At 62.9% G+C, this 55,382-nt stretch carries 61 protein-coding genes, 1 tRNA gene and 1 pseudogene (1 of these 63 running past the window's edge); 12 read left to right on the plus strand and 51 right to left on the minus strand.

All coding sequences use genetic code 11. The annotated features are described in order from the left end of the window. Positions 1–187: 187 nt before the first annotated feature. The 5 genes from AB2N08_RS16840 to AB2N08_RS16860 form a co-directional block, all read right to left on the minus strand. On the minus strand, positions 188–1,111 hold the full coding sequence (locus tag AB2N08_RS16840) for a hypothetical protein (RefSeq protein WP_367612007.1): 924 nt from the start codon (positions 1,109–1,111) through the stop codon (positions 188–190). 141 nt (positions 1,112–1,252) lie between these two features. Further along, positions 1,253–4,360, minus strand: coding sequence for an efflux RND transporter permease subunit (locus tag AB2N08_RS16845; RefSeq protein WP_367612009.1), 3,108 nt, complete (start codon positions 4,358–4,360; stop codon positions 1,253–1,255). Then, a complete protein-coding gene (locus AB2N08_RS16850) occupies positions 4,357–5,538 on the minus strand; it encodes an efflux RND transporter periplasmic adaptor subunit (RefSeq protein ID WP_367612011.1) in 1,182 nt (393 codons plus the stop codon). The genes AB2N08_RS16845 and AB2N08_RS16850 overlap by 4 nt, the downstream gene beginning before the upstream one ends. A 122-nt stretch (positions 5,539–5,660) precedes the next feature. After that, a complete protein-coding gene (locus tag AB2N08_RS16855; RefSeq protein WP_367612013.1) occupies positions 5,661–7,019 on the minus strand; it encodes an ATP-binding protein in 1,359 nt (452 codons plus the stop codon). Beyond that, positions 7,016–7,744, minus strand: coding sequence for a response regulator (locus AB2N08_RS16860; protein WP_367612014.1), 729 nt, complete (start codon positions 7,742–7,744; stop codon positions 7,016–7,018). The genes AB2N08_RS16855 and AB2N08_RS16860 overlap by 4 nt, the downstream gene beginning before the upstream one ends. Before the next feature lie 211 nt (positions 7,745–7,955). Here AB2N08_RS16860 and AB2N08_RS16865 point away from each other — a divergent pair, with 211 nt between their 5' ends. After that, a complete protein-coding gene (locus tag AB2N08_RS16865) occupies positions 7,956–8,486 on the plus strand; it encodes a Spy/CpxP family protein refolding chaperone (protein ID WP_367612017.1) in 531 nt (176 codons plus the stop codon). Between the two features lie 36 nt (positions 8,487–8,522). Here the strand turns inward: AB2N08_RS16865 and dsbD are convergent, their stop codons facing one another. From dsbD to AB2N08_RS17015, 30 genes and pseudogenes are all read right to left on the minus strand, one after another. Beyond that, on the minus strand, positions 8,523–10,406 hold the full coding sequence (gene dsbD / locus AB2N08_RS16870; protein WP_367612019.1) for a protein-disulfide reductase DsbD: 1,884 nt from the start codon (positions 10,404–10,406) through the stop codon (positions 8,523–8,525). Positions 10,407–10,532: 126 nt separating this feature from the next. After that, positions 10,533–10,928, minus strand: a complete 396-nt coding sequence (gene rplQ, locus AB2N08_RS16875; protein ID WP_183554222.1) for a 50S ribosomal protein L17 — start codon at positions 10,926–10,928, stop codon at positions 10,533–10,535. Between the two features lie 186 nt (positions 10,929–11,114). After that, the gene (locus AB2N08_RS16880; protein WP_159627930.1) at positions 11,115–12,092 is read right to left on the minus strand and encodes a DNA-directed RNA polymerase subunit alpha; all 978 of its coding nucleotides are present in this window, start codon (positions 12,090–12,092) and stop codon (positions 11,115–11,117) included. 316 nt (positions 12,093–12,408) lie between these two features. Then, positions 12,409–13,032 carry a 30S ribosomal protein S4 gene (rpsD, locus tag AB2N08_RS16885; protein WP_183554224.1) on the minus strand — a complete coding sequence of 208 codons (624 nt, stop codon included), beginning with the start codon at positions 13,030–13,032 and terminating at the stop codon, positions 12,409–12,411. 249 nt (positions 13,033–13,281) lie between these two features. Next, positions 13,282–13,686, minus strand: a complete 405-nt coding sequence (gene rpsK / locus AB2N08_RS16890) for a 30S ribosomal protein S11 (protein ID WP_005663404.1) — start codon at positions 13,684–13,686, stop codon at positions 13,282–13,284. A 14-nt stretch (positions 13,687–13,700) separates the two neighbouring features. Further along, a complete protein-coding gene (gene rpsM / locus AB2N08_RS16895; RefSeq protein WP_183554226.1) occupies positions 13,701–14,066 on the minus strand; it encodes a 30S ribosomal protein S13 in 366 nt (121 codons plus the stop codon). 16 nt (positions 14,067–14,082) lie between these two features. After that, on the minus strand, positions 14,083–14,196 hold the full coding sequence (gene rpmJ, locus AB2N08_RS16900) for a 50S ribosomal protein L36 (RefSeq protein ID WP_005663407.1): 114 nt from the start codon (positions 14,194–14,196) through the stop codon (positions 14,083–14,085). 39 nt (positions 14,197–14,235) lie between these two features. Continuing rightward, positions 14,236–14,444 (minus strand): annotated as a pseudogene (gene infA / locus AB2N08_RS16905) (translation initiation factor IF-1). Between the two features lie 21 nt (positions 14,445–14,465). Then, the gene (secY, locus tag AB2N08_RS16910) at positions 14,466–15,800 is read right to left on the minus strand and encodes a preprotein translocase subunit SecY (protein WP_367612025.1); all 1,335 of its coding nucleotides are present in this window, start codon (positions 15,798–15,800) and stop codon (positions 14,466–14,468) included. 28 nt (positions 15,801–15,828) lie between these two features. Beyond that, positions 15,829–16,260, minus strand: coding sequence for a 50S ribosomal protein L15 (gene rplO / locus AB2N08_RS16915; protein ID WP_367612027.1), 432 nt, complete (start codon positions 16,258–16,260; stop codon positions 15,829–15,831). 28 nt (positions 16,261–16,288) lie between these two features. Further along, on the minus strand, positions 16,289–16,468 hold the full coding sequence (gene rpmD, locus AB2N08_RS16920; protein ID WP_123069947.1) for a 50S ribosomal protein L30: 180 nt from the start codon (positions 16,466–16,468) through the stop codon (positions 16,289–16,291). Between the two features lie 11 nt (positions 16,469–16,479). Next, the gene (rpsE, locus tag AB2N08_RS16925) at positions 16,480–16,998 is read right to left on the minus strand and encodes a 30S ribosomal protein S5 (RefSeq protein ID WP_183554232.1); all 519 of its coding nucleotides are present in this window, start codon (positions 16,996–16,998) and stop codon (positions 16,480–16,482) included. A gap of 12 nt (positions 16,999–17,010) precedes the next feature. Further along, a complete protein-coding gene (gene rplR / locus AB2N08_RS16930; protein ID WP_183554234.1) occupies positions 17,011–17,373 on the minus strand; it encodes a 50S ribosomal protein L18 in 363 nt (120 codons plus the stop codon). An 11-nt stretch (positions 17,374–17,384) separates the two neighbouring features. Continuing rightward, positions 17,385–17,918, minus strand: a complete 534-nt coding sequence (gene rplF / locus AB2N08_RS16935) for a 50S ribosomal protein L6 (RefSeq protein WP_367612031.1) — start codon at positions 17,916–17,918, stop codon at positions 17,385–17,387. Positions 17,919–17,928: 10 nt separating this feature from the next. Beyond that, positions 17,929–18,324 carry a 30S ribosomal protein S8 gene (gene rpsH, locus AB2N08_RS16940; RefSeq protein ID WP_183554237.1) on the minus strand — a complete coding sequence of 132 codons (396 nt, stop codon included), beginning with the start codon at positions 18,322–18,324 and terminating at the stop codon, positions 17,929–17,931. A 14-nt stretch (positions 18,325–18,338) separates the two neighbouring features. Next, the gene (rpsN, locus tag AB2N08_RS16945) at positions 18,339–18,644 is read right to left on the minus strand and encodes a 30S ribosomal protein S14 (RefSeq protein WP_367612033.1); all 306 of its coding nucleotides are present in this window, start codon (positions 18,642–18,644) and stop codon (positions 18,339–18,341) included. Between the two features lie 5 nt (positions 18,645–18,649). Then, a complete protein-coding gene (rplE, locus tag AB2N08_RS16950) occupies positions 18,650–19,189 on the minus strand; it encodes a 50S ribosomal protein L5 (RefSeq protein ID WP_290420453.1) in 540 nt (179 codons plus the stop codon). Positions 19,190–19,195: 6 nt separating this feature from the next. Continuing rightward, complete coding sequence (gene rplX, locus AB2N08_RS16955; protein WP_343026459.1) at positions 19,196–19,510, minus strand: 50S ribosomal protein L24; 315 nt, start codon at positions 19,508–19,510, stop codon at positions 19,196–19,198. 9 nt (positions 19,511–19,519) lie between these two features. Then, positions 19,520–19,888: a 50S ribosomal protein L14 gene (gene rplN, locus AB2N08_RS16960; protein ID WP_183554239.1), complete on the minus strand. Its 369-nt coding sequence runs from the start codon at positions 19,886–19,888 to the stop codon at positions 19,520–19,522. A gap of 232 nt (positions 19,889–20,120) precedes the next feature. Then, positions 20,121–20,393 (minus strand): 30S ribosomal protein S17, encoded by a 273-nt coding sequence (gene rpsQ / locus AB2N08_RS16965; protein WP_183554240.1) that lies wholly within the window; start codon positions 20,391–20,393, stop codon positions 20,121–20,123. Next, entirely contained in the window at positions 20,390–20,581 is a 192-nt protein-coding gene (gene rpmC, locus AB2N08_RS16970; RefSeq protein ID WP_123069940.1) for a 50S ribosomal protein L29, read from the minus strand. The genes rpsQ and rpmC overlap by 4 nt, the downstream gene beginning before the upstream one ends. Before the next feature lie 12 nt (positions 20,582–20,593). Further along, positions 20,594–21,013, minus strand: a complete 420-nt coding sequence (gene rplP, locus AB2N08_RS16975; protein WP_145653055.1) for a 50S ribosomal protein L16 — start codon at positions 21,011–21,013, stop codon at positions 20,594–20,596. Positions 21,014–21,015: 2 nt separating this feature from the next. After that, the gene (gene rpsC / locus AB2N08_RS16980; protein WP_367612038.1) at positions 21,016–21,855 is read right to left on the minus strand and encodes a 30S ribosomal protein S3; all 840 of its coding nucleotides are present in this window, start codon (positions 21,853–21,855) and stop codon (positions 21,016–21,018) included. Between the two features lie 11 nt (positions 21,856–21,866). Next, the gene (rplV, locus tag AB2N08_RS16985) at positions 21,867–22,199 is read right to left on the minus strand and encodes a 50S ribosomal protein L22 (protein ID WP_183555278.1); all 333 of its coding nucleotides are present in this window, start codon (positions 22,197–22,199) and stop codon (positions 21,867–21,869) included. Continuing rightward, entirely contained in the window at positions 22,196–22,471 is a 276-nt protein-coding gene (rpsS, locus tag AB2N08_RS16990; protein ID WP_119811777.1) for a 30S ribosomal protein S19, read from the minus strand. Before rpsS ends, rplV begins: the two co-directional genes overlap by 4 nt. Positions 22,472–22,480: 9 nt before the next feature. After that, positions 22,481–23,308, minus strand: coding sequence for a 50S ribosomal protein L2 (gene rplB, locus AB2N08_RS16995; protein WP_367612041.1), 828 nt, complete (start codon positions 23,306–23,308; stop codon positions 22,481–22,483). Then, positions 23,308–23,625: a 50S ribosomal protein L23 gene (gene rplW / locus AB2N08_RS17000; RefSeq protein WP_367612043.1), complete on the minus strand. Its 318-nt coding sequence runs from the start codon at positions 23,623–23,625 to the stop codon at positions 23,308–23,310. The genes rplB and rplW overlap by 1 nt, the downstream gene beginning before the upstream one ends. Then, positions 23,622–24,242 carry a 50S ribosomal protein L4 gene (gene rplD, locus AB2N08_RS17005; protein ID WP_367612045.1) on the minus strand — a complete coding sequence of 207 codons (621 nt, stop codon included), beginning with the start codon at positions 24,240–24,242 and terminating at the stop codon, positions 23,622–23,624. The genes rplW and rplD overlap by 4 nt, the downstream gene beginning before the upstream one ends. Before the next feature lie 3 nt (positions 24,243–24,245). Continuing rightward, positions 24,246–24,902 carry a 50S ribosomal protein L3 gene (gene rplC, locus AB2N08_RS17010; RefSeq protein WP_367612047.1) on the minus strand — a complete coding sequence of 219 codons (657 nt, stop codon included), beginning with the start codon at positions 24,900–24,902 and terminating at the stop codon, positions 24,246–24,248. A 275-nt stretch (positions 24,903–25,177) separates the two neighbouring features. Beyond that, positions 25,178–25,254, minus strand: a tRNA-Val gene (locus AB2N08_RS17015). Positions 25,255–25,530: 276 nt separating this feature from the next. On the opposite strand from AB2N08_RS17015, the gene ggpS reads away from it, so the two are divergent. The 9 genes from ggpS to AB2N08_RS17060 all read left to right on the plus strand — a co-directional run bounded on the left by ggpS (position 25,531) and on the right by AB2N08_RS17060 (position 36,096). Beyond that, the gene (gene ggpS, locus AB2N08_RS17020) at positions 25,531–27,849 is read left to right on the plus strand and encodes a glucosylglycerol-phosphate synthase (protein WP_367612049.1); all 2,319 of its coding nucleotides are present in this window, start codon (positions 25,531–25,533) and stop codon (positions 27,847–27,849) included. A gap of 19 nt (positions 27,850–27,868) precedes the next feature. Continuing rightward, entirely contained in the window at positions 27,869–28,969 is a 1,101-nt protein-coding gene (locus tag AB2N08_RS17025) for a mechanosensitive ion channel family protein (protein WP_367612051.1), read from the plus strand. A gap of 227 nt (positions 28,970–29,196) precedes the next feature. After that, positions 29,197–29,772 (plus strand): TerD family protein, encoded by a 576-nt coding sequence (locus tag AB2N08_RS17030; protein WP_367612053.1) that lies wholly within the window; start codon positions 29,197–29,199, stop codon positions 29,770–29,772. Positions 29,773–29,845: 73 nt separating this feature from the next. Then, positions 29,846–30,865 (plus strand): ATP-grasp domain-containing protein, encoded by a 1,020-nt coding sequence (locus AB2N08_RS17035; RefSeq protein WP_367612055.1) that lies wholly within the window; start codon positions 29,846–29,848, stop codon positions 30,863–30,865. After that, positions 30,862–32,028, plus strand: a complete 1,167-nt coding sequence (locus AB2N08_RS17040) for a phosphoribosyltransferase domain-containing protein (RefSeq protein ID WP_367612056.1) — start codon at positions 30,862–30,864, stop codon at positions 32,026–32,028. Before AB2N08_RS17035 ends, AB2N08_RS17040 begins: the two co-directional genes overlap by 4 nt. After that, positions 32,006–32,770 (plus strand): hypothetical protein, encoded by a 765-nt coding sequence (locus AB2N08_RS17045; RefSeq protein ID WP_367612058.1) that lies wholly within the window; start codon positions 32,006–32,008, stop codon positions 32,768–32,770. Before AB2N08_RS17040 ends, AB2N08_RS17045 begins: the two co-directional genes overlap by 23 nt. After that, positions 32,767–33,858 carry a cysteine protease StiP family protein gene (locus AB2N08_RS17050; protein WP_367612060.1) on the plus strand — a complete coding sequence of 364 codons (1,092 nt, stop codon included), beginning with the start codon at positions 32,767–32,769 and terminating at the stop codon, positions 33,856–33,858. The genes AB2N08_RS17045 and AB2N08_RS17050 overlap by 4 nt, the downstream gene beginning before the upstream one ends. Beyond that, complete coding sequence (locus AB2N08_RS17055; RefSeq protein WP_367612062.1) at positions 33,851–34,768, plus strand: HpcH/HpaI aldolase/citrate lyase family protein; 918 nt, start codon at positions 33,851–33,853, stop codon at positions 34,766–34,768. Before AB2N08_RS17050 ends, AB2N08_RS17055 begins: the two co-directional genes overlap by 8 nt. Continuing rightward, complete coding sequence (locus AB2N08_RS17060) at positions 34,765–36,096, plus strand: TerD family protein (RefSeq protein WP_367612064.1); 1,332 nt, start codon at positions 34,765–34,767, stop codon at positions 36,094–36,096. Before AB2N08_RS17055 ends, AB2N08_RS17060 begins: the two co-directional genes overlap by 4 nt. A gap of 232 nt (positions 36,097–36,328) precedes the next feature. Here AB2N08_RS17060 and AB2N08_RS17065 read toward each other — a convergent pair whose 3' ends face one another. The 13 genes from AB2N08_RS17065 to AB2N08_RS17125 form a co-directional block, all read right to left on the minus strand. Next, on the minus strand, positions 36,329–37,300 hold the full coding sequence (locus AB2N08_RS17065) for a gliding motility protein GldB-related protein (RefSeq protein WP_367612066.1): 972 nt from the start codon (positions 37,298–37,300) through the stop codon (positions 36,329–36,331). A gap of 22 nt (positions 37,301–37,322) precedes the next feature. Then, entirely contained in the window at positions 37,323–37,916 is a 594-nt protein-coding gene (locus AB2N08_RS17070) for a hypothetical protein (protein WP_367612068.1), read from the minus strand. Continuing rightward, the gene (locus AB2N08_RS17075) at positions 37,910–38,791 is read right to left on the minus strand and encodes a hypothetical protein (protein ID WP_367612070.1); all 882 of its coding nucleotides are present in this window, start codon (positions 38,789–38,791) and stop codon (positions 37,910–37,912) included. Before AB2N08_RS17075 ends, AB2N08_RS17070 begins: the two co-directional genes overlap by 7 nt. Positions 38,792–39,041: 250 nt before the next feature. Beyond that, positions 39,042–39,356, minus strand: a complete 315-nt coding sequence (gene rpsJ / locus AB2N08_RS17080; protein WP_183554295.1) for a 30S ribosomal protein S10 — start codon at positions 39,354–39,356, stop codon at positions 39,042–39,044. Positions 39,357–39,545: 189 nt separating this feature from the next. Further along, the gene (gene tuf, locus AB2N08_RS17085) at positions 39,546–40,739 is read right to left on the minus strand and encodes an elongation factor Tu (protein WP_183554297.1); all 1,194 of its coding nucleotides are present in this window, start codon (positions 40,737–40,739) and stop codon (positions 39,546–39,548) included. A gap of 77 nt (positions 40,740–40,816) precedes the next feature. Beyond that, positions 40,817–42,922, minus strand: a complete 2,106-nt coding sequence (gene fusA / locus AB2N08_RS17090) for an elongation factor G (protein WP_367612073.1) — start codon at positions 42,920–42,922, stop codon at positions 40,817–40,819. 130 nt (positions 42,923–43,052) lie between these two features. Then, positions 43,053–43,523 carry a 30S ribosomal protein S7 gene (gene rpsG / locus AB2N08_RS17095; protein ID WP_137172371.1) on the minus strand — a complete coding sequence of 157 codons (471 nt, stop codon included), beginning with the start codon at positions 43,521–43,523 and terminating at the stop codon, positions 43,053–43,055. Between the two features lie 137 nt (positions 43,524–43,660). Continuing rightward, a complete protein-coding gene (gene rpsL, locus AB2N08_RS17100; RefSeq protein WP_005663517.1) occupies positions 43,661–44,044 on the minus strand; it encodes a 30S ribosomal protein S12 in 384 nt (127 codons plus the stop codon). A 270-nt stretch (positions 44,045–44,314) separates the two neighbouring features. Further along, the gene (locus AB2N08_RS17105) at positions 44,315–45,202 is read right to left on the minus strand and encodes a LysR family transcriptional regulator (RefSeq protein WP_367612076.1); all 888 of its coding nucleotides are present in this window, start codon (positions 45,200–45,202) and stop codon (positions 44,315–44,317) included. A 43-nt stretch (positions 45,203–45,245) separates the two neighbouring features. Continuing rightward, the gene (locus AB2N08_RS17110) at positions 45,246–46,223 is read right to left on the minus strand and encodes an alpha/beta hydrolase (RefSeq protein ID WP_367612078.1); all 978 of its coding nucleotides are present in this window, start codon (positions 46,221–46,223) and stop codon (positions 45,246–45,248) included. A gap of 27 nt (positions 46,224–46,250) precedes the next feature. After that, positions 46,251–46,745, minus strand: coding sequence for a hypothetical protein (locus AB2N08_RS17115; protein WP_367612080.1), 495 nt, complete (start codon positions 46,743–46,745; stop codon positions 46,251–46,253). A gap of 62 nt (positions 46,746–46,807) precedes the next feature. Then, the gene (locus tag AB2N08_RS17120) at positions 46,808–47,842 is read right to left on the minus strand and encodes an AraC family transcriptional regulator (RefSeq protein ID WP_367612082.1); all 1,035 of its coding nucleotides are present in this window, start codon (positions 47,840–47,842) and stop codon (positions 46,808–46,810) included. Further along, a complete protein-coding gene (locus AB2N08_RS17125; protein WP_367612084.1) occupies positions 47,839–48,717 on the minus strand; it encodes a GGDEF domain-containing protein in 879 nt (292 codons plus the stop codon). Before AB2N08_RS17125 ends, AB2N08_RS17120 begins: the two co-directional genes overlap by 4 nt. Positions 48,718–49,008: 291 nt before the next feature. Between AB2N08_RS17125 and AB2N08_RS17130 the strand changes: the two genes are divergently transcribed. Continuing rightward, a complete protein-coding gene (locus AB2N08_RS17130) occupies positions 49,009–51,507 on the plus strand; it encodes a TonB-dependent receptor (RefSeq protein ID WP_367612086.1) in 2,499 nt (832 codons plus the stop codon). Further along, complete coding sequence (locus AB2N08_RS17135) at positions 51,507–53,369, plus strand: phytase (RefSeq protein ID WP_367612088.1); 1,863 nt, start codon at positions 51,507–51,509, stop codon at positions 53,367–53,369. Before AB2N08_RS17130 ends, AB2N08_RS17135 begins: the two co-directional genes overlap by 1 nt. A 144-nt stretch (positions 53,370–53,513) precedes the next feature. Here AB2N08_RS17135 and AB2N08_RS17140 read toward each other — a convergent pair whose 3' ends face one another. From AB2N08_RS17140 to AB2N08_RS17150, 3 genes are all read right to left on the minus strand, one after another. Further along, a complete protein-coding gene (locus AB2N08_RS17140; protein WP_367612090.1) occupies positions 53,514–54,407 on the minus strand; it encodes a pirin family protein in 894 nt (297 codons plus the stop codon). Positions 54,408–54,418: 11 nt separating this feature from the next. Then, on the minus strand, positions 54,419–55,045 hold the full coding sequence (locus tag AB2N08_RS17145) for a hydrolase (protein WP_367612092.1): 627 nt from the start codon (positions 55,043–55,045) through the stop codon (positions 54,419–54,421). A 107-nt stretch (positions 55,046–55,152) separates the two neighbouring features. Continuing rightward, on the minus strand, positions 55,153–55,382 hold the final stretch of the coding sequence (locus AB2N08_RS17150) for a LysR family transcriptional regulator (protein WP_367612094.1). 667 nt of this gene lie beyond the right edge of the window; 230 of the gene's 897 nt are visible here — the last part of the coding sequence; the start codon falls outside the window, past its right edge — the gene reads right to left on this strand; it ends in the stop codon at positions 55,153–55,155.

Genomic DNA, 55,382 nt, shown 5'->3' on the forward strand with positions numbered 1-55,382 from the left:
CCCTCGTAAACCAATGCCTGCAACCCCTACTTCCTAAGTCAAGCAAATTATTCCGGACAGCAGTGCGCCTTCGCGGGAACGACGTGCGAAAGATGCGTGTCGTCGACTTGGCGATTGGCCGCTCACCCTGAAACCGTCATTCCCGCGGAGGCGGGAATCCAAGCCCGCACCGCCGCCGCCGCCGACATCAGCGCCCAGGCGGCGCCCGGTACTCCGGGAACATCTCCTTATACAAGAACTCGGTCAACCGCGCCTCGTCCGCCGGCCGCGCGCTGAGCTTGACCACGCGCCCCAGGCGGTGCGAATCCCACTCGAAGTCGCCGTTCTTTTCCTTGCGGATCAGCTCGATCATCTTCTTGATCACGGCTGTTTCGATGTCGCGCTCGCTGCCCTGCTCCACCGTCACGGCCGTCAGCCAGCGCCGCTTGAAGGTCGGGTTCCAGCCGCGGAACTTCAGGTCCATCGTATTGAACGTTTTGTTCGTCACCGAGAAGATGCCGCCCGACTCGTTGCTGTCGTCGCGGCCGCGGCCGTTGATCGCGGCGATGTTCGCCAGCGCGTTGCGGTTGCCGCGGGCCGCGTCGCTTTCCGGTGTTTCCACTTCGCTGCCGGTCGGCGCGCCGCGCCGTTCGCGCTGGGCTTTCACGTAGGCCGCCATGTCCATCTCGGGCGGAACCTCGGTTTTCGGCTGCGGCGGCTGTGGCGGCGGGGTGCGCTCGACCGGCTTTTCGTCGGGAATGGTGATTGTGTCCGGCAAGCGCTGGACGAACACGCGTTCCGGCGGCGTCGGCCGTGGCGTTTCACGCCGTGGCGATGGTTTTGGCGTCGGCTTCGGCTTTTGCTCGCGCTGCGCCTTGGTCGGCTGTTGCAATGGCTGGACGAACACGACGTCGGTTTCGCGGTCGGACGCCGGGCGCGCTGTTTTCTGTTCTTTTTCAGGCGGCTTGAAGATAAAGATCGCGAGCAACAGCAAGTGCAGCGCGATCGTACCGATCAGGCCGGCCCGGCCGGATCCTTTGCGCTCGTAGTGAGGCGCCGGACGTGCCAACGGCTGCCCGCAGTGGGAGCAAACTTCGCTGTCCTGGTCGTAGGAGTGGGAATGGTCACGCAAGGTAGATCGGTATCCTGGAAGCGACGTCTAAAAAAACAGCAGAGAGCCGCAGTCTAACCGTTTTACAGGGCCAACGCATCACGCCAGCGAGCGGGCAGCCCCGCCACTGGCGTTGATGGTTGTTACCAAATGTTTCCAGCGTCAAGCATGCTGGGCAGCCGGGACATCGTCGGCCTTCGCCAGCTGTTCGTCGGTCATCGGCCCGGTGCCGCTGAAACGGTCGAGGTACAGGTAGATCACGGGCGTGATGTACAGCGTGATCACTTGCGAGAAGATCAAGCCGCCGCACACCGCCAGGCCCAGCGGCTGGCGCAGCTCGGCGCCGGCGCCAATGCCCAGCGCGATCGGCAGCGCGCCCATCAGCGCGGCCAGCGTCGTCATCAGGATCGGGCGGAAGCGCAGGATGCACGCTTCGCGAATCGCCTCCTGGGGACTCATGCCGAGATTGCGCTGCGCGTCGAGTGCGAAGTCGATCATCATGATGGCGTTTTTCTTGACGATACCAATGAGCATCAGGATGCCGATCATCGCGATCAGCGTCAGGTCCTTGTCGAAGATCCACAACGTCAGCAGCGCACCGACCGCCGCCGACGGCAAGCCGGCCAGGATCGTGAGCGGGTGGATATAGCTTTCATACAGCACGCCCAGCAGCACGTAGATGACGCCGATGGCCGTCAGGATCAGGATCAATTGGCTCGACTGCGTATCCTGGAACACCGCCGCGTCGCCGCCGTAGGTGGCGATCACGGACGCCGGCAACTTCATCTGCGCGCCCATCTGTTCGATGGCGGCGGTGGCGTCGCCCAGCGGCACGCCCGGGGCCAGGTTGAACGACAGCGTGATCGCCTGCAGTTGCCCCTGGTGATTGACCTGCAGCGGGCCGACCGTGCGGCGCACGGTGGCGATGCTCGACAGTTTGACGAGGTCGCCCGATTTTGAACGCACCGATACGCGCGACAGCGCTTCGTCGTAGTAGCGGTCGCTGGCGGCCGCTTCCAGAATCACGTAGTAGCTGGCGGCGGTGGAATAGATGGTCGAGACCTGGCGTTCGCCGAACGAGGCGTACATCACGGTGCGGATATCGTCCATCTCCAGGCCCAGCAATGCCGCCTTGTCACGGTCGATATCCACCGTTGCCTGCAGGGCCTTGTTTTGCGAATCGCTGTTGACGTCGCGGAAGCGCGCGTCCATGCGCATGCCCTCCAGGAACCGCTCGGCCCAGCCACCGATCTCGCCGCCAGAGACGCTTTGCAGCGTGTACTGGTAGCGCGCCTTGCTCTGGCGTCCACCCAGTTGCAGGTTTTGCTGGGGCGACATGAACACTTGCACGCCCGGCACGGCGCGCGTGGCCTTGCGCAGGTCGTCGATCACGAGATCCATCGGCGGGCGTTCGCCGCGCGGCTTGAGCACCAGGAACATGCGGCCCGTGTTGCCGCCGCCGCTGAACGAGGTGGTGTCCTGCACGTAGGGATTGGCGCGGACGATGTCGACGACCTTGCCCTGCAGTTCGGCCAGCGCGACCGACGACGTGTCTTCGGACGCCTCGACGTTCACGCGGATCTGGCCGATGTCTTCTTCGGGGAAGAAGCCCTTTGGCATGGTCATGTACAGCACGGCCGTCAGCACGAAGGTGCCCAGCGCCAGCATCAGCACCAGAAAGCGGTGGCGCAGCGCCGTGTCGAGCGTGCGGCCATAACCGTTGCGCACATTGGTGAACATGGCTTCGAAGCGGCGACCGATCCACGACATGTCTTTTGGATCGACGTGGCCGCCATCCTTGAGCAGGCGCGAGCACAGCATTGGCACGAGTGTGAGCGACACGACGGCCGAGACCATCACGGCCAGGCCGACGATCACGGCGAATTCTCGGAACAGCAGGCCGATCACGCCCGGCATGAAGAAGATCGGGATGAACACGGCCACCAGCGAGATCGAGATCGAGATGATGGTAAAGCCCATTTCGCGCGCACCGATGAGCGAGGCCTGCATCGGCTTCTTGCCCATCTCCATGTGGCGCACGATGTTTTCCAGCACCACGATGGCATCGTCGACGACCAGGCCCACGGCCAGCGTGATGCCCAGCAGCGAGATATTGTCGAGGCTATAGCCCAGCCAATACAGGAGGGACAGCGCGCCCAGCAACGAAATCGGCACCGTCACCGCAGGGATGAACGTGGCGGCCGCGCGGTGCAGGAACAGGAAAATGACCAGGATCACCAGCAGCACCGTGCCCAGCAAGGTCAGGTTGACATCGTGGATCGCTTCGCGGATCGACAGCGAGCGATCGTTGACGAGCTCGATCTTGATCGAGGCCGGCAATTGCCCTTCGAAACGCGGGATCAGCGCGCGCACGGCGTCGACCACCTCGACCGTATTGGCATTCGGCTGGCGCTGCACCATCAGCGAGATCGAGCGCTCACCGTTCAGGCTACCCATGGCCTTGACCGACTGGTAGCTGTCTTGCACGTCGGCGATGTCTTTCAGGCGCACCGGCAGCCCCTCGCGCGTGGCGACGATCAGGTTGGCGAAGTCGGCCGCTTTCATGAGCTGGCCGCCGCCCTGGATGGTCAGCGCCTGGGTCGGGCCGTCGAGGATGCCCAGTGGCGTGTTCGAGTTGGCCGCGCGCAAGGCTGCGGCCAGTTCGTCCATCGAGATATTGCGGGCGTTCATCAGGTCGGACTTGGCGCGCACGCGCACCGCGAAACGCTTGCCGCCATTGATCGAGACTTGCGACACGCCCTGCACGGTAGAGATCGCCGGCGAGATCAGGTTCTCGGCGTAATCGTTCAGCTCCGAGAGGTCCATTGACGGCGAGGTCAGGTGCATGAACAGGATCGGGGCGTCGGCCGGGTTGACCTTGCGGTAGGCCGGCAGTTCGGTCATTTCAAGGGGCAGGCGGCGCTGGGCCACCAGCAGCGCGGCCTGGACATCCACAGCTGCCTTGTCGACATCGATTTCGGTGTCGAATTCGAGCGTGATATTGGTGTCTCCCTGGGTGCTGCTCGACGTGATCAGCTTGATGCCGGCGATGGTCGAGAATTGCTTCTCGAGCGGCAGCGCGACCGACGAGGCCATCGTCTCGGGGCTGGCGCCGGGCAGGTTGGCCGAGACGTTGATGACCGGCGTGTTATAGCTCGGCAGCGCGGCGACCGGGATCTTCATGTACGACAGGATGCCGACCAGCACCAGGCTGATCGACAGCAGCACCACCATCACCGGACGGCGGATACACAGTTCGGACAGGTTCATGCCTGCTCACCCTGCTTGGGTTGCGGGGCGGCCGCAGGCTTGACCGCAGGTTTGACAACTTCGGCCAGGCGCACCTTTCCGCCCGGGCGCAGGTTCTGCTTGCCTTCGGTGATCACCTGCTCGTTGCCCGTCAGGCCGGTGACGGCGGCGTGGTCGCCAAATGCATACACGCGCTTGACCGGCACCTGACGGGCCGAGTTGCCGTCAGCCAGCACGTACACGAACGTGCCGTTGGTGGCCGTGATGATCGCCGTTTGCGGGATCACGACGGCGTCCTTGAGCGTCTGCACGACCACGCGCGCGGTGACGTACTGGCCCGGCCACAGCGACGTGTCGTTGTTGGAGAATTCGCCCTTGACGCGGATGGTGCCGGCCTGTGCATCGACGGCATTGTCGATGAAGCTCAGGCGGCCAGCGACCGGTTTCGCATCGGCGCCAGCCGTCACGAGGACGTCGACATTGCCGGCTTTCTGGGCGCCGAGCAGCGCGCCGAGGGTCGATTCGGGCAGCGTGAACGAGACATTGATCGGGTCGAGCTGGGTGATCGTGGTCAGCGATGTCGTCATCTGGACCAGCGCGCCCGGGTGGACGTCGATGGCGCCCACGCGACCCGACATCGGCGCGCGGATCGACGTGTAGCTGGCGCTGACCTGCGTCGCGCGCATCGCGGCCTGGTTCGACTGCACCAGCGCGCGCTGGGCTTCAACTTGACTGAGCAAGGAGTCGAGCGCGCTCTGGGCCAGGAAGTTTTGCGACACCAGTTCCTGGCTGCGCTTGTACTGGCGATCGAGGTCGGCCAGCGTGGCACGGTCGCGCGCCACCTGTGCTTCGGCGCGCGCGACGTTGGCCAGGTCGGCGCGGTCGTCGAGCGAGAACATCAATTCGCCTTCCTTGACGAACTGGCCTTCCCGGATGTGGACCTTGCGGATCGTGGTGACGGTTTGCGGATGCAGGTTCACGGTGCGCAGCGGGGTCACGGTGCCGTTGGCGAAGAGCTCGACGCCCACGTCGCGCCGCTCGGGCTTGACCACGTTGACGGTCACCGGTGGCGGACCGCCGCCCGGCCCTTGGGCGCCAGCTTTTTCGGCCTCGGCCGCATTGCCCTGATTGAGATACCAGCCACCGGCCACGACCAACGCCGCCACGACGGCGATGACGCCGACATTTTTCTTGTTCATGCTTGTCCCTTGCCGCCAGTGCCGACGGCTCTTTCCATTGATGATGTGCTTGATGCGCCGTGCGCGCGCATTGTCCCACACTGTTATTACGTCTTTATTTTTGCTTGTTGGTTTTGACGACTTTATTTATTCGGGTAGTACGCCGGCAGCATCAGCGTCACTTCGAGCCCGCCTTCCGGGTGGTTCGCCAGGCTGATGCTCCCGCCGTGCTGCTCGGTGATATTGCGCGCGATCGTCAGGCCCAGGCCCGTGCCGCCCGATTCGCGCGAGCGCGACGTCTCGACGCGGTAGAACGGATCGAACACCCGAATCAGTTCACTGCGCGGAATACCGGGGCCGTTGTCGCGGATCCGGATGCGCGCGGTGCCGCTCGTACGGTCGACGTTCACCCGCGCCTCGCGCCCGTACTTGACCGCGTTGTCGATCAGGTTGACCAGGCAGCGGCGCATGTCGATCGGCCGGCCCAGCACCGCCATCGAGGCCTTGCCAGTGAGTGTGACGGCCTGGCCGGCGTCGGTCGCGTCGGCGCACACCGCCTCGAGCAGCGAGTCGAGGTCCATCATCTGCATCGTCTCGGTCGTGTCCATGCTGCGCGCCAGCACCAGGCCTTCGCGCACCATTTGCTGCATCGCCGACAGGTCGCCGATCAGTCGCTCCTGCAGTTCGGTATCGGACACCTTCTCGAGCCGCAGGCGCATGCGCGTGAGGGGTGTCTGCAAATCATGTGTGATCGCGGCCAGCATCTGCGTGCGCTGGAAGATGTACTGGCGGATGCGCGCCTGCATCGCATTGAAGGCGGCGCTGGCCTGGCGGATCTCGATCGCGCCGACCAGGTCGAGCGGCGGGCGGTTGATGTCCTGGCCGAGGTCTTGTGCGGCCTGTGCGAGCTGCTTGAACGGGCGCGCGGTCATGCGGGCGACCAGGTAGGCCAGCACCGCGAGGCTGGCCAGGAACAGGCCGAAGATGCCGCGAAAATCGGTGTCGGGATTGTTGGGCTGGCGCGGCGGCAGCACCGACAGATGCAGCACCGCGCCGTCGCGCAGGCGCACATTGAGCATCTCGCAGGCGCCTTGCCAGGTCATGGTGATCAGGCCATACATCACGGGGAATTCCAGCGGGGCATCGCAGGGTGCGGGACGCCCCGCTGCCGAGAACACCTGATAGCCCTTGCCCAGGCGCGTGGCCAGCGAACGGGCGAACCAGGTCGCCGGCGCCGGCTTGTGCAGCGCCTCGCCCACCTCGAGCTGCAGGCCAGGGCGGTTGGCGACGTCGAGATAGATCGAGCGCGCCGAGGCCGGCACGATCTCGGTGGCCATGATCAGCTGCTCGGCGCGCTCGAGCGCATTCGCATCGCGATTGCGCTCGTAGTCGCGCATGCGCTGGTAGTCGGCGGCCAGTTGCGTGAGCGCGACCGAGGTCAGGATACCCAGCAACAGCGTGACGAACACGCGGCCGGTCATCGACCCGAAGAACGCTTTCACGCCGCCGGCTCCACGGTCACCTGCCCGGCCAGCACATAGCCGCCGTTGCGCACGGTCTTGATAATCTGTGGCATGCGCGCGTCTTCGCCCAGCTTCTGGCGCAGGCGGCTGATCTGGATGTCGATCGAGCGGTCGAACGGATCGGCGTCGCGGCCTTGCGTGAGGTTGAGCAGCTGGTCGCGGTTGAGTACCCGGTTCGGGTGCTCGAGGAACACGCGCAGCAGGCGGAACTCGGCGCCCGAGAGCATGATGACGATGCCATCCGGGTTCAGCAGGTGGCGCGCGGTAAGGTCGAGCGTCCAGCCCGAGAAGCGCATCTGCTGCACATTCTCGGATGGCGTATTGGACGGCATGGCGTGCGAGCGGCGCAGCACGCTGCGGATGCGCGCCAGCAGCTCGCGCGGCTCGAACGGCTTGGGCAGATAGTCGTCGGCGCCCATTTCGAGGCCCAGGATGCGGTCGAGCGGTTCGTTGCGGGCGGTGAGCATGATCACCGGCAGGCTCGAGGTGGCGCGCAGCTTGCGGCACAGCGTCAGGCCATCGTCGCCGGGCATGTTCAGGTCGAGCACGATGAGGTCGGGACGCGTTTCGTCGAGCGTCTTCCACATCGCGTTGCCGTCGGGGGCGGCCAGCGTCCGGTAGCCGTTCGACTCGAGGTAGTCGGCCAGCAGCGTGCGGATGTCGCGGTCGTCGTCGACGATCAGAATCGTAGAGGGATTATCCATAACCGCAATTATCCGAATTTATGACAACCCCGGAGGAAGTTTTTGTATCGCTCTGTATAAGCCGATGGGCGCGAAACATATGGATACAAAGTGTGCGGCCGGGGAAATGCCGTGGTTACAGTTTTGACCCACGATGGGTCCTGTGCAGCAAGCGTTTCAAATGCCCGGCCAGGGATGCACAGCCCACAGACTCTCACACAAAGGATCCACCATGAACACCCTTCGCAAACACCTCGTGATCGCCTTCACCGCTGCCGGTCTGCTTGGCGGCGCCGTCGGCGCCCAGGCCCAGAGCGCCGCCCCTGCTGACGGCCGCCAGGCATCGACCTTGAGCGCCGAGCAGCGCGTGGCCAAGAAGGCCGAATGGCAAGCCAAGGCGGGCGAGCGCCACGCCAAGATGGCGCAGAAGCGCGCCGAGCACCAAGCCAGGCTGCAGACGGCGCTGAACCTCAATGCGCAGCAAAAACCCGCATGGGATGCGTTTGTTGCCAGCCAGGCGCCCGCGAAGAAAGGCGACCGCGCTGGCCGTCCGGACCGCGCCGCCTGGGCCAGCTTGAGCGCGCCGCAGCGCATGGAGAAGCAGATCGCCATGCAGAAAGCGCGCACCGCGCATATGGAGTCGCGTTTGACGGCGCTGAACAGCTTCTATGCGGTGCTGACGCCAGAGCAGCGCAAGACCTTTGATGCGCAGGCCAAGCACCGCAAGGGTGGGCGGCATCACCAGCATCGCGCACACGCGTGATTGAGTCGGGTCGGCGGCGTTGCCGCCGACCCGACGTCATTTCAAACGCTCCAGCGACGTCTTGAACTTCTCTGCATTCTGATAGCCGATCACCCGGCTATCGGCAATCTCTTTCCCATGCCCGTCAAACAGGATGATGCCCGGCGGCCCGAACAGGCCGAAGCGCTTGAGCATCGCCTTGTCCGCCGCATCGTTGGCCGTCACGTCGACCTGCAGCAGCACCGTACCGACCAGCCTGGCCTGCACCGTTGGATCGACGAAGGTGAACTTTTCCATCTCCTTGCAGGACACGCACCAGTCGGCATAAAAGTCGAGCATGACCGTCTTGCCGGCATTGGCCACCAGGGCCGCGTCGAGCTGGTCGACCGTCTTGATGCGGGTGAACTGGAGTCCGTGGTTCCCCTGCGCGCCGCTCAGGTGCGCCAGAGGCGCAAATGCATCACGCCCGCCGCTGGCCACGCCCGCCAGCTGCATGCCGCCCATCAGCGCGAACGCGGCGCCAAAGGCCATCGCGGCCCAGTGGCGCGTGTGGCGCAGCAGGTAGAAACCATACCCCAGCAGCAACGCGGCCCACAGCAGCATCTGCGCTACCGCCGGGATCACGGGCGAGACGAGCCAGATCGCCATCGCCAGCATCAGCACGCCGAACAGGCGCTTGACCGACTCCATCCACGCGCCCACGCGAGGCAGGAGCGCGCCGGCCGAGACGCCCACCAGCAGCAGCGGAATGCTCATCCCCACCGCCATCGAGAACAGCGCCGCGCCGCCAAGGAACACGTCACGCGTCTGGCTGATGTAGACCAGCGCGCCGGCCAGCGGCGCGGCCACGCACGGGCCGACGATCAGTGCCGAGATGGCGCCCATCGCGAACACGCCGGCAAGCTTGCCAGACTGCTGGCGGTTGGACGCATTGCTCAAGCTGGTCTGCAGCGCGGTCGGAAGTTGTAACTGATAGAAACCGAACATCGACAGCGACATCGCCACGATCAGCAAGGCGAAGGTGCCCAGCACCCAGGGATTTTGCAGCGCGGCGGCCAGGCCTTCGCCAGCCAGGCCGGCAGCCACGCCCAGCAGCGTGTACACGATCGCCATGCCCAGCGAATACGTCACTGACAGCAGCAGGCCGCGCGCGCGGCTGACGTTCTTGCCCTCGCCCACGATGATCGACGACAGGATCGGCACCATCGGCAGCACGCACGGCGTAAAGGCCAAACCCAGGCCCAGCAGGATGAACGCGGGGACGATCGCGAGCAGGCTGCCGCCGCCGAGGATGCCGGCGATATTGGAGAGGTCGGATTGCGCAGGTGGCGATGGTGGTGCTGGTGGTGCTGATGGCGAGGCCGGCGAGGCGTCTGCCGGCGCGATGGGCGCGGCCGGGACTGAGTCGGCCATTGGCGTGGCCGACAGCGGCGTCGACACGCCGCCCCGTGGCACTGCGGCGCCGATCGGCAGCGCTGGCGGCGCGGCGCCGCCCTCCCCCGCGCTCAGGCTGGCGGTATGGTCTTGCGGCGGATAGCACAGGCCAGCGTCGGCGCATCCCTGGCTGGTCGCGATCAACGTGAACGCGCCGTCGCCCTCGACCGGGATACGGATCGTCAGCACGCCCTTGTAGGTTTCCACGTCCTTCTCGAACGTCTGGTCATACTTCACGGTGCCGGGCGGAATCGCCGGCGCGCCCAGCTTGACGGTCGGGTTGCTCGACTTGAAAGCGAAGCGCTCGCGGTACATATAGTAGGCCGGCGCGATCTGGTACGTGACTTCGGCCGTGTGCGGATCGGCCATGCGCGCCTCGAATTTGAAGGCCACGGCGGGATCGAGGAATGCCTCGGCGGCGCGGGCTGGCGCAGCGGCGAACAGCGTGAAGAAGGCAAACAGCGTCAGGCAGGCGGCAAGCCAGTGCCGAAGGAGGAATCGGGGCATGGAGATCGATTGGTTTGTGACAGAGCACGGGCATGGTACACCGGCTGCCTGGGGCGTGCGGGGCAGGCCCGATCGACAGGCGAAAAAAAACCAGGCCGAAGCCTGGTCTTTTCAAACGACAGTCGATTACTCGGCGGTCGGTGCTTCTTCTTCCGAAGTCACTTCTGGACGATCCAGCAGTTCGACGTAAGCCATTGGTGCATTGTCGCCAACGCGGAAACCCATCTTCAGGATACGCAGGTAGCCGCCGTTGCGGTTTGCGTAGCGTGGACCCAGCTCAGCGAACAGCTTCAGGACCATTTCGCGGTCGCGCAGGCGAGCGAAGGCCAGGCGCTTGTTCGCCAGGGTGTCAGTCTTGCCCAGGGTCAGGATCGGTTCGATGACGCGACGCAGTTCCTTGGCTTTTGGGACGGTGGTCTTGATGGCTTCATGACGCAGCAGCGAAACAGTCATGTTGCGCAGCATTGCCAGACGGTGGGACGAGGTACGATTCAGCTTACGAAGGCCGTGACGGTGACGCATGGTAATTCCTTTCGGGTGTTTTCAATGCCAGTTCTTCGATCGTTCGTGCCCTTATCAGTAAGAGCACGTCCGCGGACCGGTTCGGGGTTAGGGTTTTACTACGTTTTTCATCCAAAAAGGATCTGGCTCTGCCAGTCCTTTTTGTCTGATTCCATCCGAAAGTAGGTGTGTACTTTCGGATGAATATTATTTCTCCAGGCCGGCTGGTGGCCAGTTTTCGAGTTTCATGCCCAGGGTCAGGCCGCGCGAAGCAAGGACTTCCTTGATTTCGTTGAGCGACTTGCGGCCCAGGTTTGGCGTCTTGAGCAGTTCGTTTTCCGAACGCTGGATCAGGTCGCCGATGTAGTAGATGTTTTCTGCTTTCAGGCAGTTGGCCGAACGGACGGTCAGTTCCAGGTCGTCGACTGGACGCAGCAGGATCGGATCGACCAGCGGTGCGCGCGATGGTGCTTCCGCGGCGGCTTCGGTGCCTTCCAGGGCAGCGAACACGTTCAGCTGGTCAACCAGGACGCGGGCCGACTGGCGGATCGCTTCTTCTGGGGTGATAACGCCGTTCGTTTCGATGTTGATGATCAGCTTGTCCAGGTCGGTACGCTGTTCGACACGGGCCGATTCAACAGCGTACGACACGCGGCGCACTGGCGAGAACGAGGCGTCCAGGATGATGCGGCCGATGGTCTTGTTGGTGTCTTCCGACAGGCGACGGACGTTGCCCGGCACATAGCCACGGCCTTTTTCGACCTTGATCTGCATGTCCAGCTTGCCACCGGCGGTCAGGTGAGCGATCACGTGATCCGGATTGACCAGCTCGACGTCGTGCGGCAGGTCGATGTCCGATGCCAGGACGGCGCCTTCGCCTTCCTTCTTCAGGGTCAGGTTGACCGAGTCGCGGTTGTGGACTTTGAAGACCACGCCCTTCAGGTTCAGCAGCAGGTCGACGACGTCTTCCTGGACGCCATCGAGCGACGAGTATTCATGCACGACACCAGCGATCGTCACTTCGGTCGGCGCGTAGCCAACCATCGACGACAGCAGCACGCGGCGCAGTGCGTTGCCGAGGGTGTGGCCATAGCCACGCTCGAACGGCTCCATCACAACTTTCGCATGGCCGGCGCCCAGTGCTTCGACGTCGATGATACGTGGCTTCAACAAACTATTTTGCATGAACGTAGTCCTTTTCAATACCCTCGGCTCGTTACACCGATAAGGCTGATGGCTTGATGGAAAACGCCTGCCGGAGCAGGCGGTAAAACGAATTGGGTGCGACGGTGAGGAAGAAACTTTGATTCCGGAGAATTTGCTGTTCTTTGCGGGTGCCGGTCCGAGACCGCTGCGCTCGCACAACCACTCCCGTCGTTCCCGCGTAGGCCTCGGCGGCCCCGCGGGAACCCAAGTTGCTCGATCTAGCCAGCAAACTTGGATCCCCGCCTGCGCGGGGACGACCGCCAGGAGCCGACAACGTCGGCTCTGTCGCGGTCGATTAACGCGAGTACAGTTCGACGATCAGCGCTTCGTTGACGTCAGCAGCGATTTCGTTACGCTCTGGGAACGAACGGAAGGTGCCTTCCAGCTTCTTGGCATCGACCGACACCCAGCTTGGGAAACCGATTTGCTCAGCCAGCGACAGGGCTTCAGCGATACGCACTTGCTTCTTGGCCTTTTCACGAACAGCGACGACGTCGCCGGTCTTGACCTGGTACGAAGCAATGTTCACGACCTGGCCGTTGACGGTGAAGGCTTTGTGGCTGACCAGCTGACGTGCTTCAGCGCGGGTCGAACCGAAACCCATGCGGTACGTCACGTTGTCCAGACGCGCTTCCAGCAGCTTCAGCAGCGTTTCGCCGGTGTTACCCTTGCGACGCGATGCTTCGGCGAAGTAGCGGCGGAACTGGCGTTCCAGGATGCCGTACATGCGCTTGACTTTTTGCTTTTCGCGCAGCTGATTGCCGTAGTCCGAGGTGCGGGCACCCGACTTGACACCGTGCTGGCCTGGCTTGATGTCCAGTTTGCACTTCGAGTCGAGCGAGCGACGTGCGCTCTTGAGGAACAGGTCAGTGCCTTCACGGCGCGACAGTTTTGCTTTTGGTCCGATATAACGTGCCACGTTAGATTCCTTTAATAATTGATCACGCCCCAGAGTACAAATGCACCCAGGCGCTAGTCCAGCTCTGGAAAGTCAGGCCGGACGTGGCTTGCATCACCCGCCACCAAGATGGCAGGCGACAAGAGCCGGGCAGTATAACCCATTTACGGGCAACTGCACCGGCTTTTCTTGAAAACACAACGGGGCTATGCGCCCCGAGCATCGATCATCCATCACATGGGCTGGTGGCGAACCACCCTCCCCTGCAATTTAGATACGGCGACGCTTTGGTGGACGGCAACCGTTGTGTGGAACTGGGGTGACGTCCTGGATCTCGGTGATCTTGATGCCGAGGTTGTTCAGTGCGCGCACAGCCGATTCACGGCCTGGGCCTGGGCCCTTGATACGCACTTCCAGGTTCTTCACGCCCGATTCCTGAGCGACCTTGCCAGCAGCTTCGGCAGCAACCTGCGCTGCGAACGGGGTCGATTTGCGCGAACCCTTGAAGCCGGCGCCGCCGGAAGTTGCCCACGACAGAGCATTGCCCTGACGATCGGTGATCGTGATGATCGTGTTGTTGAAGGACGCGTGCACGTGGGCGATGCCCTCGGCAACGTTCTTCTTGACTTTCTTGCGGACGCGCGCTGCTGCCGCGCTGCTTTGTTGCTTGGCCATAGTCGGTTCCTAGATTATTTCTTGAGCGATTGAGCTGCCTTGCGCGGACCTTTACGGGTACGAGCATTGGTGCGGGTACGCTGACCGCGGACCGGCAGGCCCTTACGGTGACGCATGCCGCGGTAGCAGCCCAAGTCCATCAGACGCTTGATGTTCATGGACAGTTCGCGGCGCAGATCGCCTTCCACGACAAACTTCGCGACTTCGTCACGCAGCTTCTCGAGTTCGTTATCGTCCAGGTCCTTGACTTTTTTGGTGGTCGCGATACCGGTTGCGTCGCAGATTTTCTGCGAACGCGGACGGCCAACACCGTAGATCGCCGTCAGGCCGATAACAGTGTGCTGATGATTTGGGATGTTAACCCCTGCAATACGTGCCATTCGTTATTCCTCGAAATTAACCTTGACGCTGCTTGTGACGCGGCTCGACGCAGATCACACGGACCACGCCCTTGCGCTTGATGATCTTGCAGTTGCGGCAGATCCGCTTGACTGAAGCGTTAACTTTCATTTTGCACTCTCTTCGGTTCGTTTACTTGATGATGTGTTTTTACTTGGTGCCGAATACGATGCGGGCCCGGGACCTTGAAAACGGGGTGAACTTCACCGTTACCAGGTCACCCGGGCAGAAGCGAACACGCATTCTACCCGAGTTCGACCCCAGGACCACATTTCGTTTTCCAGCTTCACGCGGAACGTCGCGTTTGGGAGAGTCTTTCAACCCTCCCCTTGCCTTCGGATGACATCGTCTTCTGCCATTCGCGCCATGCACCCGACAACTTATCGCGTCGGGACGCCACCCTTGAAGTTCGCCTTGCGCAGCAGTGAATCATATTGCTGCGACATGACGTAGTTCTGTACTTGTGCCATGAAGTCCATCGTCACCACAACGATGATCAGGAGCGACGTGCCACCGAAGTAGAAGGGAACCTTCCACTGGGCGGTCATGAACTCCGGCACCAGGCACACCAGGGTGATGTAGACAGCACCAGCCAGGGTCAGGCGCATCAGGATCTTGTCGATATAGCGAGCGGTCTGATCACCCGGACGGATGCCCGGTACAAACGCGCCACTTTTCTTCAAGTTGTCCGCCGTTTCCTTGCTGTTAAAGACCAGCGCGGTATAGAAGAAGCAGAAGAACACGATCGCCACCGCATACAGCAACGCGTGGATTGGTTCCCCCGGCGCCATCGACGCCGCCAGATCCTTCAGGAACCCGATCACCGGGCCGCTGGAATCCTTGCCACGGGTGAACCAGTCGACAATCGTCGCCGGGAACAGAATGATCGACGACGCGAAGATCGGCGGGATCACGCCTGCCATGTTCAGCTTCAAGGGCAGGTGGCTGGTTTGGCCACCGTAGATCTTGTTGCCGACCTGGCGTTTCGCGTAATTAACCAGAATCTTGCGCTGTCCGCGTTCCACGAACACCACCGCATACGTCACCGCAGCGATCAGCAGAACGATCAGGATGGCCGAGAAGCTGCCGATCGAACCGTTCGAGACTAGGGTAAACAAGCCACCCAGCGCCGACGGCAAACCTGCTGCGATACCGGCAAAGATGATGATCGAAATGCCATTGCCAAGACCACGCTCGGTGATCTGCTCGCCCAGCCACATCAAGAACATGGTGCCGGTCAAGAGGGTCACGATGGTGACGAAGCGGAAAGCCAGACCAGGGTCAATGACCAGGCCAGGCTGCGCTTCGAGCGCGACTGCGATACCGAACGCCTGGAACAACGCCAGCGCAACCGTGAAGTAACGGGTGTACTGGGTGATCTTGCGGCGGCCGGACTCGCCCTCTTTCTTCAATGCCTCGAGCTGCGGCGAAACGATCGATGCGAGCTGCATGATGATCGAAGCCGAAATGTAAGGCATGATGCCGAGCGCGAACACGGTAAAGCGGGACAAGGCGCCACCCGAGAACATGTTGAACATGCCCAGGATGCCGCCTTCGTTCTGCTTGAACAGCGCAGCGAGCTGCACCGGGTCAATCCCGGGAACCGGGATGTGAGCACCGATGCGGTACACGACCAATGCGCCAAGCAAAAACCACAGCCGGGCCCATGGGAATCCGGAAGCGGCGCTTTTACCAAGTTGTGAATTAGTCGCCAATTTTTGCTCCGATCAGGCAGCAGTCGCTTTACGCGACCGAGCCGCCAGCTGCTTCGATTGCCGCTTTAGCGCCGGCGCTCACTTTCAGGCCTTTGAGGTTCACCGCTTTGGTGATCTCGCCGGACAGGATGACGCGCACGTCACGTGCCAGAACCGACAGGACGCCAGCCGCTTTGAGCACCAGGATGTCGACTTCGCCGACGGCCAGGTTGTTCAGATCGGACAGACGCACTTCAGCCTTGAACGTTGCGTTCAGCGATTTGAAACCACGCTTTGGCAGACGACGCTGCAGAGGCATTTGACCGCCTTCGAAGCCGACTTTGTGGAAGCCGCCCGAACGCGACTTTTGACCCTTGTGACCGCGACCGGCAGTCTTGCCCAGGCCAGAGCCGATACCGCGGCCGACGCGACGCTTGTAGTGCTTGGCGCCGTCAGCTGGTTGAATGGTATTGAGTTCCATTGATTTCTCCGTTCGCAAGCCCGAGGGCTTACGAAACAACTTTCACGAGGTACGATACTTTGTTGATCATGCCACGCACGGACGGGGTGTCTTGCAACTCGGAGACCGAGTTGACGCGACGCAGACCCAGACCGCGCACGGTGGCACGGTGATCCTGACGGGTACCGATCAGGCCCTTGACGAGCTGAACTTTAACGGTGTTAGCCATGTGATTTCCCCTTAACCCAGGATGTCTTCGACCGACTTGCCGCGCTTGGCAGCGATGTCGGAAGCAGTGCTCATTTTCGACAGACCGTCGAGAGTTGCGCGCACCAGGTTGTATGGATTCGACGAGCCGGTCGATTTAGCGACCACGTCCGTCACGCCCATCACTTCGAAGATAGCGCGCATTGCGCCACCAGCGATCACGCCGGTACCAGGTTTCGCTGGCATCATCATGACGCGCGAGGCGCCGTGACGACCGGACACGGTGTGATGCAGGGTACCGTTCTTGAGTGGCACCTTGATCAGGTTGCGGCGGGCTTCTTCCATCGCTTTTTGCACGCCGACTGGAACTTCTTTCGACTTGCCTTTGCCCATGCCGATGCGGCCATCGCCGTCACCGACAACGGTCAGCGCTGCAAAACCCATGATACGACCACCCTTGACCACTTTGGTCACGCGGTTGATCGCGATCATTTTCTCGCGCATGCCATCATCCGGCTTGTCGCTTGCCATTTTCGCTTGCATTTTTGCCATGACGATTCTTCCTTAGAACTTCAGACCGGCTTCACGCGCGGCTTCCGCCAGCGCCTTCACCCGACCGTGGTAACGGAAACCCGAGCGATCGAACGCAACTTCGGTGATTCCTGCTTTCAGTGCTTTTTCTGCGACGCGCTTGCCGACCAGAGCGGCTGCTGCAGCGTTGCCGCCGGCGCCAGTCTGACCTGCCAGCTCGGCGCGCACTTCAGCTTCCAGAGTCGAAGCCGACACCAGTACTTTTGCGTCCGGGCTGATCAGGTTCGCATAGATATGCAGGTTGGTGCGGTGAACCGACAGACGGTTCACGCCAAGCTGCGAGATCTTGATGCGGGTCTGACGTCCACGACGCAGACGTGATTCTTTCTTGTCCATGTCAGCTCCGATTATTTCTTCTTGGTTTCTTTAAGCTTCACCACTTCGTCCGAATAACGGACACCCTTGCCTTTGTAAGGCTCAGGCGAGCGGTAAGCGCGAACTTCAGCGGCAACCTGGCCGACCTTTTGACGATCGATACCCTTGATCAGGATCTCGGTCGGGGTCGGAGTTGCTGCAGTAACGCCTTCCGGCATTGCGTGCAGCACCGGGTGCGAGAAGCCCAGGGACAGGTTCAGGGCGTTGCCCTGCACTGCTGCCTTGTAGCCCACGCCGACCAGGTTCAGCTTCTTCTCGAAGCCCTTGGTCACGCCGGTTACCATGTTGTTGACCAGAGCACGCAGGGTGCCGGACATGGCGTTCGATTCACGCGACTCGTCGACTACGTCGAAGGTCAGCGTGCCATTGTTGTTTTCCACTTTGACCAGGCCGTTCAGGGCTTGGGTCAGGGTACCCAGCGGGCCCTTGACGGTGATCGACGACGCGTTGATCGCGACTTCGGCACCGGCAGGGACGGCGATAGGCATCTTAGCTACTCGAGACATCGTCTACTCCTTAAGCCACGTAGCAAATCACTTCGCCACCGACACCGGTAGCGCGCGCTTTGCGATCAGTCATGACGCCTTGCGGAGTCGACACGATTGCCACGCCCAGGCCGTTCATGACGGTTGGGATCTCGTCTTTACCTTTGTAGATACGCAGGCCTGGACGGGACACGCGCTCAAGGCGCTCGATGACCGGACGGCCAGTGTAATACTTCAAACCGATTTTCAGTTCCGCTTTACCACCTTCGGAGGTGACAGCGAAATCCTCAATGTAACCCTCGTCCTTCAGGACGTTGGCAATGGCAACCTTGACTTTTGACGACGGCATTGCGACCGTGGTTTTCTGAACAACTTGTGCGTTGCGAATGCGGGTCAGCATATCGGCGATAGGATCGCTCATACTCATTGCATATTCTCCTATTACCAGCTTGCTTTGGTCATACCAGGAATTTCGCCCTTCATGGCGAATTCGCGGAGTTTAATACGTGCCAGACCGAATTTACGGAAAGTGCCACGTGGACGGCCAGTGATGGCGCAGCGGTTACGCTGACGGGTCGGCGCCGAGTTGCGCGGCAGAGCCTGCAGCTTCAGACGCGCTTCGTAGCGTTCTTCTTCCGTCTTCGACTGGTCGTCGATGATCGCTTTCAGAGCGGCACGCTTCGGGGCGAATTTCTCCACCAGGTCTGCACGCTTCTTTTCGCGGTTAATCAGTGAAAGTTTTGCCATTGCTCTTAGTTCCTGAACGGGAATTTGAAGGCGGCGAGCAGCGCTTTGGCTTCTTCGTCGGTCTTAGCAGTCGTGGTGATCGAGATGTTCATGCCACGCAGTGCATCGATCTTGTCATAGTCGATCTCTGGGAAGATGATCTGTTCTTTGACACCGATGTTGTAGTTGCCGCGACCATCGAACGATTTACCATTGACACCGCGGAAGTCACGCACGCGCGGCAGAGCCACGGTGATGAAACGGTCCAGGAATTCGTACATGCGGGCGCCGCGCAGGGTCACCATCGTGCCGATCGGGTAGCCTTCGCGGATCTTGAAACCAGCGATTGCCTTGCGTGCCTTGGTGACCACTGGCTTCTGGCCGGCGATCTTCGTCAGGTCGCCAGTGGCGTGCTCGATGATCTTCTTGTCAGCGACTGCTTCCGACAGACCCATGTTCAGGGTGATCTTGGTCAGACGTGGCACTTCCATCACCGACTTGTAACCGAATTTCTCGGTCAGCTCGGCGACGACTTTTTCTTTGTAAATTGCTTGGAGACGGGCCATTTATTCTTACCCCTTCACTACTTCGCCGCTCGACTTGAAGACGCGGACTTTTTTACCGTCCTGGTCTTTGAAGCCAACGCGGTCTGCCTTGCCGGTCGCTGCATTGAACAGCGCGACATTCGACACGTGAATCGGCATTGTCTTGTCGACGATACCACCAGTAACACCGGTCATCGGGTTAGGCTTGGTCGCTTTTTTAGCGACGTTGATGCCTTCGACGATGACGTGTTCAGCGTCTACACGCTGTTGAACGACACCGCGCTTGCCCTTGTCTTTCCCGGCCAGAACGATGACTTCGTCGTTTTTACGAATCTTATCCATGTCGAATCCTTACAGAACTTCAGGTGCCAGCGACACGATCTTCATGAACTTTTCAGTGCGCAGCTCGCGCGTCACTGGTCCGAAGATACGGGTACCGATTGGCTCCAGCTTGGCGTTCAGCAGGACAGCGGCATTGCCGTCGAACTTGACCAGGGAACCATCCGGGCGGCGCACACCTTTAGCGGTGCGCACAACCACGGCATTGTAAATTTCACCTTTTTTGACGCGGCCACGTGGGGCTGCGACTTTAACGGTGACCTTGATGATGTCGCCAATGCTCGCGTAACGGCGCTTCGAGCCGCCCAACACCTTGATGCACAGAACTTCCTTTGCACCCGTGTTGTCGGCTACTTCGAGCCGGCTTTCGGTTTGAATCATAGTATTTTCTTTCCCAACTTAAGCCGAAGAAACCCCACATTGTGTGGGCCTGCGGTCAGTCTTGGTCCCGCCGTAACGCCCCTGCTGGAGCACCACGATTGGGTGATTGGACTTTCCAATAACGCTTTCGTTACAGGCCGCACTTGCCGAGGGGGACAAACTGCGGCAACACATGAACGAAGCCCGCTAGTATCTCAGATACCAGCGGGCCACGCAAGACAATTTTTAAAGCTTAGAGGACTGGTGCTACCAACAGCACCTGGGTGACCGTCCAGGCTTTCGTCTTCGAGATCGGGCGACCTTCTGCGATCTCGACGGTGTCGCCAATTTTCGCTTCGTTCGCTTCGTCGTGCGCGTGATACTTGTTCGAGCGCACGATGATCTTGCCGTACAGCGGATGCTTGACGTGACGTTCGATCAGGACGGTTACCGTCTTGTCCATTTTGTCGGACACGACTTTACCGACCAGCGTACGCTTCAGCGCCGTTTTAGTGGTGTCGTTCATTTGGCTTCCTTCGTGTTCATCACAGTCTTCACACGCGCGATATCGCGACGTACTTTCTTGAGCTGCGAGGTATTCCCGAGCTGCTGGGTGGCGACTTGCATGCGCAGACCGAATTGGGCCTTGAGCAGCTCGTTCAGCTCCTTCTGCAGCGCTTCCTGGTCCTTGCCGCGGAGTTCCGATGCTTTCATATACAACTCCTGTTATTGACCGACCTGGCGAACCACGAACGTGGTAGCCAGTGGCAGTTTGGCAGCGGCCAGGCGGAATGCTTCGCGCGCCAGGGTTTCATCAACGCCGTCCATCTCATACAGGACTTTGCCTGGCTGGATTTCAGCGACGTAGTATTCCGGGTTACCTTTACCGTTACCCATACGAACTTCAGCTGGCTTGTTCGAAATCGGCTTGTCCGGGAAGATACGGATCCAGATACGACCGCCACGCTTGATGTGACGGGTCATGGCACGACGTGCCGCTTCGATCTGACGTGCCGTGATACGGCCGCGGGCAACTGCCTTCAGACCGAATTCACCGAACGAGACCGCGGTGCCGCGGGTGTGCGAAATGCCGGTGTTACGGCCTTTCTGCTCTTTACGATACTTCCTGCGCGATGGTTGCAGCATGCTTATTCTCCTGCTTTCTCAGCTGGGGCAGCAGCAGGTGCAGCGGCAGCCGGGGTCGCCAGCTTGACAGCTGGACGAGCGCGGACAACTGGCGCTGCGGCTGGACGTGCGCCGCCTGCTGGGCGTGGGCCGCGCGATGGCTTGCCATCGTCACGACGTGGGCCGCGTGGCTTCTTGTCGTCCGGCGGGGTGTCGATGACTGGTGCTTCGCCGGTGACCGAACGGTCGCCCTTGTAGACCCAGACCTTGACGCCGATGATGCCGTACGTGGTCGATGCTTCGCTGGTGCCGTAGTCGATATCGGCGCGCAGGGTGTGAAGTGGCACGCGACCTTCGCGGTACCATTCGGTACGTGCGATTTCGATGCCGTTCAGACGACCCGACGACATGATCTTGATGCCGACAGCGCCCAGACGCATTGCATTTTGCATCGCGCGCTTCATTGCACGACGGAACATGATGCGCTTTTCGAGCTGTTGCGAGATCGAATCGGCGATCAGTTGCGAATCGATCTCAGGCTTGCGGATCTCTTCGATATTGACGTGCACTGGCACGCCCATGATCTTCGCCAGCGACGACTTCAGCACTTCGATGTCTTCGCCTTTTTTACCGATCACGACACCTGGACGCGACGAGTAAATGGTGAAACGCGCGTTCTTGGCAGGACGCTCGATGACGATGCGACCGACCGAAGCGTTCTTCAGCTTCTTTTTCAGGAAAGCGCGTGCTTCCAGGTCTTCCTGCAACATGGCAGCGAAGTTGCCGTTACCAGCATACCAACGCGACGACCAGTTACGGGTGACCGCCAGGCGGAAGCCGGTTGGGTGGATTTTCTGACCCATTCTGTGACTCCTTAGTTACCGACAGTCACGTAAATGTGACAGGATTGTTTAGAAATACGATCGCCGCGGCCTTTTGCACGTGCCGTGAAACGCTTCAGGATCGGGCCCTTTTCGACATAGATCTGAACGATTTTCAGTTCGTCGATGTCCGCGCCATCATTGTGTTCCGCGTTGGCGATTGCCGACTCGAGAACCTTCTTGATGATCGTCGCGCCCTTTTTCGGGCTGAATTGCAGAATGTTGAGTGCTGCGTCAACTTTCTTGCCGCGGATCAGATCGGCCACCAGGCGGCCTTTTTGTTCCGACAGGCGCACGCCTTTGAGGATAGCTTTAGTTTCCATTATTTTTTCGCCTTCTTGTCAGCGGCGTGGCCCTTGAACGTACGGGTCAGCGCGAACTCGCCGAGCTTGTGGCCGACCATGTTCTCCGACACATACACAGGAACGTGCAGCTTGCCGTTGTGAACAGCGATCGTCAGACCGATGAAGTCTGGGGAGATCGTCGAGCGGCGCGACCAGGTTTTGACTGGCTTTTTGTCTTTGTTCGCTTGCGCGGCTTCGACTTTTTTCACCAGGTGGGCGTCAATGAACGGCCCTTTTTTCAATGAACGAGTCATTTTTTATCCTTATTTCTTGCCGCGGCGCGAAACGATCATCGACGAAGTACGCTTGTTCGAACGCGTCTTCTTACCCTTGGTCTGCTGGCCCCATGGGGACACTGGGTGACGACCGGCTGCAGTTTTACCTTCACCACCACCGTGCGGGTGATCGACAGGGTTCATGACCACACCGCGAACGGTTGGACGAACACCACGCCAGCGCATCGCGCCAGCTTTACCGATCTTGCGCAGGCTGTGTTCGGCATTGCCGACTTCGCCAATGGTAGCGCGGCACTCGATGTGCACGCGACGGACTTCACCCGAGCGCAGGCGAACCTGAGCGTAGGTGCCTTCACGCGCCATCAGCACGACGCCGGCGCCGGCGGTACGGGCCATCTGGGCACCCTTACCTGGCAGCATTTCGACGCAGTTCATGACGGTACCGACCGGGATGTTGCGGATCGGCAGGCAGTTACCGGCCTTGATCGGCGCTTCCGAGCCATTCATGATGCTATCGCCGACAGCCATGTTCTTGGTGGCGATGACATACTGACGCTCACCGTCCGCGTAGCACAGCAGTGCAATGTGCGCGGTGCGGTTCGGGTCGTATTCGATACGCTCGACCTTGGCAGGGATGCCGTCCTTCTGGCGCTTGAAGTCGACCAGACGGTAATGCTGCTTGTGACCGCCGCCCATGTGACGGGTGGTGATGTGACCGTTGTTGTTACGGCCGGCAGTTTTCGATTTCTTTTCAACCAGGGCTGCGAACGGACGACCTTTGTACAGGCCTTCGGTCACAACTTTCACCATGCCGCGACGGCCTGGGGAGGTTGGCTTCATCTTAACGAGTGCCATTATTTAGCCTCCTCGACAAAATTGATTTCCTGGCCTGGCTTCAGGCACACGAAAGCACGCTTGGTGTGGTTGCGACGACCGTTGAAACGGCCCGAACGCTTCTGCTTGCCTTCACGGTTCAGGGTCTGGACCGATTCGACCTCGACCTTGAACAGCATTTCGACAGCAGCCTTGATTTCTGGCTTGGTCGCGTCAGGCAGAACCTTGAACACGATCTGCTCGTTCTTTTCCGCGACGAAGGTAGCCTTCTCGGAAATGATCGGAGCCAGCAGCACCTTCATCAGGCGCTCTTCGCTAAATTTGATTGCGGCGCTCATGCGTACATCTCCTCGATCTTGGCCAGAGCAGCTTTCGTGACCAGGACTTTCTTGTAGAACACCAGCGACATCGGGTCAGCGTGCTTAGGCTCAACGACCAGAACGTGCGGCAGATTGCGCGATGCCAGCTCGAGGTTTTCGTCGATCGTGTCGGCGATCACCAGGACCGAGTCCAGGCCCATGCCCTGCAGCTTTTGCGACAGCAGCTTGGTCTTTGGTGCATCGATCGTCAGGTTCTCGACCACGCTCAGACGGCCTTCGCGGGCCAGTTGCGAGAAGATCGAGCAGATACCTGCGCGGAACATCTTCTTGTTAACTTTGTGCGTGAAGTTTTCTTCTGGGCTGTTCGGGAAGATACGACCACCGCCGCGCCACAGTGGCGACGACGACATACCAGCACGAGCGCGGCCGGTACCTTTTTGGCGCCATGGCTTCTTGGTCGTGTGGTGGACTTCTTCACGATCTTTCTGCTTGCGGTTACCGCCACGTGCGTTAGCAGCGTAGGCGACGACGACTTGGTGAATCAGGGCTTCGTTGTATTCACGACCGAACACTTCATCGGCGGCTGCAACATTGGCGCCGTCTTGACCTTGCTCATTCAGGAGCTTCAGTTCCATGGCTTACGCTCCTTTCTTGAGTTTGGTTTTGACAGCTGGCTTGACGACCACTTGGCCGTTCTTCGCGCCAGGAACGGCACCCTTGATCAGCAGCAGCTGACGTTCGGTGTCGATGCGAGCCACTTCCAGGTTCTGGGTGGTGACGGTGACGTCGCCCATGTGACCGGTCATGCGCTTGCCTGGGAAGACGCGGCCTGGATCCTGGGCCATACCGATCGAGCCAGGAACATTGTGCGAACGCGAGTTACCGTGGGTAGCACGGCCAGAAGCGAAGTTGTGACGCTTGATGGTACCGGCGTAGCCCTTACCGATCGAGGTGCCTTGCACGTCGATTTTCTGGCCCACTTCGAACAGCGAAGCATCGATGGTGTCACCGGCTTTGAGTTCGGCGGCTTTGGTGGAATCGATGCGGAATTCTTTCAGCATCGTACCGGCTTCGACGCCAGCTTTGGCGTAGTGACCGGCAGCGGCTTTCGTCACGCGCGAAGCACGACGTTGACCGTAGACGACCTGAACTGCGGTGTAGCCATCAGTTTCAGGGGTTTTGATTTGTGCGACACGGTTGTTCGACACGTCCAGCACAGTGACAGGGATTGAATCGCCGTCATCCGTGAAGATACGCATCATGCCAACCTTGCGACCGAGAAGGCCCAAGCTCATTTTTTCTCCATTCCCACCTACGATTGGGCGGGGGTAGTTGAACTACTAAATAATACGGGCAATAAAAGACGCACCCGTACCGAAGCCGGCTAGTATAGCGCGCAAACGGCAACGGCGCAACAGGAAAAATCGGCATCGAAACCGGTCCTGTTGCGTTTTTGGCAGTATCTGGAGAATGAAGAATCCGTTCAAGCTGAACGGCACAGACAAGGCACATAACTGCATCTTGTCTCTACAGGCTTCAACCATTGCTGGGAGCCTGCGATTTGAAAGTCTGGTGGGCGGTGCAGGATTCGAACCTGCGACCCCTTGGATGTCGACCAAGTATTCTAACCAACTGAACTAACCGCCCGGGGAGCCGAATTATACGAGGCATGGCCGAACTATTGCAATAGCTTTTTTTGGCGAATCAACATTCTGGCAGAACATCGCGCCTACCGCCGGCAAGCAGGCAAGACGAATCGCCGGTTGTCGATACCTTCGCAAAATGCTATTGTACAAATGTAGTTTGCAACACCCCTCTGTCTTTCTCCGGTCCGCCCGCCTCTCCGGCGCCGAGCGCGGACCCACACCCGCTCCGTCAGTCCAACCCTGGTCTGCTGGCGGACGCATTGCTGTAAGGATTACCATGACTGTCATCGATACGCAACGCTGGCCCCGCCTGCTCGACCCATCCCGCCTCGTCCTCGCCACCGACCTCGACGGTACGCTGCTGGCCGGCACCCATGAAGCGCGGCGCCGCATCCGCGAGCTCTTTTCCGGCGCCCTGCCCGACGCCAAGCTGGTGTTCGTCACCGGCCGCGGCCTGGAAACCGTCATCCCGCTGCTGAGCGATCCGACCGTCCCGCGTCCCCACTACATCATCGCCGACGTCGGCGCGACCATCGTCGACGCCGACCTGCGTCCGGTCGAGCCGATCGCGCACGAGATCGCAGCGCGCTGGCCCGGCACCCATGAAGTGCTGCGCGCACTCAGCGGCTTTCCGGGCCTTAGGCGCCAGCTGGTGCCGCAGGAACGGCGCTGCTCGTTCTACGCAACCGAATCCGCGATCACGCCTGAGCTGCGCGCTGCCGTCGACGCGCTCGGCTGCGACCTGCTGTTCTCGGCCGGCCGCTACCTGGACGTACTGCCGCGCGGCGTTGGCAAGGGCGTCGCCGTGCGCCGCCTGGCAGAAGTGGCCGGCTTTGATCCGGCCCATATCCTGGTGGCGGGCGACACGCTCAATGACCTGTCGATGTTCGAAGCCGGCTTTCGCGGCGTGGTGGTCGGCGCGGCCGAACCGGCGCTGGTCGAAGCGGTGCGCAAGTCGCCGCGCGTGGTGGTGGCCGATGCCGCCGGCTGCGGGGGCATCCTCGAGGCCCTGGGCCGCCATGGCCTGCGCTTCGACGGCGACGACAGCCCGCCCGACACGCCAGTGTGCGGCGACGCCGAACTGGTGATGGTGTATCACCGCCTGCCGTACGACGAAGTGGTTGAAAATGGCGTGACCTACGCGCGCCGCCCCAAAAGCCCGAACGGCATCATGCCCACCCTGTTGAGCTTTTTCGCCAGCGGGCGCAAGGGCTCGTGGGTGGCCTGGTCGCAGCAGAACAGCCGCGCGCCAAACGGTTTCGTGCCGCACGTGGCGGTCGATCCCCAGCATTACCCGCACCTGAAGGCCGCCCGCATCGCCCTCACGCCCGACGACATCGACCAGTTCTACAAGAAGTTCTCGAAAGAGGCGTTCTGGCCGATCATCTTCTCGTTCCCCGATAAAGCCGTGTTCCACCAGGACCACTGGGAACGCTACCTCGAGATCAACCGTCTGTTCGCCGAGCAGACCGCGCGCGAAGCGGCGTACGGCGCCACCGCCTGGATCCACGACTACAACCTGTGGATGGTGCCGGCCTTCTTGCGTCCGCTGCGCCCCGACCTGAAGATCGCCTTCTTCCACCACACCGCCTTCCCGTCGAGCGACGTCTTCAACATCCTGCCATGGCGGCGCGACATCATCGGCAGCCTGCTGCAGTGCGATTACGTGGGCTTTCATATTCCGCGCTACGTCGAGAACTTCGTCGATGCTGCCCGCTCGTGCGCGCCGGTGCAGATCGTCGAAGGCGTCGACTGCGCGCCGCGCTTTCTCACGTTCGGCTGCGCGCTGGGGGTCGACCACATGACCACCGCGCTCGATGTGGCCGGGCGCCGGGTCGCGCTGGGCGCGCATCCGGTGGGCACCAACACGGCGCTGATCGGCGCGCTGGCAGACACCGCCGCCGTGCAGCAGCAGATCGCCGAAATCGACGCTTACCTTGACGGCAAGATCGGCATCGTCTCGATCGAGCGCCTCGATTACGTGAAAGGCTCGCTTGAAAAGCTGCAAGCCTACGAGCGCATGCTGGAACAGCACCCGGAATTGCTGGGCAAGGTCACGCTGCTGAACATCATCACGCCGGCCGCCAGCGGCATGGACATCTACGACAGCCTGCGCGAAGACCTGGACCGCATCGTCGGGCGCATCAACGGGCGCTTCTCCACCATGGACTGGGTGCCGGTGCGCTACTTCTACCGTTCGCTCCCATTCGAGCAAGTCGTGGCCCACTACGCCGCCTGTGACATCGCCTGGATCACGCCGCTGCGCGATGGCCTGAACCTGGTGGCCAAGGAATACATCGCCACCCGCCATGCGACGGGCCGGCCCGGCACGCTGGTGCTGTCCGAGTTTGCCGGCGCCGCCGTCGAACTGCACGGCGCGCTGCTGGTCAACCCGTACGACGCCAACGCGATGAGCGCCACGCTGTACCACGCGCTGACGATGGGCGCTGACGAAGTGGCCTACCGCGCCGGACGCATGGCGGCGATCGTGCTCGGTCACGACGTGACGCGCTGGGGCGACGACTTCCTGGCCGCGCTGGCGGACCTGCCGCCGCCGGGCAAGGTGCTGCCGGTCGAAGAACGCGCCGCCGCCTGACCCGAAAAAAGGATTGTTCATGGATTACCTCATCCTGAAAAACCCGGTGGCCGACTGGCTGGTCGCCCTGGTGGCCATGGCGGCGGTGGCCGCCGGCCTGGACGCGCTGAAATCGATCGTCGCGCGGCGTCTTGGCGTGCGGGCCGCGCGTACGACCACGCTATTGGACGACATCGCCGTGGCCACGCTGCGTTCAACCAAGCTGCTGGTGGTGGCCCTCGTGGGCCTGTACGTCGGCGTCAGCTTGCTGGTGCTGCCCGAAAAAGCCAGCCTGTTCATCAGCCGCCTCACGATCACGGCGCTGCTGGTGCAGGTCGCGATCTGGGGCGACAACGGCCTGCGCACCTGGCTGCTCGTCACGCGCGCGCAGCGCAGCGAAGACCCGGACCGCGTCACCTCGTCGGCCGCGATCACCTTTTTGATCCGCGTGGCGCTGTGGGCGATCGTGGCACTGATGGTGCTCGACAATCTGGGCGTGAACATCACCACGCTCGTGGCCAGCCTGGGTATCGGCGGTATCGCCATCGCGCTGGCTGTGCAGAGCATCCTGGGCGACCTGTTCGCGTCGCTCTCGATCGTGCTCGACAAGCCGTTCGTCGTGGGCGACTTCATCATCGTCGACAAGATGCTCGGCACGGTCGAGAAGATCGGCCTGAAGACCACGCGCGTGCGCAGCCTGGGCGGCGAGCAGATCGTGTTCTCGAATAACGACCTGCTGAAAAGCCGCATCCAGAACCTGCGCCGGATGGAATCGCGGCGCGTGGTGTTCGGCTTCGGCGTCTCGCACCGGACGCCGGAACCGGTATTGCGCGCGCTGCCGTCGATGCTGGAAGAGATCGTGCGCGCCCAGCCGCAGGTGCGCTTCGACCGCGCCCACCTGAGCGGCCTGGCCGCGCCGAGCTTCAACTACGAGATCGTGTACTACGTCGACAATACCGACTACACCATCTATATGGATGTGCAGCAGGAGATCTACCTGCGCATCCTGGCGCTGTTGCAGGCGCAGGGTGTGGCGCTGGCGCTGCCGATGCAGACCGTGCAGGTGGCGCGCGAGGCGCGGCCGCGTGCCGAAGCGCCGGCTGGCAACGATGCGGGACCGTCGCTCGAAAAGGCTGCCTGAGGCCCGGGAGCGTAGCACTGCGGCATGCGATGGGCGATCGGCCGGCTGTGACATCTGGTGGCCGCCAACGCCCGTAAGTACGTACATCCTCCTATGAAAACGGTTGAAATCCGCGCGCCGTGGCCCCATGTACAATTGATCAATAACCGCCTATATTGGCGAAACAATCCCCGAGGTTCGCCAGTCCACCGGCGGCCAGTCAACCCTCAACGGAACAAGGAGTTCGTATGGCAATCAGTCTGCAAAAAGGCGGCAACGTCAACCTGAGCAAGGAAGCACCGGGCCTCACCAAGGTCATCATCGGTCTGGGCTGGGATCCCCGCTCGACCGACGGTTCGGCCTTCGACCTGGACGGCAGCGCCTTCCTGCTCAAGACCGACGCCAAAGTGCGCGGCGATACCGACTTCATCTTCTATAACAACCTGAAATCCACCGATGGTTCGGTTGTCCACGCGGGCGACAACACCACCGGCCAGGGCGAAGGCGACGATGAGAAAGTCACGGTCGACCTGACCCGCGTGCCGGCCGACATCGACAAGATCTCGTTCTGCGTCACCATCCACGATGCCGAAGCGCGCCGCCAGAGCTTTGGCCAGGTCAGCAAGGCGTACATCCGCTGCCTGAACGCCGCCGGCGAAGCCGAGATCGCCCGCTACGACCTGTCCGAAGACAGCTCGACCGAAACCGCGATGATCTTCGGTGAACTGTACCGTCACGGCAGCGAATGGAAATTCCGCGCCGTCGGCCAGGGCTTCAAGGGCGGCCTTGGTCCATTGGCCCGCTCGTTCGGCGTCAACGTCTGAGCCGTTCGCATCGTCCTCCCCAGGGCCCGCCCCATGCGCGGGCCCTGTCTGCAACAACTTCAAGAAAGAGCGCATGCGCGTTTGGTACAACAGGACTTTTTCGTCCGTCAATGCTGCGATCAAGCTGATTCGCGAGGCCGACACCGACGGCCGTTTCACCATCATCCACAGCAACGCCAACCGCCATGCGCCCGCCGCGCGCCTGGCCCACGAATTCCATATCGAGCCGGTCGGCCTGAAAAGCGAGGCGTATATCGACTGGTGCCTGACCTTCTGCCGCGAGCAAAAGATCGACATCTTCGTGCCGGGCCGTGAAGCCACGCTGCTGGCGTCCGAGCTGGGCCGCTTTGCCGACATCGGCACGCGCGTGCTGTCAGCTGCGCCGCCGGCCGAACTCAAACGCATCCACGACAAGGCCGACTTCTACGCCCAGACCGTGCTGCCCGACGCGCCGGTGGCCGAGTTCCGCGTGTTTGAAAACATCGCCCAATTCGACGCCGCCTGGGCCGAGCTGCGTCCACGTCACGCGAAGCTGTGCGTGAAACCGTCGCATTCGATCTATGGCCTGGGCTTTGCCATCGTCGACGAAGTGCGCAGCAGCGCCGCGCTGCTGCTGGCCGGCGCCGAGTACCACGTCGGCTACGACGACCTGCGCCGCGGCCTGGCCGAACTCGGCGAGTTCCGCACCATGCTGCTGATGGAATTCCTCGAAGGCCCCGAATACAGCGTCGACTGCGTCGGCGACAACGGTCGCCTGGTGGCTGCCGTCGTGCGCCGCAAGCTGTCGCAAGCGGGCAGCGGCCAGCTGATCGACATGCGGCAGGACATCCTCGACGCCACCACGCGCCTGTGCGCCGACTACCGCCTCAATGGCGTCTTCAACGCCCAGTTCCGCGAAGGCGGCGGACGCCCGCGCCTGTTGGAAATCAATCCGCGCATGTCGGGCGGGATCGCCATGGCCTGCCTGGCCGGCCCCAACCTGCCGTACATCGCGCTGCGCTGCTTCGCCGACGGGTTCGAGAGCGTCACGGTGCCGCCGGTGGCCAACGGCATGCGCGTGGCCGAACTGAGCGTGGCGACGGAACTGGCATGACGGTATCCGCCTCACAGCGCATCGAACTGCCCACCGGGACGCTTGACCTGCGCATCGACAGCTGCGCAGCCGAGGTCGACGACCTGCTCGGCTTTGCTGCGCGCGCCAACGCCAAACGCGGCTTTCTTTTCTTGAGCAAGGTGCTGGGCAAGCACTGGCCGGCGTCGCCGCGCGCCATGCTGGCGGTGCACGAACGCCTGGCCGCGACCGTGCCGCCGGTCGATGGACCGGTGGTGTTCATCGCGATGGCAGAAACCGCCATTGGTCTGGGCCAGGGCGTGTTCGAAGCCTGGCTGTGCAATCATCCCGGTCAAAAAGCGCTGTTCCTCTACACCACGCGCTACCGCGTGGGCGACGGCCCGCTGATCGAATTCGCCGAAGCGCACAGCCACGCGCCGCGCCAGTTTCTGCACGAGCCGACCGATCCGGCGCTGCACGCGCTGTTCATGGCGGCGCGCACCGTCGTGATGGTCGACGATGAAGCCAGCACCGGCAACACGTTCGTCAACCTGGCTGCGGCCTGCCAGCGCCTGAACCCGGGCATCGAGCGCGTGCACCTGGCGACGATCACCAATTTCATGGGCCTGGCCGCCCCCGGCGCGCTCGATGCACGCTTCGGCCTGCCGGCCACCATCGGCGCGCTGGTCGACGGCGAATTTTCGTTCGCCCAAGGCCCACTGCCGCCGGACCAGGGCGCGGCCCAGCGCTTCGAGCATGACGCCGACCGCGGCGCCAGCAGCGCCTTCGGCCGCCTCGGTATCGATCATGTGTTGAAGGCCCCAAGCGCACTGGCCGCGCAACTAGCCGGCGAATTCGCGCCCGGCAGCCGCGTGCTGGTGCTGGGCACCGGCGAATTCATGCACGCCTCCACGCTGCTCGGCGCGGCCCTGCAAGAACGCGGCGTCGACGTGGTGGTGCAGTCGACCACCCGCTCGCCAATCCTGACCTGGGGCGCGGTAAGCCACGCGTTGACCTTCCCCGACAACTATGGCGAAGGCATCGCCAACTACCTGTACAACGTCGCGCCCGGCCAGTATGACCATGTCCTGCTGTGCTTTGAAACCGTCCCCGGCCCGGCGCTGTTCGCGCTGGCCGGGACCCTGCGCGCGCGCCTGTTCCACTTCCAGTGCGAGGACCACGTTGAAGAAGTTCCTGTTCGCTGACCTGGACGATACGCTGTTCCAGACCTTCGGCAAGTGCGGCGCGCACCGGGACACTCCCGATGCGCTGCAGCCTGCCGCGTATTACAAGGATGGCAGCATCTGTTCGTACACCACCCCGGCCCAGCGCTCGTTTCTCGCGCTGCTGCAGGACGGGATGACGATGATTCCGACCACCGCGCGCGACCTCGACGGCCTGCGCCGCGTGCACCTGCCGTTCGACAGCTACGCCGTCATCAACTACGGCGGCGTCGTGCTCGAACCGGGCGGCGCGCTCGACCAGCCCTGGCTCGACGGCATGCGCACGGCGATGCACGCCGCCCTGCCCGGCCTCGTGGAACTGGCCGCGCACATCGACGCCCATGGCGCGCGCACCGGCTATGCTGGCCGCGCGCGCATGATCGAGGATTTCGGCACGCCGTTCTTCCTGGTCGTGAAAGACCCGGACAAGCTGGCCGAGCGCCTCGCGCCACTTGAACGCGACGTCGTCCAGCCGTGGCTGGACGATGGCAACCGCGACTACTTCATCCACCGCAACGGCAACAATTTGGCGATCCTGCCCAAGGCGCTGAACAAGGCCAATGCGGTAGCCCACATCACCGCGCGCCTGAAGGCCGAATACGGCGAGATCGTCACGTTCGGCATGGGCGACAGCCGCTCGGATGCGCGCTTCATGGCCGCCTGCGACTACGCGATCATCCCGCGCGGCACGCAGCTGGCCGGCATTACCGTGGGGGCGCTGTGACGGGGCATACCCACTTTTCGGGCAGCTATCGCGCCGGTGAAGTCGACTTCTTGCTGCGCCGGCTGCCGCAGCAAGACTTCGTCGACGTCGCCGAAAAGGAAGCGCTGATCCAGAGCGGGCAGCGTCACTACAGCCAGATGCTCTCGCCCGAATCAGCGCCGTCAGAGCGCTACATGCGCTTGTTCGACGCCGCCTGCGCCGCAAACAACCCGCGCATGGCGCAGGACTGCCTGCGCCTGGCCGACCTGATCGCCGGGCGCCGCGAGGGCCAGGTCACGATCGTGTCGCTGGCGCGTGCCGGCACGCCGGTGGGCGTGGTCGTCACGCGCCTGCTGCGCGAACGGTTCGGGCGCGACGCCGTGCATTACTGCGTGTCGATCGTGCGCGACCGCGGCATCGACGCCGCCGCCCTGCGCCATATCCTGGCCCAGGGCCACGCGCCGGCATCGATCGTGTTTGTCGACGGCTGGACGGGCAAGGGCGTCATCGCGCGCGAGCTGGCCCGCTCGATCGACGTGTTCAACGTCCGTCATGGCACGGCGATCGACCCGGGCCTGTACGTGCTGTCCGACCTGGCCGGCGCCGCCGCCTGCGCCGCCTCGTGCGACGACTACCTGATCCCGTCGAGCATCCTGAATTCCACGGTATCGGGCCTGGTGAGCCGCACCGTCATGCTCGATGACATGGACGCGGATGACTTCCACGGCTGCGTCGTGTATGCGGCGTTTGCCGACATCGACCGCTCGCAGTCGTTTGCCGATGGCTTGACCGCACTGGCGCTGGCGGCCGATGTGCGCGACGCGCGGGCGATCGACGCGCACGCCGCGCGCGAACGCTCGCAAACCTATATCGCGGGCGCCATGCGGCGCTATGGCGTGGCCGACGTCAACCTGGTCAAGCCAGGCATTGGCGAAGCCACGCGCGTGCTGCTGCGGCGCGTGCCGCGCCTGCTGGTGCTGCGCAGCCTGGACGCACCGGATGTCGCGCACCTGGCCGTCCTGGCCGACGAAAAACAGGTGCCGGTCGAGATCGACCCGCACCTGCCCTATCACGCAGTATCCCTGATCAGGAGTGCAGCCGATGGCTAAATCACTGGGCGCGTCGTTGTACGTGCCGGCCAATCACAAGGATCTCGCCGAGATCGCCAATGGCGACTTGATTGCGCAGGCGCGTTCGCTGATCTTCTGCCTTGAAGACGCCATCGCCGACCGGGAACTGAGCTATTCGCTGTTCAACCTGTCGGTGGTGCTGGCCAATATGCGCGTGGACGTGGCGGCCGACCGCTTTGTCCGCGTGCGCAACACCGACGTGCTGGCGCGCGTGCTGGCCATGCCGGGCGTCGAGAAGCTGACCGGCTTCGTGCTGCCCAAGATCACGCGCCACAATTTCGACAGCTACTTCCGGCTGCTGCGCCACACCGAGCATGTGTTGATGCCGACGCTCGAAACAGCAGAAGCGTTCGACGACCACGAAATGCAGGGACTGCGCGCGGTGCTCGAAGCGCCCGGCGTGCGCCATCGCATCCTGGCGCTGCGCATCGGCGGCAACGATCTGCTGGCGCTCCTGGGCCTGCGCCGGCCGCGCGGCATGACGCTGTACCGCACGCCGCTGGGCCCCGTCATCTCGCGCCTGGTCACCACATTCCGGCCTTACGGCTTCATGCTGACCGCACCGGTATTCGAATACCTCGACCTGCCCGAACTGCTGGACCAGGAAGTGATCGAAGACCTTGCGCACGGCATGATCGGCAAGACCGCCATCCATCCCACCCAGATCGCGCCGATCGAGCAGCACTTCAAGGTGTCGCCGCAAGACCTGGCAGTAGCGCGCGCCATTCTCGACCAGTCGGCACCGGCCGTGTTTCGCATGAACGACGCCATGTGCGAAGTCGCCACCCATCGCGCCTGGGCCGAACGCACCGTCGAGCAATCGCGCCTGTTCGGTTTCCATGGCGCTGAGCTGGACCACAAACCATTCCTGGAAGGGGAACCCTCATGAACTCTCAGTTGACTACCTATTCTCGCGGCCAAAAAGGCAAGCTGGCCGATCTCGGCAGCGGCCACGTCTTCAACGTCGACATCGACATCGCCGCCAATGGCGCCTCGGTCGACGTCTCTTGCTTCGGCCTGGATGCGAACGACAAGCTCTCGGACGACCGCTACATGGTCTTTTACAACCAGCTGGCCAGCCCGGAAGGCGCGGTGCGCTTGAACCAGTCGCCAGGGCGCGCCAGTTTCGCCGTGAACCTCGACCAACTGCCGGCATCGATCGCCAAGCTGGTGTTCGTGGCCGCGATCGACGGCGCAGCCAGCATGCGCACGCTGGGCGCCAGTTCGCTCACGCTGGGCAGCGCGCTGCGCTTCCCGTGGTCGGGCGCCGACTTCGGCGACGAGAAAGCCGTGATCGTGGGCGAGCTGTATCGCCGCGACGGCCAGTGGCGCTTCGGCGCGGTCGGCCAGGGCTTCGCCGGCGGCCTGTCGACGCTGCTCGCGCACTTCGGCGGCGCGGAGGCGGGATCGTCGGCCAAGCCTGCTGCGCCAGTGTCCACGCCAGCCCCGACACCAGCACCGGCGCCGGCCGCGCCGCGTGTCTCGCTATCGAAGATCACGCTCGACAAGCGCGGCGACAAGGTCTCGCTCGACAAGCGCGCCGGCGGCGGCTATGGCCGTATCCACGTCAACCTGAACTGGAACCAGGCCGCCATCGCGCCGCCGCCTCCTGCCGCGCCGCCACCGGCCGCAGCAGCCAAGGGCGGCGGCTTCCTCGATCGTCTCACCAGCATGGCGGGCGACCTCGCGAACAAGGCGGGTGAAATGGCCAACAAGGCGCAGGCCTCGCGCAAGGGCCGCACCGGCATCGACCTCGATCTCGGCTGCATGTATGAACTGAGCGACGGCCGGCGCGGCCTGGTGCAGGCACTGGGCAACACGTTCGGCGACTACGAGCGCGATCCGTTCATCAAGCTCGACGCCGATGACCGCACGGGCGCCGCCGCCAATGGCGAGAACCTGTTCATCAACGGCGAGCGCTTCGACCAGATCAAGCGCGCCGTGATCTTTTCGTTCATCTACGAAGGTGCTGCCAACTGGGGCGTGACCAATGGCGTGGTGACGATCGCCGCGCCAGGCCAAGCGCCGGTGGAAGTCAAGCTCGATGGCGGCGACCGCCAGATCATGTGCGCGATCGCGCTCATTGAAAACCGCGGCGGCCAACTGGTGATCACCAAGCTGGCCGAGTACTTCCAGCAGCAAGGCACGACCAGCGCGCACGAGCTGATGGACCGCCACTTCGGGTTCGGCATGCGCTGGAAGACTGGCAGCAAATAAGCGAGGCGAAAGCCGGGGTCGCAAAAGCCGGTGTCAGGTCTGACATTCGGACACAGCCTCATCTTTGGTAACGGTTTTAGTCGACGGCTGCGCGATCTTCGCCAGCGAGCACTCACCCAATACGGTTGTGGGTGATGAATAGCCTAGCGCAGAGTTCGTGTCTGAATGTCAGACCTGACACCGGCTTTTCTCTCGCGTGCCCTGCCCGGCACGTCAGAGAGGCCGCAGACTTTTACGGCGCGGCGATCGCGCCTTTGCCGGGCGCTGGTGTCAGTTCGCGCCCGTAGCCGCTGGCGTTGAGGATGCCCACCGGATCGCGCAGCTCGATCAATTCATTCATGGCGGCGCGCTTGTCGGGTGCGCGGGCGACGTAGGCTTCGGCGATGCGCATGCCAATCCAGTACCCGGCCTCGATCGGCCATCCCTCGGGCGCGATGCCGTAATTGGCGAACCAGCGCTTGAAGCGCGGGCTGTCGTTATCGGCCAGCACCGCCTGGCGGTCCCGCTGGAATTCCTGCCATAGCCACGCTTCGCGCTCGCGGGCCCACTTGTCGCGGTCCAGGCTTGGCACCTCGCCCGTGACGATACTGGCGAGGTAGTCGGCGACGCCTTCAATCAACGCTTGGGTCAGCATGGGGTCCGCCTGCGCTTGTAGCGTCACATCGCGCTGCCAGGTGTGCACCGTTTCGTGGGCAAAGAAGCCGCGCATGGTGGTGCGGAACTGCTCGGGTGTTGCGCCCAGTGCGCACGTCACTTCCAGGCCGATCACCTGCGCCTCGGCGCTGGCGGTGCCGCCCGAATTGCCCGCGCCGAAGACGACCTTGATGGGTGGCAGCGGGCGCTCCGGCAGCAGGCCGGCAAAGGCCAGGTAGATCGCCCGCAGATCGCTGCGCAAGGCTGGCAACTGCGGCAGGCAGTCGCGTATCGCCTGTCGATACAGATCGGGTTTGGCCGCGACCACGCGCGCCAGACGATTGGCGTCGACGATACGTATCGGGGTAAAAATCCTCACGCCCATTCCCGCTCCGTCGAGGTATCCACGCTGCAGGTCGGCCGCCTTGGGCACCGCGCCTTCCTTCATGAGCTGCGCAAAGCGCAGCGCATCGGTCGCGTCGATATCGACGGTCAGCGGATCGACTGTGCCAGCAAACACGGTGCTGGTGCAGCACATCAACAGCGGTACTAGCCAACGCCCTATCGTCATTGTGCATCTCCTCGTGTGGTGGCTACCATTTGCAGCCGGTGTCGGTGATCGTATCGATGGCGAGCGGTATCAGCATGACGAGGTTCAGCGACGTGCCACCGGAATACTTGGTTTGGCAGTCCGGACGCTTCGCCTCGTTCACCGCCCGCGACAGCTTGTTGTCGTCCCGCGCGTGCATCTGTTCGGAAGTGCGCAAGCGTTCCAGCGCCGTCGGCACCCGCTCTTTTTCTACCTGTCTTGCTGCGCCGCGCAGCGATTCCATGTCCAGTTTTCCGGTCGCGGGCGGTGCAGCTTCGGTCAGCGCATCCGGTACGCTCGCCTGCGGCATGGCAAGAACAAGCACCGACTCTGGCGGCGCCTGCTGCACGTGCGGCGTCGTAGTACGACGTGGCCGCGTCGCTGGAACCACGCCGGATGGCGGCGCACTCCGTGCCTGTGGCGCGGGCTTCGTCGGCGCAGGAATGAGCGCAAGCATCATGTAGTCTGCCGGCGCGCTGTCCGTATCGATACGTGGGCTGGCGTAGTGCAGCAGCGCGAATACGAACAGGACGTGCGCCAGTGCGATCAGGGCGCCCGACCCGAGGCGGATTCCAGCACCGCGTGTCGGGTTCAGCACGACGCGCTGGCCGGCAGCCCGGATTGGCGCAAGCGTGCCGCCAGCAATTCTGGCCGGTCGAGATAGAGGAACACATATTTCGGCAGGTGAGTCGTCGTCTGATGAAACAGAATGTCGACCTGCGCATCCTCGTGCAGCACCATTACACAGTTGGGTTTGTCGAATGGCGTCACCACCAGCGTATCGGTGCGCGCCGCACCGTGACGATGGCGCCAGGCCGGCAACAGCATGTCTACCGACTCCACGCGCGCGATCGCTCCCAGCGGCAGCATGCCGTCGACCCGCGCGCCCACGCGCAGGTGCAGGGCGTCCAGCGTCATCACATGCCGCCCTTCCCCGATATGCCAGCGGTCGCCCAATACCCAGGCCAGCGTGTAGACCAGGGCGACGGCGCCGAGCACGTGGATCAGGACCAGCGCGTCGGCATCCTTGATGAACAGGTGAAGCAGCAGCGCATGCGTTGGCAGCTCGAGCAGCAGCGCGACGAACACCACGGCGCGCGCCGTGCCGTAGGCGCCACGTTGGAGGTACGTCAGTGCGACGCCAGCGGGCAGCGCGACAGGTGCCGAACGGCCCTGCAAACGGTGCAAGAAGCCAAGCCACAGCAGGCGATCGAGCTTGAGCAATCCGATCATCTCGGGCGGCAGCAGCGCCGTCACCCGCGCATGCCACGCCGCCCCGGTCAACTGCGCGCGGCGCAGACGTTTCCAGGCGTCGGGTGCGTGGGCGATGTCCTTCGCGATCAGCAGAAGCAACGGCAGCGCGAGCCCCGCATCATGCAGCAGCGGCCTGGCGGCGGCGGGCGCGAGCATCTTTGCGAACGCGGTCAGTGACAGCGCGGCAAACGCCCAACCGGCGAGATCACGCCAGGACATGGCGCGCAAGGTAGAGGCGAAATGAAGGGAGGGCATGTTATGGGCAATCAGACAAGCAAACCCGTCGATTACATCACGCCCTGCCAGCCTGAACAACGTTTCGTTGCCGTCACGATGCAGATGATGCCTCGGGCATGCATCGTGTATGCATCATTCAGGCGCCCACAATGACAAAAGCCAGGTTGCCCGCAATGCGGTCAACCTGGCTTATGCAGCATCGGCGGAATAAACCGCCAACACTTCGATTCAATTACTGCAGTTTGATTTCGACATCGACGCCAGCTGGCAGGTCGAGTTTCATCAGTGCGTCAACGGTCTTGTCGGTTGGGTCCACGATGTCCATCAGACGCTGGTGCGTACGGATTTCGAACTGGTCGCGCGAGGTCTTGTTCACGTGTGGCGAACGCAGCACGTCGAAACGCTGGATACGGGTTGGCAGTGGGACTGGGCCTTTGACGACGGCGCCGGTGCGCTTCGCGGTCTCGACGATTTCCAGGGCCGACTGGTCGATCAGCTTGTAGTCGAATGCTTTCAGGCGAATACGGATTTTCTGGTTAGCGGACATGCTATTTCCTTTAAAAGAACGTTCCGGCTTGGTGCCGGCAATGTGGTCGAGATACTTCGTTACTGCACAAGAGGCGGGAGTATAGCATCGTTCCCACCCAAACAGATGGGGACAGACCGAAAAGTCTGTCCCCATCGTTGTGTCAATCAGACTCTCCCAAAAGAGAGCCGATCCACCATCTTGCCCTGATTAGTTAGGCAGGATTTTTGCAACAACGCCGGCGCCGACGGTACGGCCACCTTCGCGGATTGCGAAGCGCAGACCTTCTTCCATCGCGATCGGGTTGATCAGCTTGACGGTGATCGACACGTTATCGCCTGGCATGACCATTTCTTTGTCTGCTGGCAGCTCGATCGAACCGGTCACGTCAGTCGTACGGAAGTAGAACTGTGGACGATAGTTGTTGAAGAACGGCGTGTGACGGCCGCCTTCATCTTTCGACAGAACGTAGATCTCGCCGGTGAAGTGGTTGTGCGGCTTGATCGAACCTGGCTTAGCCAGGACTTGACCACGCTGGACATCTTCACGCTTGGTGCCGCGCAGCAGCAGGCCGACGTTGTCGCCAGCTTGACCCTGGTCCAGCAGCTTGCGGAACATTTCCACGCCGGTGCAAGTGGTCTTGACGGTGTCGATGATGCCGACGATTTCGATTTCTTCGCCGACTTTGACAACGCCGCGCTCGACACGACCGGTCACAACGGTACCGCGACCCGAGATCGAGAACACGTCTTCCACTGGCATCAGGAAGGCGCCGTCAACAGCGCGCTCTGGCGTTGGGATGTAGGTATCGAGGGCTTCGGCCAGACGGGTGATGCACTCTTCGCCCATTTCGCCTGGTTTGCCTTCGAGGGCCATACGTGCCGAACCCTTGATGATTGGGACGTCGTCGCCTGGGAACTCGTACTTCGACAGAAGCTCGCGCACTTCCATTTCGACCAGTTCCAGCAGTTCTGCGTCGTCGACCAGGTCGCACTTGTTCAGGAACACGATGATGTATGGAACGCCAACTTGACGGGCCAGCAGGATGTGCTCGCGGGTCTGTGGCATTGGGCCGTCAGCGGCCGAGCACACCAGGATCGCGCCGTCCATCTGCGCAGCACCGGTAATCATGTTCTTGATGTAGTCGGCGTGGCCTGGGCAGTCAACGTGAGCGTAGTGACGGTTTTCGGTCTCGTACTCGACGTGCGCGGTGTTGATGGTGATGCCGCGTGCTTTTTCTTCCGGTGCTGCATCGATCTGGTCGTAGGCTTTCGCTTCGCCGCCGAATTTCTTCGACAGGACGGTTGCGATTGCAGCGGTCAGGGTGGTTTTACCGTGGTCAACGTGACCGATGGTGCCGACGTTGACGTGCGGCTTGGTCCGTTCGAATTTACCTTTTGCCATTTCCAGATTCCTTTAAGAGAAACGATATATTTTGTTTGACCGGGAGACAGGACGTCCCGTCTCCCGTGTAGTGCTAATTACTTCGACTTGGCAGTGACGATAGCGTCAATCACGTGCTTAGGCGCTTCCGAATAGTGCTTGAATTCCATCGTGTAGGTCGCACGGCCCTGGGTCGCCGAACGCAGCGAGGTCGAGTAACCAAACATTTCCGACAGTGGCACTTCGGCTTTGATGATCTTGCCGCCGCCGCCTGGAATTTCGTCCATGCCCTGAACCATACCGCGACGCGACGACAGATCGCCCATCACCGAACCAGCGTAGTCTTCCGGCGTTTCGACTTCCACGGCCATCATCGGCTCGAGGATGACCGGGCTGGCCTTGCGGCAGCCGTCTTTGAACGCCATCGAACCGGCCATGCGGAATGCATTTTCGTTCGAGTCGACATCGTGGTACGAACCGAAGGTGACGGTGACCTTGACGTCAACGACCGGGTAACCAGCCAGCACGCCCGAGGTCAGGGTTTCGCGCACACCTTTTTCGACTGCAGGGATGTATTCGCGAGGAATGACACCGCCCTTGATCGCGTCGACGAACTCGAAGCCTTTGCCCGGCTCTTGCGGCTCGATCGACAGGACTGCGTGACCGTACTGACCACGACCGCCCGACTGCTTGACGAACTTGCCTTCGACGTCGGTGACTGCCTTGCGGATCGTTTCGCGGTATGCAACCTGTGGCTTGCCGACGGTTGCTTCCACGTTGAATTCACGCTTCATGCGGTCAACGATAATTTCCAGGTGCAGCTCGCCCATACCACCGATGATGGTCTGGCCCGATTCTTCATCGGTACGCACGCGGAACGACGGATCTTCTTGTGCCAGGCGGTTCAGTGCCAGGCCCATTTTTTCCTGGTCGGCCTTGGTTTTTGGCTCGACTGCCTGCTGGATGACTGGCTCAGGGAAGACCATTTTTTCCAGCGTGATGATCGACGATGGATCGCACAGGGTTTCGCCCGTGGTTGCATCTTTCAGGCCGACCGCAGCGGCGATGTCGCCGGCGTGGACTTCCTTGATCTCTTCGCGCTGGTTCGCGTGCATCTGCAGAATACGACCAAGACGTTCTTTCTTGTTCTTGATCGGATTGTAGACGGTGTCGCCCGACTTGATCGTGCCCGAGTAGACGCGGAAGAAGATCAGCTGACCAACGAACGGGTCGGTCATGATCTTGAATGCCAGCGCCGAGAACTTCTCGTCGTCTTCTGCCTTGCGGGTGACCGGCTGGTCATCCTCATCGGTACCCGTGACTGGCGGGATGTCGATTGGCGATGGCAGGTATTCGATCACGCCGTCGAGCATGGCTTGCACGCCCTTGTTCTTGAACGCGGTGCCGCACATCATCGGGACGATTTCCGATGCGATGGTACGCTGACGCAGAGCGGCCTTGATCTCTTCTTCCGAGAGGTCGCCTTCTTCCAGGTACTTGTTCATCAGCTCTTCGGTCGCTTCAGCAGCGGTCTCGACCAGCTTTTCACGCCATTCGTTGGCTTCGTCTTGCAGCTCGGCAGGGATGTCGCGGTAGTCGAACTTCATGCCTTGCGACGCGTCGTCCCAGTACACGGCCTTCATCTTGACCAGATCGACCACGCCCAGGAAGTTCTCTTCGGCGCCGATCGGGATCTGCAGCGGAATCGGGTTCGCCTTCAGGCGAGCGCGCATCTGCTCGTAGACCTTGAAGAAGTTCGCACCGGTGCGGTCCATCTTGTTGACGAAGGCCAGACGCGGCACTTTGTACTTGTTAGCCTGACGCCACACGGTTTCCGACTGTGGCTGCACGCCGCCGACTGCGCAGTAAACCATGCAGGCGCCGTCGAGCACGCGCATCGAGCGTTCGACTTCAATCGTGAAGTCGACGTGGCCCGGCGTGTCGATGATGTTGATGTGGTGTGGCGCGAAGTTGTTGGCCATACCGCTCCAGAAGCAGGTCGTCGCTGCCGAAGTAATGGTAATGCCGCGCTCTTGCTCTTGCTCCATCCAGTCCATCGTCGCTGCGCCATCGTGCACTTCGCCGATTTTGTGGTTGACGCCCGTGTAGAACAGGACGCGTTCGGTGGTGGTGGTTTTACCAGCATCGATGTGAGCCGAAATACCGATGTTGCGGTAGCGCTCGATGGGGGTCTTGCGTGCCATAATTTTTCCTAAATCTTTGAATGGACAAAACCGAGCATCATCTTGATGATCAAAATGAGCCCGGCCTGAACAACAGATACTACGGGGACTGGTAGCACAAGGAAATATTCCTTGGCCTTCGTCCTCTTGCTTAGAAGCGGAAGTGCGAGAACGCCTTGTTCGCTTCTGCCATGCGGTGCACTTCGTCACGACGCTTCATTGCGCCGCCGCGGCCTTCAGCCGCTTCCAGCAGTTCACCACCCAGACGTTGCGGCATGGATTTTTCGCTGCGCTTGTTTGCGGCTTCGCGCAACCAACGCATGGACAGCGCCATACGACGAACCGGACGAACTTCCACTGGCACCTGGTAGTTGGCGCCACCGACACGGCGGGACTTGACTTCCACCAGCGGCTTAGCGTTGTTGATCGCGGTCGTGAACACTTCCAGCGGGTCTTTGCCCGACTTGGATTGAATGTGTTCGAATGCACCGTAGATGATGTTTTCTGCGACCGACTTTTTGCCGGACAGCATCAGAACGTTGACGAATTTGGCGACATCCGTGTTGCCGAATTTTGGATCCGGCAGGATTTCGCGCTTGGGTACTTCACGACGACGTGGCATTTCGATTCCTTCATGTCTTCAGTTGAGTGCGGGATCCGCACTCGCGAAAGGCCCTCTTGACCCTTCACTTACTCGGCCTTGCGGCCGGCTCAACTTATCTAATTAATATGACGTGTCAGTGACACGGCAAAGAAGAATTACTTCTTCGCAGCCTTGGCACGCTTCGCGCCGTACTTCGAGCGAGCTTGCTTACGGTCTTTGACGCCCTGGGTATCCAGTGCACCGCGAACCATGTGGTAACGCACACCCGGCAAGTCTTTCACACGGCCGCCGCGCAGCAGCACGACACTGTGTTCTTGCAGGTTGTGGCCTTCACCACCGATGTACGAAATGACTTCGAAACCGTTGGTCAGACGCACTTTGGCGACTTTACGCAGCGCCGAGTTTGGCTTCTTAGGCGTGGTGGTGTACACACGGGTGCACACGCCGCGCTTTTGCGGGCAGTTTTCCAGTGCCGGCGACTTGCTCTTCACAACCGCAGCTTCACGCGGTTTGCGAATCAGTTGATTGATGGTTGGCATCGTTCCTAATCCAACAAAGTACTACTTATTAATGACCCGAACCGGCAGTGTGCTGATCCGGGGACTAAAACCTAGTCCCGAAGAGACTGACAGCGGAGGCGACGAAAGCCACTCGGCAAATGGAGCGGCTGCGAATGCGTATACGATGTGCAGGATAAATCGAGAACCTGCGAGTATAGGCGCATTGTGATGATGGGTCAACCAGTTTGCTGATTTTGCAGGCAGTACCGCGCTGTCTTGACGTAAACCATGGTCGATGTGGCATGCCCGCTACAGCTCGGCGTGCCGGGCGATCTCGACAAACGCGTCGAGATACGTCGTGCCCGCATCGACCTCGCGCGTGCCCAGGAAAATCTGCTTGAACACGCCCGCTTCTCCCAGCCGCACCGGCGCCACCGGCATGCGCCCCGCGTACTCCTCGACCAGCCAGCGCGGCAGCGCCGCCACGCCGCGGCCGCTGGCCACCATCTGCAGCATGATGTCGGTGGTTTCAATGGCCTTGCGCTCGCGCGGCGCACAGCCGGCCGGCAGGAAGAACTGGTTATAGACATCGAGCCGTTCGATATCGACCGGGTAGGTAATCAATACTTCATCCGACAAATCGCGCGGCGCCGCATGCGCACGCCCGGCCAGCCGATGGCTGCTGGGCACCACCAGCACCTGCTCGTAATCGAACACCGGCACGAAGCGCAGGCCCGGCTTGAACAGGGGATCGGGCGTGACGAGCAAGTCGATCTCGTACTCGAACAGCGCCTTCAGGCCGCCGAACTGGAAACGCTGCTTGACGTCGACATCGACCTCGGGCCACGCCGCAAGGTAGGGCTCCACCACCTTCAGCAGCCACTGATAGCAGGGATGGCACTCCATCCCGATGCGCAGCGTACCGCGCTCGCCGCGCGCGTATTCGCGCATCTGGCCTTCGGCATGTTCGAGCTGCGGCAGCACCCGTTCGGCCAGCGCCAGCAGCGCGTGGCCGGCCTGCGTCAGGCGCAGTGACCGGCCTTCGCGGGTCCATACCGGCGTGCCGAGGCCCAGTTCAAGCTTCTTCACCGTGTGGCTGAGCGCCGACTGCGTCAGGCATAGCACGTCGGCCGCGGCAGTGAGCGAACCCCGGCGATCGACCTCGCGAATGATGGACAGGTGAATACGCTCGATCATGAATCATGAATGAATTTGATGGATGAAAGCGCATCATACCAATTCAGTTCATGGGTTGACTGTCCTGATGCAGGAAGTCGGCGATCGCCTTGACCAGCTGGGGTGAGACCGGCAGGCTCGGATCGCCATAGCTGGCCACCTGCAGTTCGGGCTCGGCGCGCACGTGCTTGAACACGTGGTTCATGCCCGGGATGATCGCCAGCTTCGCCCCGGCGCGAGCGCCATGCAGCCGGTTGGCCTGCACCACGTCCACCTGGATATCGGTATTGCCCTGCACGACCAGTACCGGCATCGTCAACCCGGCGATGCGCTCGGCTGGCACGTACTTGAACCATGAGATCAGATACGGCTGCACGCTCGGCCGGAACAACGTCGCCAGCGCCGGCGGCACCGGATCGACGATCACGCCGCTCTCCAGCGCGGCCAGGATCCGCTCGCTTTCCTTCTCCAGATCGGGCGGCAGCTTGCCCTCGAGCTGCTTGCGCAAGAGCGTCGACGCGCCATCGGCAATGCCGGCAATCGACACGAACGCTGCGGCGTCGGCCTGCTGCGCGGCCAGCATGCCGATCAGCGAGCCTTCGCTGTGCCCGATCACCGCCACCGATGCAAAGCGCGGATCGGCTTTCAGCCTGGCGACCCAGGCCGCCGCATCGTCGGCAAACATCTCGAAGCGCAGCGCCGCTTCGGCCGGCCCGGCCGCGTGGCTGCCGCCGATGCCGCGCTTGTCGTAGCGGACCGTCGCGATGCCGGCATCGGCCAGCCCCGCAGCCAGCAGCTTGAGACTGTCGTTGCGGCCGGGGATCAGCGAGCTGTTGCCGTCACGGTCGGTGGGGCCGGAGCCGGCGATGATCAGGGCCAGGCGCGGCTTGCTGGCGCCGGTCGGCAGTTCGAGCGTGCCGGCCAGCTGGCCGGTGGGCGTCTCGAGCACGATCGGCGTCTCGGCCGCGTGGCCACTGGCGGCAGCGCCGATGGCGAACCACAGCACCAGGCTGCGAAGATGGACGGCGATCGGTCTGGACATGGCATCTTTCATCAATAGCATACGTTCTCAGGCTGCTGCGGCGACATCGCCCTGCTCGCGGCAAAAGTCGACGATACGGTTCAGCGCCGCCTCGGCCTCGTATTCGTCCAGGCCGATGCCGAAGTGGTAGCGATGGGTGGCGGTATCGATCTCGATGCGCCCCTGGCCGAAGCCCAGGGAATCCCATTTTCCTTCCGGCGTCCACGCTTCGTGCCTGGGCAGTAGGCGCACGGCGCGGATCTCATGGGCCATGAATGCCAGCGGGATGGACGCCGGCAGGCTGCCTTCGCGCGCGATGTACAGCGTATCCCGGAACACGAAATTGCGGTACAGCGCGCACGCGGCCAGCACCATGATGGCCAGTGCGCAGGCAGTAAGCAGCACGAACTCGAACGACGGTTGACCTTCCCAGCCATTAGCCAGGCCGGACGCCACGACCCAGACAAAGGCGACCGACATGAACGCCGGGAAGCCGCGCTTCTGGGTGGGACAAACGATATGCAGGCGGGGACTGGGACGCATTCCTCTTCTTCGGCAGCGGCAAGAACCGGGAAAGATACCATTTCCACGGCAGCACAGCGAATTCAAGCGCCCTGCAGAGCGCCCGCGAACCAGCCCAGTTCCCCGTCGAGCGCCGCGCGGATCGGCCCCGGGGTGAGGCCCGTCCAGCGCTTGAACGAGCGCCGGAAGTTGGCCGCATCATGAAAACCCAAGTGGCGCGCCACCGCGTCGTTGTCGGCGCGTTCGGCCTGGAACAGCCACAGCGCCACGTGCGTGCGCACCTGATCGAGTTCGCCCTGGAAGTGCGTATGGTGGCGCAGCAGCTGGCGTTTGAACGTGGCCGGGCTGACACCGAAGTCGCCCGCCGTGCGCTCCAGCGTGGGCACGGCGCGCACATGCGCCAGCAGATAATCGTAGAGCGCCGCCAGCAGGCCCGGTGCGGGCACCGGTTCCAGCTCGGCCGCCTGCAGGGCCAGGCGCGCCGCCATCCCGCTGGCGCGCGGCCATGGCCGATCGAGCCAGCTTGCCGGCAGCAGCATCGCGTCGAGCTGGCAGCCGAATTTCAGCTCGGCGCCCAGGTGCACGTGGTGCTGCTCGATGTGGCGCGGCGCGCCGCGATTGAAGCAGAAGCGCCACGGCAGGCGCTCGCCGCCCAGCCAGCGGCACAGCGCCACCACGGCCGTCATGTGCATCTCGACCAGGGCCGGGCGCAGGCTCGGCGCCCCGTAGGCATCGACCCAGTACAGCAGCGCCACGTCGTCCCAGGTCTCGAAGCGCGGGCGCAGCAGCGGCGTCAGGCGGGTGTAAAAGCGGCACAGGACATGGAGCAGCGTGCGCAGGTCCGGCGCCTGCGCCAGCGCGTGGCTGGCCGCGCCGTCGTGCCCCGGCAGCAGCAACTGGCCCAGCATGAAGCTGGTGTCCGGGCTGTCCAGCAGCCGCAGGGTGTTCGCCAGCTGCCGCAGGTAGCCGTCGGGCGAGACCGCGTCGCCAGAGGACAGTCCGGTGCCGCGCAGCAGGTCGGCGTCGGATGCATCGCGCGAGCGGCCATATTCCAGCGCCAGCGCGCTATGCCGGTACGCAGCCGGCGAGGGCTCCGTGGCCGCCTGCCAGGCGATCACACCGCGTCCATCCGACGATCCATCTGACGACATAGCGCGGCCAGCAGCGCATCCGGTGCGCCCCGCGCCGGCGCGCAGCCATGGCGCAGCGTGATGTCCACCCGGCCCGTGGGGCCGTGATGGCGCATCGACGACACCATGCGGCACAGGTGCTCGGCGGCGGCGCGCGCATCCGGCTCGGCCAGGCCCGGCATCAGCACGGCGAAGCGGTCGCCCGCGTAGCGGCACAGCAGGTCGTCGTTACGCAGGTTCAGCAGCAGCATGTGGGCAACCGCCTGCAGCACGCGGTCGCCTTCCGGCTGGCCGTGCTCGCGGTTGATGCGGTGGAAGGCGTCGATATCGAACAGCACCAGCGAACCGCCGCCGCCATCCACCTTGCAGCGTTTGCTCTCGATATGCAGTTGCGCGCGCAGGTAGGCCGCGTCGGCCAGCTGCGTGATGCGGTCGAACGGCCGGTGGTTGCGAAACAGCCGCTCGCGCTTGCGCATATGGTCCGACAGCGTGGCCTGCTCGCGCCGCCAATAAACCATGCCGACGGTCAGGATCAGCATCCCCAGCGGCAGCAGCGATTCGAGCACGTTGTCCCACATCGCGGCCTTCTCGACGTCGAATACTTCATCGAGGCAGTCGGCCCACGAACCCAGCATGATGCAGGCCAGGCCGCCGGCCAGCAGGCGCGTGACCACGCCATCGGGCCGGCTGGTCAGCACCAGCAGGCACCACAGCGCCGCCAGCAGGGCCGTGCCGCCCTCGCTGGCGATGTCCACCAGGTCCCACTGCCCGAGCGGGATGGCCGGGCCGGCGCTGGTGAACAAGAACACGACGGCGCCGAGCAGGCCGGCGATCAACAGGACGTGGCGAATCAGGGTGGACATGGGAGGCATCGTCAAGACAGATCGTCGGAACATAGCGCAGCCAGATGACCGCCGGATGACAGGATGACAAAACCGTGGCGCCATCGCACAGGGTCAAAACGGCTCACACCAACGTATGCAGCGCCCCCATCGTGGCATCCGTCCCATGGCGCAGCCGGCAGGCGCCGGGTCAATTCGGCTCAGGTACGCCGTTGCACGGACTTGCTGCGCGATGGCGACCGGAAGTCGTCACCAATACGTCACATTCAGGCACCAGAATCCGCCGCATCCCAACCATTGAACGCCCCCCACATGCGCCACTTTGCCCTCCCCGCCCTTACCGCCGGCCTGCTGGCCGCCGTTGGCGTCCACGCCGCCGAACCGGCCAGCGTGATCGTCACCGGCCAGCGCGCCAGCCTGGCGCGCGCCATCGCCGCCCAGGAGCAGGCCGACAATATCGTCAGTGTCGTCAGCAGCGATGACATCGGCCACCTGCCGGACAAGAACGCGGCCGAAGCGCTGGCGCGTATGCCGGGCGTCTCGGTCCAGCGCGACCAGGGCGAAGGCCGCTACGTGGTGGTGCGCGGCCTCGATGCCAACTACAACAGCGTGACCATCAACGGCGCGCTGGTGCCGTCGCCGGAAGCGACGCGCCGCGCGGTGGCGCTGGACGTGCTGCCGGCCGGGATGGTGCGCTCGCTCGAAGTAACCAAGTCCGCTACGCCAGACCAGGACGCGATTTCTCTCGGCGGCAGCGTCGAGGTCAAGACCTTGTCTGCGTTCGACCTGCCGGGCAAGCTGCTCAACATCGGCGCCGCCGTCGGCCACGACACCAACACGAGCCAGAACAGCCCGAGCGCCAACCTGCTGTGGGCCCAGCGCTTCATGGACGGCAAGCTCGGCATCGCTGCCGGCCTGTCCGGCGAAAAGCGCAAGTTCGGTTCGGACAATGTGGAAACCGGCGGCGACTGGAACGGCAACCGCATCTCGGGCCTCGAGCTGCGCGACTACCTGCCTACCCGCGAACGCCGCGCCGGCGCCATCAACCTCGACTACCGTCCGGACGCAGCAACCAGCTACGCACTGCGCGGCTTCATCAGCCGCTTCTCGGACGAAGAATCGCGCGACCGCATGACGGTGGGCGACTTCGAGGGCAATGAAGAAGGTGTGCTCGAGGGCGAACTCGATACCGCCACGGTCGAGCGCCGCCTGCGCCAGCGCAAGTACACGCAAGAGATTCGCTCGCTCACCGGCTCTGTCGATCGCCGCATGGGCCTCTGGAAGCTGCACGCCGAAGCAGCGGCCAGCAGCGCCACCGACAAGACCCCGGATGCGATTGCCGATGCGCGGTTTACCAACATCGAGAGCGTCAAAGGCATCGGCTTCATTAATACCCGTGCGCCGCACCTGATCGCTCCCGCCGGCGTGGCCGACGCGGCCAACTACGAACTCGATTCGTTCGCGCTCGAACGCGCCGCCGCCAGGGACGCCACTCGCCAACTGCGCCTGGACCTGCAGCGCGATTTCGAGGCTGGCGACTGGAACGGCGCAGTCAAGTTCGGCGCCAAGACGACGCGCCGCGACAAGAAGACCGACACCGAGGCCTGGGAATACGGCAGCGACGATCCGGAAGATGGCGACTATTTCGGCGCCGGATCGACCTCGATGAGCGCATTCGTGAACGACACGCGCCTGGATTACCCGTTCGCCAATCTTGGCTACGCCATCGATCCGGCCCTGGTGCGTGCGCGCCTGGCCGGCCTGGCGCGCGACCCGGCCCGCGTGGCGGTCGACTCGGCGCTGGACGACTTCAAGCTGCAGGAAGACATCGACGCCGCCTACCTGCAAACGAGCTTGCGCCGTGGCGCCTGGTCACTGCTGGCCGGCGTACGCGCCGAGCACACGCGCTTCAAGGCCGACGGCTCGCAAGTGGCCGACGACGAGATCACCGCGCGCTCGGCAAGCCGCTCGTACACGAACTGGCTGCCCGGCGCGCACCTGCGCTTCGACATCGACCAGGCCACCAGCCTGCGCGCCGCCTGGAGCAACTCGGTCGTGCGCGCCAACTTCGCGCAACTGGCCCCGGGCGTCTCCCGGGACGGCGACGACGAAGCGACGATCGGCAATCCCGACCTGGCGCCGCTGCGCTCGCACAACCTGGACCTGGGCATCGAGCGCATGATCGGCGGCGACGGCGTGGTGTCGGCCTATGTCTTCACCAAGGCGATCCGCGACTTCACCTACACCACCGATCTCGCCGGCAGTGGCGAGTGGGCCGACTACAGCAGCGCGATCTCGTACAAGAACGGCGACAAGGCGCGCGTGCGCGGCATCGAGCTGGCCTGGCAGCAGCCGCTGCGCATGCTGCCAGCGCCGTTCAACGGCCTACTGGTCGGGATCAACGGCAGCATCACCAGTTCGCGCGCCGACATCGACAGCGCCGATGGCGACGGTGGCCGCGCTGCGCGCACCATCCGCATGCCGGGCCAGTCGAACCGCGTCGGCAACGTGATGGTCGGCTACGAAGCCGGCCCCTTCAGCGCGCGCCTGGCGCTGAACTACAAGTCGCCCTACCTGCTGGAGCTGGGCGAAGATACGCTGGACGCCACGCAAGACCGCTTTGTCGACACGCAGAAGCAGCTGGACCTGTCGATGTCGTGGAGACTGGACAAGCGCTGGCAGGTCACGTTCGACGCCAGCAACCTGAATAACGAAAAATACTATGTGTACCTGGGCGACAAGTCGCGCAATGCGCAACACGAACAATACGGCCGCACCTACAAGATTGGCCTGAAAGCGAGCATCTTCTGATGAACAAGACCGTATCCCCGATCCTGCTGGCCGTACTGCTGGCGTGTTCCCTGGCCGCACCGGCGTCTGGCGCCAAGCCCACGGTGCCGGCAGCCCTGAACGACGCCGAGGAACTGGCCCCGCTGCCCGGCGGCGCCTGGCTAGCCCTCGACAAGCGCGCGCTGCGCCTGGTCGACGCCGATGGCCGCGAGCGCGCCACCCTGCCGCTGCGGGGCGAAAAGCTCGACCTGCGCCCGCTGGATGGCGGCGCGCTGGCGATCGTCGTCGACGCCAATACCGAACGCGCACTACCGGTGCGCATCGATTTCAAGGCCGGCACGCTGCGTGCGCTGCCCGTGCTGCCGGAAACCGGTTTCGGCATCGAGGCTGCTTGCATGTACCGCGACGCCCAGCAGCTCGATTATGTGTTCCTGGTTGCGAAGGATGGCCAGGCGCAGCAATGGTTGCTGGGTAGTGGCGCCAGCAGCGAGCACCGCCTGGTGCGGCGCCTGGCGCTGCCGTCCGGCGTCGAGACGTGCCGCGTCGACGACGCGCATGGCACGCTGTTCGCGGCCGAGGAAGGCCTGGGCCTGTGGGCGTATGGCGCCGATGCCGAAGGCCCGCCGGCCCGTACGCCGGTGGCGCTGCAGGCGCCGCATGGCGGCTTGAACGGCGAGTTGACGGCGCTGGCCGTGCTGCCGGGCGGCGTGGCCGCCATCGACGACAAGGGCTCCCTGCTGACATGGAAACGCGACGGCAAGCACTGGCGCGCCCTGCCGGGCCGTCCGCTTGGCGCCGAGCAGCTGGTAACGCTCGAACCTGCCTCGGCCCGCTTGATGGTGCGCACCGACAAAGGCTGGCAAGCGCCGGCGCTGGCGTGGAAGGCCGGCAGCGCGCCACCGAAACGCCTGCCGATCGTGCTGCCGCGCATGCAGACCGAACCCGTTGCGCAACTGGGCGACGCCGCCGACGATCCGGCGATCTGGGTCCATCCGACCGACCCGGCCAAGTCACGCATCCTCGGCACCAACAAGAAGCAGGGCATGCTGGTGTACGACCTGCAGGGCCGTCAGACCCAACTGCTGGCTGCGGGTCGCCTGAACAACGTCGACCTGCGCCAGGACGTGCGCTTCGGCGCTGAGCGCTTCGACCTGGCCGTGGCCACGCAGCGCGACGAGCATGCGATGGTGCTGTTTGCAATCGATGGGCAGGGAACGTTGCGCGAAGCGGCGCGCCTGCCAACGAGCCTGGGCGACATCTACGGCACCTGCCTTCTGCGCACGCCGGAAGGTGGCCTGGACGCCTTCGTCAACGACAAGGACGGCCGCTACGAGCATTACCAGATCACGCGCACGGGCGGCCAGTTCGGTGCGCGGCTGGCGCGCACGTTCAAGCTGGCCAGCCAGCCCGAAGGGTGCGTGGCGGACGACCGCAGCGGCCTGCTGTTCGTGGGCGAAGAAGACCGCGGCCTGTGGGTGACGTCGGCACGGGCCGACCAGCCGGCGACGTTGAAGATGGTGATGCCGGTGGGCGAATGGCTGCATGACGATGTCGAGGGGATGGGCATCTATCACGGCGCGAAAAAAAGCTATCTGGTGGTGTCGAGCCAGGGCAATAACAGCTACGTGGTGTTCGATGCGGCGGCGCCGTTTGCCGTGCGCGGCGCGTTCCGGGTGGGGCTCGATGCGGTGAACGGGATCGATGGCGCGTCGGAGACCGATGGGCTGGAGGTAACGTCGGCCAACCTGGGCGGCCCGTTCGCACGCGGCATGCTGGTGGTGCACGACGGGTTCAAGCGCATGCCGGATGGGGCGCAGAATTACAAGGCGGTGGCGTGGGAGGATATTGCGAAGGCGCTAATGCTGGATGAGGGTGAAAAATAGGCGACGGTCTTCCCATCGCCAGCCCAAAGACCGTCGTTCCAGCGGAGGCTGGAACCTAAGTACGCTGCGGGCCACGACAAATTTTGTGGCCAAGGATACAACTTGGGTCCCAGCCGCTGGGACGACGCGCTGAGGACGGTGGCATCACAACGGCGGCGCCGGCGTCGATGCCGGATTTTCCGGCAGCGGCATGAACTCCGCATCATCCGCATCCGGCAGCTTCATCTTCCCCGCCTTCCAGTCCGACGCCGCCTGCGCCAGCCGGTCTTTCGACGACGACACGAAGTTCCAGTAGATGAAGCGCTCGCCCACCGGCTCCCCGCCCAGCACCATCACCGACGACGGTGCGATGGCGCGCACGCGCGAGGCGTTCGCCCCCAGCACCAGCATCCGCCCGCTCTCGTAGCGTGTACCGCCCACCTCCACCGCCCCGGTGGCGATGTACAACGCGCGCTCCTTGTAGCCGCCCGGGATCTCGGCGCTGGCGCCGGCCGCCATGTCCAGATGGGCGTAGAACAGCGGCGAGTGCGTCCTGGCGGCGGCCGTCAAGCCATACGCGCTGCCGGCGATCAGCTGGCCGGTCACGCCCGCTTCGCTCCACTGCGGCAAATCGTCGCCCGCGTGGTGCGAAAAGGAGGGTGCGACTTCTTCCTGCCCGTCCGGCAGCGCCACCCAGGCCTGGATGCCGTGCAGATGGTCGCCCTGCGCCCGCGCGCGCTCGAAGCGCTCGCTGTGCGTGATGCCGCGCCCCGCCGTCATCCAGTTGACTTCATGCGGCCGCACGGCCAGTTCGTAACCCAGGCTGTCGCGATGCATCATCTCGCCAGAGAACAAGTAGGTGACCGTCGACAGGCCGATATGCGGGTGGGGCCGTACATCGACGCTGCGGTCGATGCCCTGCGGCAGATCGAGCGGCCCGATGTGGTCGAAGAAGATAAAGGGGCCCACCATCCGCTGCCGGGCAAACGGCAGCACCCGGCCCACTTCGATATTCCCGCCAAGGTTATGGCGGCGCTGTTCGATCACCAGGTCGATCATGGGGTTGCTCCTTATACGGCGTTTTCGACATTGAAACCGTCATGGTTCTCGAACACGCCCATGAAGCCCGGCACGCTCGCCTCGCGCGACCAGTCGCGCTGCAGCTCGCAATACAGTTGCACGCGGCTGATCAGCTTCACGCCGGCCTGCTCCATGCGGCGCAGTGCTGCGTCGTGCGCGGCCAGCGACGTGCCGCCGACCGCATCGACCGGCACATAGACTTCATACCCTTCCTGGATCGCGTCGAGCGCGGGGAACGCCAGGCAGGCCTCGGTCCAGAGCGCGGTCATGATCAGCTTGCGGCGGCCGAGCGCTTTCACCGCCGCCTTGAATTGCACGTCTTCCCAGCTGTTGATCGAGGTGCGGTCGTAGGTCGGCAGGTGGCCGAGTACTTCCTGCAACTGGGCGATCGGCGGCTTGTTGCGGCCCGTGGCGACGTTGACGGTCGAATGGATGATCGGCAGCTTGTAGTTGAGCGCGGCCTTGGCGACGCTGGTGATATTGAAGACCATTTCGTCGCGCGACATCGAGCGGATCGACGCCACCTGGATCGGCTGGTAGTCGATGATGATCAGGGCCGAATTCTCGGGCGTAAGCAGGTGGTCGGTCTGCGGATTACGGATGGTTTCGGTCGTCATGATATGGGCTTCCTTGATGAGAGTGGAACCAGTATTGTGGGGTTCCCCTCCCTGCTCCGGTAGCGCCGTCGTGCGCCGAACAGCGTCGCGCAAAGCGGAACCCGGCGTCAGTGGCCACGCGATTGCGCAACCAGCGGCATCGCTTCAAAATACTCGATCAGGATCTCGGTGAGGATCCGTATCTTGCGGGCCGGATGCCGGCCGGGAGGGCGCACGACATACGCACCGGCCGGCGGCGCCTGATGGCGCATCATGACGGGCACCAGCGCCCCGGAGTTCAAATGCTCCTGGATCAGCATGTCGGGCAGGTACGCGATGCCCAGCCCGGCGACGGCGG

Origin of the sequence: Massilia aurea (assembly GCF_040790145.1) — a bacterium.
Taxonomy (GTDB): Bacteria; Pseudomonadota; Gammaproteobacteria; order Burkholderiales; family Burkholderiaceae_D; genus Telluria; species Telluria aurea_C.

What these genes read in the sequence shown, in the direction of transcription:
- AB2N08_RS17055 (WP_367612062.1), top strand. Translation starts at nt 33,851, where the DNA reads ATGGCTAAATCACTGGGCGCGTCGTTGTACGTGCCGGCCAATCACAAG.
- AB2N08_RS17105 (WP_367612076.1), bottom strand. Translation starts at nt 45,202, where the DNA reads ATGATCGAGCGTATTCACCTGTCCATCATTCGCGAGGTCGATCGCCGG.
- rpsN (WP_367612033.1), bottom strand. Translation starts at nt 18,644, where the DNA reads ATGGCAAAACTTTCACTGATTAACCGCGAAAAGAAGCGTGCAGACCTG.
- AB2N08_RS17145 (WP_367612092.1), bottom strand. Translation starts at nt 55,045, where the DNA reads ATGACGACCGAAACCATCCGTAATCCGCAGACCGACCACCTGCTTACG.
- AB2N08_RS16850 (WP_367612011.1), bottom strand. Translation starts at nt 5,538, where the DNA reads ATGAACAAGAAAAATGTCGGCGTCATCGCCGTCGTGGCGGCGTTGGTC.
- fusA (WP_367612073.1), bottom strand. Translation starts at nt 42,922, where the DNA reads ATGGCACGCAAGACCCCCATCGAGCGCTACCGCAACATCGGTATTTCG.
- AB2N08_RS16865 (WP_367612017.1), top strand. Translation starts at nt 7,956, where the DNA reads ATGAACACCCTTCGCAAACACCTCGTGATCGCCTTCACCGCTGCCGGT.
- AB2N08_RS17025 (WP_367612051.1), top strand. Translation starts at nt 27,869, where the DNA reads ATGGATTACCTCATCCTGAAAAACCCGGTGGCCGACTGGCTGGTCGCC.
- AB2N08_RS17135 (WP_367612088.1), top strand. Translation starts at nt 51,507, where the DNA reads ATGAACAAGACCGTATCCCCGATCCTGCTGGCCGTACTGCTGGCGTGT.
- rplW (WP_367612043.1), bottom strand. Translation starts at nt 23,625, where the DNA reads ATGAGCGCCGCAATCAAATTTAGCGAAGAGCGCCTGATGAAGGTGCTG.
- rpsH (WP_183554237.1), bottom strand. Translation starts at nt 18,324, where the DNA reads ATGAGTATGAGCGATCCTATCGCCGATATGCTGACCCGCATTCGCAAC.
- rplR (WP_183554234.1), bottom strand. Translation starts at nt 17,373, where the DNA reads ATGGACAAGAAAGAATCACGTCTGCGTCGTGGACGTCAGACCCGCATC.
- AB2N08_RS17130 (WP_367612086.1), top strand. Translation starts at nt 49,009, where the DNA reads ATGCGCCACTTTGCCCTCCCCGCCCTTACCGCCGGCCTGCTGGCCGCC.
- rplX (WP_343026459.1), bottom strand. Translation starts at nt 19,510, where the DNA reads ATGGATAAGATTCGTAAAAACGACGAAGTCATCGTTCTGGCCGGGAAA.
- rplC (WP_367612047.1), bottom strand. Translation starts at nt 24,902, where the DNA reads ATGAGCTTGGGCCTTCTCGGTCGCAAGGTTGGCATGATGCGTATCTTC.
- AB2N08_RS17030 (WP_367612053.1), top strand. Translation starts at nt 29,197, where the DNA reads ATGGCAATCAGTCTGCAAAAAGGCGGCAACGTCAACCTGAGCAAGGAA.
- rplF (WP_367612031.1), bottom strand. Translation starts at nt 17,918, where the DNA reads ATGTCTCGAGTAGCTAAGATGCCTATCGCCGTCCCTGCCGGTGCCGAA.
- dsbD (WP_367612019.1), bottom strand. Translation starts at nt 10,406, where the DNA reads ATGCCCCGATTCCTCCTTCGGCACTGGCTTGCCGCCTGCCTGACGCTG.
- rplN (WP_183554239.1), bottom strand. Translation starts at nt 19,888, where the DNA reads ATGATTCAAACCGAAAGCCGGCTCGAAGTAGCCGACAACACGGGTGCA.
- AB2N08_RS17140 (WP_367612090.1), bottom strand. Translation starts at nt 54,407, where the DNA reads ATGATCGACCTGGTGATCGAACAGCGCCGCCATAACCTTGGCGGGAAT.
- rpsC (WP_367612038.1), bottom strand. Translation starts at nt 21,855, where the DNA reads ATGGGTCAGAAAATCCACCCAACCGGCTTCCGCCTGGCGGTCACCCGT.
- AB2N08_RS16880 (WP_159627930.1), bottom strand. Translation starts at nt 12,092, where the DNA reads ATGCAAAATAGTTTGTTGAAGCCACGTATCATCGACGTCGAAGCACTG.
- rpmD (WP_123069947.1), bottom strand. Translation starts at nt 16,468, where the DNA reads ATGGCTAACACCGTTAAAGTTCAGCTCGTCAAGGGCCTGATCGGTACC.
- rpsK (WP_005663404.1), bottom strand. Translation starts at nt 13,686, where the DNA reads ATGGCCAAGCAACAAAGCAGCGCGGCAGCAGCGCGCGTCCGCAAGAAA.
- rpsG (WP_137172371.1), bottom strand. Translation starts at nt 43,523, where the DNA reads ATGCCACGTCGTCGTGAAGTACCCAAGCGCGAAATCCTGCCGGATCCA.
- rpsM (WP_183554226.1), bottom strand. Translation starts at nt 14,066, where the DNA reads ATGGCACGTATTGCAGGGGTTAACATCCCAAATCATCAGCACACTGTT.
- AB2N08_RS16845 (WP_367612009.1), bottom strand. Translation starts at nt 4,360, where the DNA reads ATGAACCTGTCCGAACTGTGTATCCGCCGTCCGGTGATGGTGGTGCTG.
- AB2N08_RS17115 (WP_367612080.1), bottom strand. Translation starts at nt 46,745, where the DNA reads ATGCGTCCCAGTCCCCGCCTGCATATCGTTTGTCCCACCCAGAAGCGC.
- ggpS (WP_367612049.1), top strand. Translation starts at nt 25,531, where the DNA reads ATGACTGTCATCGATACGCAACGCTGGCCCCGCCTGCTCGACCCATCC.
- rplB (WP_367612041.1), bottom strand. Translation starts at nt 23,308, where the DNA reads ATGGCACTCGTTAAGATGAAGCCAACCTCCCCAGGCCGTCGCGGCATG.
- rpsL (WP_005663517.1), bottom strand. Translation starts at nt 44,044, where the DNA reads ATGCCAACCATCAATCAACTGATTCGCAAACCGCGTGAAGCTGCGGTT.
- rplO (WP_367612027.1), bottom strand. Translation starts at nt 16,260, where the DNA reads ATGGAACTCAATACCATTCAACCAGCTGACGGCGCCAAGCACTACAAG.
- AB2N08_RS17035 (WP_367612055.1), top strand. Translation starts at nt 29,846, where the DNA reads ATGCGCGTTTGGTACAACAGGACTTTTTCGTCCGTCAATGCTGCGATC.
- rpsQ (WP_183554240.1), bottom strand. Translation starts at nt 20,393, where the DNA reads ATGAACGACACCACTAAAACGGCGCTGAAGCGTACGCTGGTCGGTAAA.
- AB2N08_RS17065 (WP_367612066.1), bottom strand. Translation starts at nt 37,300, where the DNA reads ATGACGATAGGGCGTTGGCTAGTACCGCTGTTGATGTGCTGCACCAGC.
- rpsS (WP_119811777.1), bottom strand. Translation starts at nt 22,471, where the DNA reads ATGACTCGTTCATTGAAAAAAGGGCCGTTCATTGACGCCCACCTGGTG.
- AB2N08_RS17075 (WP_367612070.1), bottom strand. Translation starts at nt 38,791, where the DNA reads ATGTCCTGGCGTGATCTCGCCGGTTGGGCGTTTGCCGCGCTGTCACTG.
- rpsJ (WP_183554295.1), bottom strand. Translation starts at nt 39,356, where the DNA reads ATGTCCGCTAACCAGAAAATCCGTATTCGCCTGAAAGCATTCGACTAC.
- rpmC (WP_123069940.1), bottom strand. Translation starts at nt 20,581, where the DNA reads ATGAAAGCATCGGAACTCCGCGGCAAGGACCAGGAAGCGCTGCAGAAG.
- rplP (WP_145653055.1), bottom strand. Translation starts at nt 21,013, where the DNA reads ATGCTGCAACCATCGCGCAGGAAGTATCGTAAAGAGCAGAAAGGCCGT.
- rplD (WP_367612045.1), bottom strand. Translation starts at nt 24,242, where the DNA reads ATGGAACTGAAGCTCCTGAATGAGCAAGGTCAAGACGGCGCCAATGTT.
- AB2N08_RS17110 (WP_367612078.1), bottom strand. Translation starts at nt 46,223, where the DNA reads ATGTCCAGACCGATCGCCGTCCATCTTCGCAGCCTGGTGCTGTGGTTC.
- AB2N08_RS17125 (WP_367612084.1), bottom strand. Translation starts at nt 48,717, where the DNA reads ATGTCCACCCTGATTCGCCACGTCCTGTTGATCGCCGGCCTGCTCGGC.
- rplQ (WP_183554222.1), bottom strand. Translation starts at nt 10,928, where the DNA reads ATGCGTCACCGTCACGGCCTTCGTAAGCTGAATCGTACCTCGTCCCAC.
- rpsE (WP_183554232.1), bottom strand. Translation starts at nt 16,998, where the DNA reads ATGGCAAAAATGCAAGCGAAAATGGCAAGCGACAAGCCGGATGATGGC.
- AB2N08_RS17060 (WP_367612064.1), top strand. Translation starts at nt 34,765, where the DNA reads ATGAACTCTCAGTTGACTACCTATTCTCGCGGCCAAAAAGGCAAGCTG.
- tuf (WP_183554297.1), bottom strand. Translation starts at nt 40,739, where the DNA reads ATGGCAAAAGGTAAATTCGAACGGACCAAGCCGCACGTCAACGTCGGC.
- rpmJ (WP_005663407.1), bottom strand. Translation starts at nt 14,196, where the DNA reads ATGAAAGTTAACGCTTCAGTCAAGCGGATCTGCCGCAACTGCAAGATC.
- AB2N08_RS17040 (WP_367612056.1), top strand. Translation starts at nt 30,862, where the DNA reads ATGACGGTATCCGCCTCACAGCGCATCGAACTGCCCACCGGGACGCTT.
- AB2N08_RS16860 (WP_367612014.1), bottom strand. Translation starts at nt 7,744, where the DNA reads ATGGATAATCCCTCTACGATTCTGATCGTCGACGACGACCGCGACATC.
- rplE (WP_290420453.1), bottom strand. Translation starts at nt 19,189, where the DNA reads ATGGCCCGTCTCCAAGCAATTTACAAAGAAAAAGTCGTCGCCGAGCTG.